At 57.1% G+C, this 56,947-nt stretch carries 51 protein-coding genes and 3 pseudogenes; 29 read left to right on the forward strand and 25 right to left on the reverse strand.

Annotation, left to right across the window (positions count from 1 at the left end; translation table 11 throughout):
- Positions 1-275: 275 nt before the first annotated feature.
- Together ACYJRZ_RS29375 and traA are read right to left on the reverse strand one after the other, a co-directional pair.
- Positions 276-476 carry a hypothetical protein gene (locus ACYJRZ_RS29375; RefSeq protein ID WP_459464711.1) on the reverse strand — a complete coding sequence of 67 codons (201 nt, stop codon included), beginning with the start codon at positions 474-476 and terminating at the stop codon, positions 276-278.
- 171 nt (positions 477-647) lie between these two features.
- Positions 648-3,872, reverse strand: coding sequence for a Ti-type conjugative transfer relaxase TraA (gene traA, locus ACYJRZ_RS29380; RefSeq protein ID WP_459464713.1), 3,225 nt, complete (start codon positions 3,870-3,872; stop codon positions 648-650).
- Between the two features lie 285 nt (positions 3,873-4,157).
- Here traA and ACYJRZ_RS29385 point away from each other — a divergent pair, with 285 nt between their 5' ends.
- Together ACYJRZ_RS29385 and ACYJRZ_RS29390 are read left to right on the forward strand one after the other, a co-directional pair.
- A complete protein-coding gene (locus tag ACYJRZ_RS29385; protein WP_112441216.1) occupies positions 4,158-4,451 on the forward strand; it encodes a mobilization protein in 294 nt (97 codons plus the stop codon).
- Positions 4,448-6,022, forward strand: a complete 1,575-nt coding sequence (locus ACYJRZ_RS29390; protein ID WP_459464715.1) for a type IV secretory system conjugative DNA transfer family protein — start codon at positions 4,448-4,450, stop codon at positions 6,020-6,022. Before ACYJRZ_RS29385 ends, ACYJRZ_RS29390 begins: the two co-directional genes overlap by 4 nt.
- A gap of 84 nt (positions 6,023-6,106) precedes the next feature.
- On the opposite strand, the gene ACYJRZ_RS29395 is transcribed toward ACYJRZ_RS29390, so the two are convergent.
- The 3 genes from ACYJRZ_RS29395 to ACYJRZ_RS29405 all read right to left on the reverse strand — a co-directional run bounded on the left by ACYJRZ_RS29395 (position 6,107) and on the right by ACYJRZ_RS29405 (position 6,882).
- Positions 6,107-6,379, reverse strand: coding sequence for a hypothetical protein (locus ACYJRZ_RS29395; RefSeq protein WP_459464717.1), 273 nt, complete (start codon positions 6,377-6,379; stop codon positions 6,107-6,109).
- 100 nt (positions 6,380-6,479) lie between these two features.
- Positions 6,480-6,632, reverse strand: coding sequence for a hypothetical protein (locus ACYJRZ_RS29400; RefSeq protein ID WP_459464719.1), 153 nt, complete (start codon positions 6,630-6,632; stop codon positions 6,480-6,482).
- A gap of 16 nt (positions 6,633-6,648) precedes the next feature.
- Positions 6,649-6,882, reverse strand: a complete 234-nt coding sequence (locus ACYJRZ_RS29405) for a helix-turn-helix domain-containing protein (protein WP_459464797.1) — start codon at positions 6,880-6,882, stop codon at positions 6,649-6,651.
- Positions 6,883-7,253: 371 nt separating this feature from the next.
- Between ACYJRZ_RS29405 and ACYJRZ_RS29410 the strand changes: the two genes are divergently transcribed.
- Positions 7,254-8,183, forward strand: a complete 930-nt coding sequence (locus ACYJRZ_RS29410) for a hypothetical protein (protein WP_459464721.1) — start codon at positions 7,254-7,256, stop codon at positions 8,181-8,183.
- Positions 8,184-8,474: 291 nt separating this feature from the next.
- Here the strand turns inward: ACYJRZ_RS29410 and ACYJRZ_RS29415 are convergent, their stop codons facing one another.
- The 3 genes from ACYJRZ_RS29415 to ACYJRZ_RS29425 are packed head-to-tail and all read right to left on the reverse strand — an operon-like array spanning position 8,475 to position 11,543.
- Positions 8,475-9,473, reverse strand: coding sequence for a hypothetical protein (locus tag ACYJRZ_RS29415; RefSeq protein WP_459464723.1), 999 nt, complete (start codon positions 9,471-9,473; stop codon positions 8,475-8,477).
- A gap of 25 nt (positions 9,474-9,498) precedes the next feature.
- A complete protein-coding gene (locus ACYJRZ_RS29420) occupies positions 9,499-10,509 on the reverse strand; it encodes a hypothetical protein (protein WP_459464725.1) in 1,011 nt (336 codons plus the stop codon).
- A 26-nt stretch (positions 10,510-10,535) separates the two neighbouring features.
- A complete protein-coding gene (locus tag ACYJRZ_RS29425) occupies positions 10,536-11,543 on the reverse strand; it encodes a hypothetical protein (protein ID WP_459464727.1) in 1,008 nt (335 codons plus the stop codon).
- A gap of 404 nt (positions 11,544-11,947) precedes the next feature.
- On the opposite strand from ACYJRZ_RS29425, the gene ACYJRZ_RS29430 reads away from it, so the two are divergent.
- The 3 genes from ACYJRZ_RS29430 to ACYJRZ_RS29440 are packed head-to-tail and all read left to right on the forward strand — an operon-like array spanning position 11,948 to position 17,196.
- Positions 11,948-12,271 carry an RHS repeat domain-containing protein gene (locus tag ACYJRZ_RS29430; protein WP_459464729.1) on the forward strand — a complete coding sequence of 108 codons (324 nt, stop codon included), beginning with the start codon at positions 11,948-11,950 and terminating at the stop codon, positions 12,269-12,271.
- A gap of 55 nt (positions 12,272-12,326) precedes the next feature.
- Positions 12,327-16,928 carry an RHS repeat-associated core domain-containing protein gene (locus ACYJRZ_RS29435; RefSeq protein WP_459464731.1) on the forward strand — a complete coding sequence of 1,534 codons (4,602 nt, stop codon included), beginning with the start codon at positions 12,327-12,329 and terminating at the stop codon, positions 16,926-16,928.
- A 4-nt stretch (positions 16,929-16,932) separates the two neighbouring features.
- The gene (locus tag ACYJRZ_RS29440; RefSeq protein ID WP_459464733.1) at positions 16,933-17,196 is read left to right on the forward strand and encodes a hypothetical protein; all 264 of its coding nucleotides are present in this window, start codon (positions 16,933-16,935) and stop codon (positions 17,194-17,196) included.
- 381 nt (positions 17,197-17,577) lie between these two features.
- On the opposite strand, the gene ACYJRZ_RS29445 is transcribed toward ACYJRZ_RS29440, so the two are convergent.
- From ACYJRZ_RS29445 to ACYJRZ_RS29475, 7 genes are all read right to left on the reverse strand, one after another.
- Positions 17,578-18,654, reverse strand: coding sequence for a hypothetical protein (locus ACYJRZ_RS29445; RefSeq protein ID WP_459464735.1), 1,077 nt, complete (start codon positions 18,652-18,654; stop codon positions 17,578-17,580).
- Between the two features lie 155 nt (positions 18,655-18,809).
- Positions 18,810-20,087: a plasmid replication protein RepC gene (repC, locus tag ACYJRZ_RS29450; RefSeq protein WP_459464737.1), complete on the reverse strand. Its 1,278-nt coding sequence runs from the start codon at positions 20,085-20,087 to the stop codon at positions 18,810-18,812.
- Positions 20,088-20,242: 155 nt separating this feature from the next.
- Positions 20,243-21,223, reverse strand: coding sequence for a plasmid partitioning protein RepB (gene repB, locus ACYJRZ_RS29455; RefSeq protein ID WP_459464739.1), 981 nt, complete (start codon positions 21,221-21,223; stop codon positions 20,243-20,245).
- A gap of 72 nt (positions 21,224-21,295) precedes the next feature.
- Entirely contained in the window at positions 21,296-22,492 is a 1,197-nt protein-coding gene (gene repA, locus ACYJRZ_RS29460; protein ID WP_459464741.1) for a plasmid partitioning protein RepA, read from the reverse strand.
- Between the two features lie 651 nt (positions 22,493-23,143).
- Positions 23,144-23,791 (reverse strand): HVO_A0114 family putative DNA-binding protein, encoded by a 648-nt coding sequence (locus ACYJRZ_RS29465; protein WP_459464743.1) that lies wholly within the window; start codon positions 23,789-23,791, stop codon positions 23,144-23,146.
- 190 nt (positions 23,792-23,981) lie between these two features.
- A complete protein-coding gene (locus ACYJRZ_RS29470; protein WP_459464744.1) occupies positions 23,982-24,233 on the reverse strand; it encodes a hypothetical protein in 252 nt (83 codons plus the stop codon).
- Between the two features lie 97 nt (positions 24,234-24,330).
- A complete protein-coding gene (locus tag ACYJRZ_RS29475; protein WP_459464745.1) occupies positions 24,331-25,233 on the reverse strand; it encodes a LysR family transcriptional regulator in 903 nt (300 codons plus the stop codon).
- Between the two features lie 91 nt (positions 25,234-25,324).
- Here ACYJRZ_RS29475 and ACYJRZ_RS29480 point away from each other — a divergent pair, with 91 nt between their 5' ends.
- The gene (locus tag ACYJRZ_RS29480; protein WP_459464799.1) at positions 25,325-26,341 is read left to right on the forward strand and encodes an NADP-dependent oxidoreductase; all 1,017 of its coding nucleotides are present in this window, start codon (positions 25,325-25,327) and stop codon (positions 26,339-26,341) included.
- Between the two features lie 68 nt (positions 26,342-26,409).
- Positions 26,410-26,712 carry a putative quinol monooxygenase gene (locus tag ACYJRZ_RS29485; protein WP_459464746.1) on the forward strand — a complete coding sequence of 101 codons (303 nt, stop codon included), beginning with the start codon at positions 26,410-26,412 and terminating at the stop codon, positions 26,710-26,712.
- Here ACYJRZ_RS29485 and ACYJRZ_RS29490 read toward each other — a convergent pair.
- The 3 genes and pseudogenes from ACYJRZ_RS29490 to ACYJRZ_RS29500 all read right to left on the reverse strand — a co-directional run.
- A pseudogene (locus tag ACYJRZ_RS29490) lies at positions 26,699-26,905 on the reverse strand (hypothetical protein); the annotation flags it as partial. The gene ACYJRZ_RS29485 and the pseudogene ACYJRZ_RS29490 sit on opposite strands and share 14 nt — an antisense overlap.
- Positions 26,906-27,071: 166 nt before the next feature.
- Complete coding sequence (locus ACYJRZ_RS29495; RefSeq protein WP_368518887.1) at positions 27,072-27,368, reverse strand: helix-turn-helix domain-containing protein; 297 nt, start codon at positions 27,366-27,368, stop codon at positions 27,072-27,074.
- Positions 27,365-27,739: a type II toxin-antitoxin system RelE/ParE family toxin gene (locus tag ACYJRZ_RS29500; RefSeq protein ID WP_459464747.1), complete on the reverse strand. Its 375-nt coding sequence runs from the start codon at positions 27,737-27,739 to the stop codon at positions 27,365-27,367. Before ACYJRZ_RS29500 ends, ACYJRZ_RS29495 begins: the two co-directional genes overlap by 4 nt.
- Positions 27,740-27,810: 71 nt before the next feature.
- On the opposite strand from ACYJRZ_RS29500, the gene ACYJRZ_RS29505 reads away from it, so the two are divergent.
- Complete coding sequence (locus tag ACYJRZ_RS29505) at positions 27,811-28,158, forward strand: EF-hand domain-containing protein (RefSeq protein ID WP_459464801.1); 348 nt, start codon at positions 27,811-27,813, stop codon at positions 28,156-28,158.
- An 81-nt stretch (positions 28,159-28,239) separates the two neighbouring features.
- On the opposite strand, the gene ACYJRZ_RS29510 is transcribed toward ACYJRZ_RS29505, so the two are convergent.
- Positions 28,240-29,412, reverse strand: coding sequence for a site-specific integrase (locus tag ACYJRZ_RS29510; RefSeq protein WP_459464748.1), 1,173 nt, complete (start codon positions 29,410-29,412; stop codon positions 28,240-28,242).
- Positions 29,413-29,665: 253 nt separating this feature from the next.
- On the opposite strand from ACYJRZ_RS29510, the gene ACYJRZ_RS29515 reads away from it, so the two are divergent.
- The 6 genes from ACYJRZ_RS29515 (at position 29,666) to ACYJRZ_RS29540 (ending at position 35,279) form a co-directional block, all read left to right on the forward strand.
- A complete protein-coding gene (locus tag ACYJRZ_RS29515; protein WP_459464750.1) occupies positions 29,666-30,034 on the forward strand; it encodes an ArsR/SmtB family transcription factor in 369 nt (122 codons plus the stop codon).
- A gap of 71 nt (positions 30,035-30,105) precedes the next feature.
- Positions 30,106-30,309, forward strand: coding sequence for a cold-shock protein (locus ACYJRZ_RS29520; protein ID WP_459464752.1), 204 nt, complete (start codon positions 30,106-30,108; stop codon positions 30,307-30,309).
- A 423-nt stretch (positions 30,310-30,732) separates the two neighbouring features.
- Positions 30,733-31,410: a GAD-like domain-containing protein gene (locus ACYJRZ_RS29525; protein ID WP_459464754.1), complete on the forward strand. Its 678-nt coding sequence runs from the start codon at positions 30,733-30,735 to the stop codon at positions 31,408-31,410.
- A 190-nt stretch (positions 31,411-31,600) separates the two neighbouring features.
- Entirely contained in the window at positions 31,601-33,241 is a 1,641-nt protein-coding gene (locus ACYJRZ_RS29530; protein ID WP_459464756.1) for a transposase, read from the forward strand.
- Positions 33,238-34,155, forward strand: a complete 918-nt coding sequence (locus ACYJRZ_RS29535; RefSeq protein WP_459464758.1) for a TniB family NTP-binding protein — start codon at positions 33,238-33,240, stop codon at positions 34,153-34,155. Before ACYJRZ_RS29530 ends, ACYJRZ_RS29535 begins: the two co-directional genes overlap by 4 nt.
- On the forward strand, positions 34,152-35,279 hold the full coding sequence (locus ACYJRZ_RS29540) for a TniQ family protein (RefSeq protein WP_459464760.1): 1,128 nt from the start codon (positions 34,152-34,154) through the stop codon (positions 35,277-35,279). The genes ACYJRZ_RS29535 and ACYJRZ_RS29540 overlap by 4 nt, the downstream gene beginning before the upstream one ends.
- A 121-nt stretch (positions 35,280-35,400) precedes the next feature.
- On the opposite strand, the gene ACYJRZ_RS29545 is transcribed toward ACYJRZ_RS29540, so the two are convergent.
- Complete coding sequence (locus tag ACYJRZ_RS29545; RefSeq protein WP_459464762.1) at positions 35,401-36,018, reverse strand: hypothetical protein; 618 nt, start codon at positions 36,016-36,018, stop codon at positions 35,401-35,403.
- Positions 36,019-36,149: 131 nt separating this feature from the next.
- Between ACYJRZ_RS29545 and ACYJRZ_RS29550 the strand changes: the two genes are divergently transcribed.
- From ACYJRZ_RS29550 to ACYJRZ_RS29560, 3 genes are all read left to right on the forward strand, one after another.
- Entirely contained in the window at positions 36,150-36,725 is a 576-nt protein-coding gene (locus tag ACYJRZ_RS29550; protein ID WP_459464764.1) for a Chromate resistance protein ChrB, read from the forward strand.
- A 2-nt stretch (positions 36,726-36,727) separates the two neighbouring features.
- Positions 36,728-37,324: a cation transporter gene (locus ACYJRZ_RS29555; protein ID WP_459464766.1), complete on the forward strand. Its 597-nt coding sequence runs from the start codon at positions 36,728-36,730 to the stop codon at positions 37,322-37,324.
- Between the two features lie 74 nt (positions 37,325-37,398).
- Positions 37,399-37,638: a hypothetical protein gene (locus ACYJRZ_RS29560; protein WP_459464768.1), complete on the forward strand. Its 240-nt coding sequence runs from the start codon at positions 37,399-37,401 to the stop codon at positions 37,636-37,638.
- Here the strand turns inward: ACYJRZ_RS29560 and ACYJRZ_RS29565 are convergent.
- Positions 37,632-39,707 carry an acyltransferase family protein gene (locus ACYJRZ_RS29565; protein WP_459464770.1) on the reverse strand — a complete coding sequence of 692 codons (2,076 nt, stop codon included), beginning with the start codon at positions 39,705-39,707 and terminating at the stop codon, positions 37,632-37,634. The two genes, ACYJRZ_RS29560 and ACYJRZ_RS29565, sit on opposite strands and share 7 nt — an antisense overlap.
- Positions 39,708-39,858: 151 nt before the next feature.
- Positions 39,859-40,776 (reverse strand): recombinase family protein, encoded by a 918-nt coding sequence (locus tag ACYJRZ_RS29570; RefSeq protein ID WP_459464772.1) that lies wholly within the window; start codon positions 40,774-40,776, stop codon positions 39,859-39,861.
- A 730-nt stretch (positions 40,777-41,506) separates the two neighbouring features.
- On the opposite strand from ACYJRZ_RS29570, the pseudogene ACYJRZ_RS29575 reads away from it, so the two are divergent.
- From ACYJRZ_RS29575 to ACYJRZ_RS29625, 11 genes and pseudogenes are all read left to right on the forward strand, one after another.
- A pseudogene (locus tag ACYJRZ_RS29575) lies at positions 41,507-41,746 on the forward strand (hypothetical protein); the annotation flags it as partial.
- Between the two features lie 106 nt (positions 41,747-41,852).
- On the forward strand, positions 41,853-42,470 hold the full coding sequence (locus ACYJRZ_RS29580) for an HD-GYP domain-containing protein (RefSeq protein WP_459464774.1): 618 nt from the start codon (positions 41,853-41,855) through the stop codon (positions 42,468-42,470).
- A gap of 187 nt (positions 42,471-42,657) precedes the next feature.
- Positions 42,658-43,524: a hypothetical protein gene (locus tag ACYJRZ_RS29585; RefSeq protein WP_459464776.1), complete on the forward strand. Its 867-nt coding sequence runs from the start codon at positions 42,658-42,660 to the stop codon at positions 43,522-43,524.
- A 214-nt stretch (positions 43,525-43,738) separates the two neighbouring features.
- The gene (locus ACYJRZ_RS29590; RefSeq protein ID WP_459464778.1) at positions 43,739-44,797 is read left to right on the forward strand and encodes a phospholipase D family protein; all 1,059 of its coding nucleotides are present in this window, start codon (positions 43,739-43,741) and stop codon (positions 44,795-44,797) included.
- Positions 44,788-46,293: a phospholipase D-like domain-containing protein gene (locus tag ACYJRZ_RS29595; protein ID WP_459464780.1), complete on the forward strand. Its 1,506-nt coding sequence runs from the start codon at positions 44,788-44,790 to the stop codon at positions 46,291-46,293. The genes ACYJRZ_RS29590 and ACYJRZ_RS29595 overlap by 10 nt, the downstream gene beginning before the upstream one ends.
- A 345-nt stretch (positions 46,294-46,638) precedes the next feature.
- Positions 46,639-47,979, forward strand: a complete 1,341-nt coding sequence (locus tag ACYJRZ_RS29600) for a hypothetical protein (RefSeq protein ID WP_459464782.1) — start codon at positions 46,639-46,641, stop codon at positions 47,977-47,979.
- Positions 47,972-48,802, forward strand: coding sequence for a hypothetical protein (locus ACYJRZ_RS29605; protein WP_459464784.1), 831 nt, complete (start codon positions 47,972-47,974; stop codon positions 48,800-48,802). Before ACYJRZ_RS29600 ends, ACYJRZ_RS29605 begins: the two co-directional genes overlap by 8 nt.
- Before the next feature lie 541 nt (positions 48,803-49,343).
- Positions 49,344-50,765 carry a transposase gene (locus ACYJRZ_RS29610; RefSeq protein WP_459464803.1) on the forward strand — a complete coding sequence of 474 codons (1,422 nt, stop codon included), beginning with the start codon at positions 49,344-49,346 and terminating at the stop codon, positions 50,763-50,765.
- 1 nt (position 50,766) lies between these two features.
- On the forward strand, positions 50,767-51,648 hold the full coding sequence (locus ACYJRZ_RS29615) for a TniB family NTP-binding protein (RefSeq protein WP_459464786.1): 882 nt from the start codon (positions 50,767-50,769) through the stop codon (positions 51,646-51,648).
- Positions 51,608-52,441: a TniQ family protein gene (locus ACYJRZ_RS29620; protein ID WP_459464788.1), complete on the forward strand. Its 834-nt coding sequence runs from the start codon at positions 51,608-51,610 to the stop codon at positions 52,439-52,441. The genes ACYJRZ_RS29615 and ACYJRZ_RS29620 overlap by 41 nt, the downstream gene beginning before the upstream one ends.
- Before the next feature lie 859 nt (positions 52,442-53,300).
- Positions 53,301-54,499 (forward strand): annotated as a pseudogene (locus ACYJRZ_RS29625) (Tn3 family transposase).
- A 214-nt stretch (positions 54,500-54,713) separates the two neighbouring features.
- Here ACYJRZ_RS29625 and ACYJRZ_RS29630 read toward each other — a convergent pair.
- From ACYJRZ_RS29630 to ACYJRZ_RS29640, 3 genes are read right to left on the reverse strand one after another with little or no spacing between them, the layout of a single operon-like run.
- Positions 54,714-55,421, reverse strand: coding sequence for an RNA polymerase sigma factor (locus ACYJRZ_RS29630; RefSeq protein ID WP_459464790.1), 708 nt, complete (start codon positions 55,419-55,421; stop codon positions 54,714-54,716).
- 36 nt (positions 55,422-55,457) lie between these two features.
- Positions 55,458-55,781 (reverse strand): cupredoxin domain-containing protein, encoded by a 324-nt coding sequence (locus ACYJRZ_RS29635; RefSeq protein ID WP_459464791.1) that lies wholly within the window; start codon positions 55,779-55,781, stop codon positions 55,458-55,460.
- Positions 55,782-55,788: 7 nt separating this feature from the next.
- Entirely contained in the window at positions 55,789-56,307 is a 519-nt protein-coding gene (locus tag ACYJRZ_RS29640) for a DUF4142 domain-containing protein (RefSeq protein ID WP_459464793.1), read from the reverse strand.
- Between the last annotated feature and the right edge of the window lie 640 nt (positions 56,308-56,947).

A 56,947-nucleotide genomic window follows, 5' to 3' on the forward strand; every position in this document is an offset into this window, starting at 1 on the left:
AGTTCTCAGTGGCAATCAACAGTCGTGATGCCAGCTTGCTCTTCGTCGATCGACTTCTATGCCAACCTCGCTGAGGTCTAGGGTAATTTCTCCAGCGTCAATATTGGTGCCACAGCAAATCGCCATCACCTCCCGGTAATTACCTTGCATACCAGATCGTTGTCTGCCCACCAGGAAGCGCCAGATCTGCTGAAGGTGCGGGAGGCGCGACGATCCATTTCTCCAGTGAAACACGCGGTGAAATGGTTCCTGTGACAATAGTGAAACGGGGGCAATCACGGGAGCGGGCGCTTGCGTCGCGCCAGCACGATCACCACAACGCCGACAATGGCGACCAGAGCTCCCCGATAAATCCAGGGCGTCCGATCGATCATGAAGCTCTCCGCCGGATACGGAAAATACCCGCTGCCCTGACCCATCCAGACGAGACCGATCAGGAGGAGCAGTCCTCCTAAGACATATGCAAGCTTCACCATAGCAATCTCCTTGTTCCAGACTGGCGAGCAGAAAAAGTAGCGACAATTTCAATGAATGCGACGGTTGGGGATTCCGCCCGCAGCAGCACCCCCCTCCTCGCCTGCAAGGGTCGGGACAGCCGAAGCCAAATGGCCTGGTGCCTTAACCCGGGACGCCCACTTCCTCGCAAACTACATCCCCAACCCCAGCCCCTTGTTCAGGGTCCGCTTCAACTCATATTGACGCGATAGCTCTGCCCTCTGTGCCCGATCCGTTATACGCGCAATAGCCTCGATACGATCGAGTTTGCCCGTGACTTCTGGCCCCAGCCGCAAGTTCTCCTTCTTCAACGCGCGCGGATCGGAACTGCCGAACCGTTGCTCGAGCGCCTGGACGATCTTTCTCGCCTCATCGAGAGCCTGCTTTCCTTCCGGCGTGCCCGATAAATGTTCGAGGAATTTAGACTTCTCTGCCTGGGGCAATCCATCGAGCTGCTTCAAGAGGGCTTCGCTGCCTGAGGTAAGCCCGGGAATCTCGATGACATCGCGCTTTTCGCGGCTCCAGATCTCGGACTGGCGCTCCGCCTCCAACCGCCGTTCCCAGACCTGACCTGCCGATGCTACATGATTGCCGAGCGCTCTGGCATAGTGACGTGCAGCGTTACGCGCCTTGTTGTCACCAAGAAGCCCGGACTTGCCAAGCAGTTCCCCGAACTGCTGGGGCCGCTCGGCGACCGATTTCGCCAGCGCCTGAGCGTCCATGCCCTTATCGACGATGGCCGCGCTGAACCGCGCGGCAACACCGTCCGGATCCACATAGACATTCCGACCAACGGAGCGCACCGCGTCCATGGCACGCTCGAAGTCAGGCCGCGCTTTCTCGCGAGCTATGTCCTCGACACTGCGGGAATGGTTCGTCAGCGCCGGCACAAGCGGTTCGACCGTCTCGACTGGCCTGTCGATCCGTTGTTCATCCCGATCATGCAAGGGGCTGACGGCAATCTCGCTGCGAACGCCAAACTCTTCGGCCAGGCCCCGCCGCTCGGCAAAGGCACCGATATAATCGAGCGTCGTTTCCTTCGCGCCAGATCGGCTCAAGCTGGCGCTGAGCACCTTCATATCCTTGAGCTCATCGCGTCCGGCATAAAGCTGGACACTGTCGCGATGGCGCGTCATCGCCACGTAGGTCAAATGCCGATCCATGGTGACCGACGCCATTACAAAAGCTCGATCGACGGTCGCACCCTGCGACTTATGAATCGTCGTTGCATAGCCATGGTCAAAAGCTTGGTAACTATTGACAGGTATGGAGATGGTCCGGGCACCGTTCCGCCCGTCGCCAGAGCCGTCGAGACGTATTTGTAGTGCGTCCGCCTCGACGGCTTGCACTGTTCCCAACATGCCGTTCTTCACACCGAGATCGCGGTTGTTTTCCAGCAACACGATCCGATCGCCTGGCGCGAACGATCGCTTGCCTTGATTGGTCTGATAGACAAATTCGCGGCCAAGCTCGCCCTGAACATCCTCTCCTTTCGCCAACCGGCCACGCTCCTGAAGCGACACGCGGATATCCGCATTGATCGCTCGAACATCGACCCGGCGATGCGCCAGTGCGATCCGCGATCCCGGACGCTGTTCCAGATCGGAGAGATAATCGCGCACCAGTTCTGCCCGCGCCGCCTCTCGCGTTTCGCCAAAGTTCACGGCACCGCGATCGGCATAGGCAGCAAGCCCCTCGCCCGTTCGATGTGTCGCAAACGCAATCGACGCCTCCCGCTGCCAGCCCTCGCTCTGTCTGCGGATTTCCGAAAGCTCGACCGCTCCCACACGCTCGGCAATCGCCCGGAACGGAGATCCCGCTCCGATCGCTTGCAACTGCTCGTGATCGCCAACAAGGACCAGCTTTGCACCCCGGGATTCGGCCTCACTGACGAAGCGTGCGAGCTGCCGGCTTCCGACCATTCCAGCTTCATCGATGACGAGAACATCGCCCTTGCCAAGCTGCCCCCTGCCCGACTGCCAGCCATACTCCCAGGATGCCAATGTGCGCGATGCGATACCGGAGGATTCCTCCAACCCCTCGGCCGCCTTACCGGCAAGGGCCGCACCATGAACCTGATACCCCTGTCTCTCCCAGGCATCGCGTGCAGCCGCCAGCATGGTGGACTTGCCAGCACCGGCAAAGCCGATCACCACTGCAATCTGTCCAAGGCCGGTAATGTGCTGAACTGCAGCGCGTTGCTCCTGGCTCAATCCGGAACGCTCGACCACCCGCTCCCGATCGGCCAGCAACATGTCTCCGCGCTCGACCTTCCCCGAGAGCGACGCCGCAGTCCTCGCCCTGATGGCATCGTCCTGCCGACCCAACGCTCGCTCGACATGATGTCCGTTAACACCATGACTGAATGAGCCCTGCATCCGCTCGGCACTCTCGACCATGGCCTGCTCGATCTCCAGCATCTCCCGCGTCGAATATCGCGCCAACTCGCCATTCTGCTCCGGCCGCAACTCGACCAATGCCGACGATGCCATGACGGAAGCAAAGGCATTCTGGAAACCTTTGATATCATCGATATAGCGATGCAGCGCCCGCGCCACGTCGTGTCGATCGAACACACTCTTCTCAGCCGTAATGATCGCCAGAACCTGCTCGGGCTTCTCCCGGATCAGTTCGGCATTTCGTCGGGCCGCCTTCTCATCGAGCCGCGCCCGTGACACCTCCAAACCACGCCGATCCATCTGCGATGCATAGACGCCCATATGCTCGGTCGGTTCGATCTCAAGCCCACGCTCCTGGTGCGATCGATGATCGATCCGCACATCAAGTCCGGCCCGCACCAGATGACGATTGGCATGGGTCTCCCAAGCCTGACGGATATCCCGAAGCTGCATATGAGAGGTCGGCTGATCATGGTTCAGCAGCCACTTGTTCTCTCGCTCGATCATCGTCTTTTCGCCGAGCCCATCCGGCCCGACCGTCCGCGTCGTCATCAGTACGTGGGCGTGGAAGTTGCGGATATCACTCTCCCCCTGAGGCTGATGAATGGCAAAGTCCACCGCAGCGCCATAACGGTTTGCAAGCTCGCGGGCAAAGTCTCGCGTCAACGACAGCCGCTCATCTGAACTCAGCTCATGCGGAAGTGCTATTTCGAACTCCCGCGCCACCCGCGCATCGCTGCGTTTCTCCGCATATTCGACCGCATTCCATAACGCCGACCGATCAAGAGCCCAGTCCGCCTGCGCACCATCAGGCAAAACGATCTCGCTATGCTCCACACCGCGCTTGCGGGTAAAATCATGCGTCAGCCCGTCACGCTCATTGGTCAGCTTTACCGCGGCACGATAGGCGGCGGATGCCACGGCGCTACGACCGCCACTGCGGGCTATCGGCTTTGCGCTTAAGTGATAGATTGCCAAATGAGAGTTTTCCGAATTGAAACGGCCAATCGATGATATCAAGCATTGAGTTGTGCAACAACTCGTAAGTGCGCCCTTAGAATTCTGTTCGCTTCGCTCACGCCACTCCGGGATCAGGCAAGACGCACCTCCCCCCATATATTCAGGCCCCCATATATTCAGGGTTGTTGCAGACGCAACGCTGTGTAGTCTCGTGAGCATGCCGGAAAGCAACGCATCGCTGCAACGGCAATTCCCGTTCTTCCTTGCAACAGTGTGACAGACACCGGACATGAAGGAATAACAATGGCACGCAAGACCCTCGAACAACGCATCGCCGAACTGGAGGTTCGCAAGAAGACGCTGCAGGCGCGCCTTGGCAAACGGGAGCGCGCGGAAGACACGCGGCGTAAGGTACTGCTCGGGGCGCTCGTGCTCCATCGGCTGGAGAATTCCAACGATGCCGACTTCACGCGACGACTGGGCGATTGGTTGCGCAGGGAGCTGCCCGGTTTCCTGACCCGTGATGGTGACAAAGCCCTGTTCGACGACATCCTCAAGCCGGCCTCCCCGCCGGAGACAATTGGCAACGAGAAATGACATTTACCCGCCTGCTGAAACTAAGCGTCAAGGCGCCGGTCATGGCCGTCGCAGGTGCGATCATCGGCATTCTGTTTGCCGGACTGCTCGTGCTTGCCAACGGTCTCATCCATCTGGTTGCCGGGATTGAGCATGGGGCGACCAGTCAGCTCTTCGTTGCCATCGCCAAGTATCTGCCGCTTCTATTTGGTGTCGGCGGTTTCCTCTCGGCCTTCTTGACCAACGCTCCGATCCCTGCCGTGTTCGGTACTGCCCGTTGGGCAACCACGAAAGAGTTGCAGACGCTCTCAGCCCCCGATAATGGCCTGCTGATCGGCCGGGACCCGGTGACGAACAGGCTGCTGCGCTATGGCGGGCCTGCGCATCTGCTGACCATGGCACCGACACGAACCGGCAAAGGCGCCGGCACCATCATTCCCAATCTGCTGACCGCCGAGCGTTCGGTGATCTGCATTGATCCGAAGGGTGAAAATACCAAAGTCACCGGTCGCGCTCGCGCGCAATTCGGGCCGGTGCACATCCTCGATCCATTCGGCGTGACGGGACAACGATCCGCTGCCTTCAATCCCCTCGATACGCTCGATCCGAATGGTCTCGACGTCGCCGAAGACGCAAGCATGCTTGCCGATGCCCTCGTTTTCGATGAACCCGGCATGGCGGGGGAAGCGCATTGGAACGAGGAGGCCAAGGCGCTCATTGCCGGGTTGATCCTCGCGATCGCCGTTGCGGAATCTCCGGAGCGCCGACACCTCGGAACGCTGCGCGAATATCTGACGTTTCCGCCAGAACGGTTTGCCACGCTGCTCGCCGTCATGCAGGAGATGGAAGAGGCGAGCGGTCTGATTGCCCGCGCCGCCAATCGGCATCTCGGCAAGTCCGATCGGGAGGCGGCCGGCGTGCTCTCGGCTGCCCAACGTCACACTCATTTCCTCGACAGTCCGAGCATGATGGTCGCGCTCGGCCGATCGGATTTCCGCTTCGCTGATCTTAAGCGCGACAACGCGACGGTGTTCCTGGTCTTGCCGCCGGATCGGCTTTCCACCTATTCGCGTTGGCTGCGGTTGCTGGTCACGCAAAGTCTCACCGATATGGCGCGTGATCCGGCCTCCCCTACCCGACCTGTCCTCAACCTGCTCGACGAATTCGCAGCTCTCGGGTATCTCGCTCCTGTTGAACGCGCCATGGGTCTGATGGCCGGCTATGGCGTTCAGCTCTGGCCGATCCTGCAGGACATCCATCAGCTGCGCGCCACCTATGGCAAGCGCGCCGGCACCTTCCTGTCGAACGCCGCTGTCCTCCAGGTGTTCGGGGTCAACGATATCGAAACCGCCGAGCTGATCACCCGCTCTATTGGCAAAACGGACGCCCAATACCGCACCCGGTCATGGAGCGAGGGCAAGAAGTCCACATCGGAACACATCTCGGCGCGTGATCTCATCAACGCCGATGAGATCATGCGCCTACCCGCCGACAAGATGATCGTGCTGCGACAGGGGCAGCGGCCGGCCTGGACCAAGAAGTTGCGATACTACGCCGATGTGGAATTTGAGGGGACTTTCGATCCGGCATGAACGGTCTCCGGCAGGTCGACAGCCCGTAACGGGCAGGTTCGCAAGAGCTCCTACAAGCCACCTTTATGATGCAAGTCGCTGGTCCTAGTCTTCGCGCTGAGCAGCAACCGGCCTTATGGGGAACATGTCTTCCCCATAATGGTGAAGGCGCGTGTGATGGCGTCGGCAGAGCCAACGAACTTGCAATGGGTCTTCGTACTGGTCGTGATGGGCATCGACCGCCTCGATGCCGCAGACCTCGCAGACGCCCTTTTCCAGTTGCCCGGTCTTCAAAGCCCTCTGGACCTTCAGATGCGCGTCGTATTTTGCTGGATTTGCCCGGCGCCAATCGGCTTGTCGTGTCTCGCTCTCGATCATGATGTTGGCCCAGTCATGTTGTTTCGAGCATAAATTGCCGAAGGCAATGCCCGCGGCGGTTTACGCAGCACCCGAAGCACTTGCGATCGACCATTTCCAATTACGCCTCTTTGAAACTCTCGCCGTGCTGTTCGTAGTTGTCGTTAACCGCTTGCTGGTCCACCAAATAGCGTGTCGCGAACGCGATGTGACGCGGGATCGGCTTATCCTTGCGGTAGTCGGCGACTAATCTTCGAGAGATATCCAGGGCCAAGGCCGCCTCGTGATTATCATTGTGATTTTGGCCTAGAGAACCGAACGCCAACGCCACCACCGTTTTCGGGGATAAATTCGATACCTGCGTTCTCGAAGGCGACTCGGATAGCTTCAACGGTTGAAGCCCGAAGCTGTTCACCTCGTTCCAACCTGGCGATTGTGTCGGGAGATACACGCGCGAATTTGGCCAAATCGCGAGTTCCCCACCCCAGCGCCACGCGCGCCATTTTGCACTGAATCGGAATCATTTCGTAACACCGATACGATTTTGTATTGAAGTCTGCTGCATTGGCGGATATCGTATCCATGTTACGATTTCATCGTTCCACCGCTCCTGGTTGGCCCACCACGAGCGGCACGACCAAAATCCATAAGTGAGGCTCGGATCATGACTGATTCTGAGAATAGCAGAACTTTGCCTGCAATTACGCCTAGAAAAAAGCACTCAGTGAGCGGCGCCACCGAAATCTTACCGCGCGTGATCGACCGCCGGAACCTACTTCCCCTCGCAGCACGCCTGCTGAGCGCAATGATCACAGAAACACAGCAGCGAAGGGAGAGTGGTCCTACGCCCGTCAGAGAGATGTGGCCCCGCTGGTATGCGTGCCACCAGGAGCACATGAGGGTCATCCGTCTTAGAGAAAAGCTGCAGGCGGAATTGCTCAACGAGGCTGGCGGTCGTCCGGTCGTTATGCTTCCCAATGTCGAAAAGGATGGCGCCGTCGAGGTTCGCTCTTTTGCCGACATCAATCGAATAGCCCATCAGATAGATTCCGAACACCTGTCTCAGGCGCGATCCGAGCTTCGTCGGCGCCGGAAACGATGGAAAGAAGCGGATCGACGCTTGGGATACAGCGCGATCGTCGCCCGAGAACAAGAACTCGCGGAACGGGCTGGTATATCCGGACGTGTCATGTGGATCACACGGCCCTCCTCGCTGATCGAAGTCACCGCGAAGCTCCACTGCCTGATCGTCATGCATGATCCCAGCTTGAAGTTTAACGATGCACCGTGGCCCGCGCTGCGGACGATGCTGAAGGATCTCCTTCTCCTTACGGAAAAGGGTCGGCCGAAACCAGGCATTGGACCTGCATATCTCGGCAAGGCAGCGGACGTACGAGGGATTCTAGATTTGGCAGCCCAATACCGAGACGCCGCCAACACGCTTGGCGAGGGTATGTCGAAGCCCAACCACCTTTCGCAACGCCTTCTGGCTCTCCATGCGATTAAGCTCTATCTGGATGCTCTTCTGCTTGCTAACGGCCTTGATCGCGAGACAATCCGCGGCTTTGAGGGCGATTTTAACGAGCGGACCCGCGTAGCAATTGATATCGGCCTGGTTTTGCGCAAGCGTACAGCGGCGCATTTGGCAACTCTCTCATCAAACAGAGAGTATCTCGCCATCAGTTATGGACCAGAGACGAGGGCTACGCTCTCGCAGATGAATCGAGTTATGGCAACTCTGGATGAAGTCTCGCTAAAGGTACGAAGAATGTTGAGAGGCTCCACGGTAACTAAACATCGCGCTGCTAATGCGCGAACTCTTTAGAACCTGCTCTTTCCCGATCCGGCACGCGCCGCTTCGCAATAGGCATATCCGGCCAACCGCGATTACCCAGCGACCTTAGCTGCGGCAGGACAGAACAACATCTGCTCCCGCAGACACGCTAAGGTCGAACAAAAACATAAACGTGTGTCGATTTCCCCTTAGGGTGCACACTCGAAGACGATTCTCCGACGACGGTAACCGCGCGCCATCAGCGGAGAAGTATCCGTGACCGTTCTTACGGACGACGAATCTCGAAGTAAGTTCGACGGTGGATGGTCCCGCTCTTTTGCGTTATAGACGGACGACACTCCAAGATAGAACGTGAAACGACGCAGTCCAAGTTTGCCTGATATTGGGGGCAAACAGAACTGCTGGGCCGATGGTGCTCAGATTGGCAATAGCGGCAGTTGATGGAACGGAATAGGCAGGGATGAAGAACTCGCCGTCGCGAGAGAACGACCAGATGAAATTGCTGCCATCATAGGTCAGTCGTTGCCAGATCGGTTGAGCTGGCTGCGGGAAGCCGCCATCCTGGCTCATGATATCATTGACGCGCCCATCAAGGCCGATGCCTCCTGAGGTAATGAAATAGTCAAAGCGATAGTCAGTAAGTCCATAGGCCGTGATGCCGAATTCAACTGCCTTGTTGTTGACGGCATCCCGTACGGCAATGGACGGCATGGAGTAATCGGACAATCCGCCCGTGTAGACCCCAAGCATCGTGGCTTGCCAATGCCCAGTGGGTGCGTTCATTTCCGCCATCATCGCAGCTCCATTGACTGCTGCGGATGTTGACAGGACCATGCCTCGGCTAGAACCGGCAATCGCGGCTCCAGTCGGCGGAGTGGTGGAGGTTCGCAGGGTAAAACTTGAGGCAACCGGTTTGACAACGGCGGTGCCATTCAGCCAGTCCGCGCCGCCGCCGCCAAGCACGCCAGTGGTCGCAATCGAAATACCACCTGGTGAGTTCGTAATGGCTATGCCCGCCCCAGCCGACAGAGTCGTTGCGCTCGGCGGCGAACCAGTGGCTCCGATCAGCAGTTGCCCATCGGACAATGGCCCAACAGCTGCAAACCCGCCGCTACCATTGTCGAGCTGGACACTGTTTTGCGTACCGGAGGGTGCTGTATTGCCGAGACAGGTCGCGACGGCGTTGAAATTGCCCATGACCGGCGCGCTGTCGACGACACCTCCATTGACGATTTGATTGGGCACAGTGCAGGCTGCGAACGCATTGCCGACCATAGCCGAGAGGAAAGCGGCGGATATCAGATAACGTGTCTTGCCCATGACAAAACTCCAACATTCTTAGGAATTAAAGCGAGGCGAGATTCCAGGACAGGATGTGATAGCCACTGTTCCAGTTGGAATGAGCTGGCTGGTAGAAGAGAATTGCGGGGCCGATCGTGCTCAGCGAGGTAAGCCAGTCAGTCGCTGATATCGAATACGCATTGGTAAAATTCTCGCCGTCTCGCGAAAACGACCAGACGAGCGTTGTTCCATTATAGGTCAATCTCGACCAGATCGGCTCGCTTGGGGTCGAAAATCCAACATCCTGAAACGACGTGTCGCCCGAGTTGGTGTCTAGGCCGATACCGCCGGATGTCTTTACATAGTCGAACCTATAGGAATTTCCGCCTCCATTCGCGCCCTGTGAAAAGGAAACAGCCCGATTTGTCGTACTGTCGCGAACAGTCAGCGATGGCTGAATATAGGCGTTTAGGGAGCCAGTATAGACCGCAAGCATCGTTGCCTGCCAGTTCCCTGGGGGCAGCGGCACATCCGCCATGATGGCTTGATTGTTGACGCTCGCTGCCACAGATAACAACAGCCCGCGTGTCGTCGCTGCTACTGCCGCGCCAACCGGTGGAGTCGAGCTCGTCCGCATGGTGAACGAGGCAGCATTTGGCTTGGCTACGGCCGCCTTGTTCAGCCAGTCAACTGCTACCCCTGTGCCGCTGCCGGTCGCCGAAATCGTGACGGATGCGGGGCCACCGGTAATTGCGATGCCTGAGCCAGCCGAGAGCATTGCGGGCTGGGGAGGATTGCCGGTTGATCCTATAAGAAGCTGACCGTCGGTGAGTGGGGGGACGCCCGCGAGCGTGCCGTTTCCGCCATTGTAGATCACCGAATTCGCGTCAGCACTCGGCGTCTGGGCATCGGCACAGTTTGCGAGGGCGGTGAAGTCTGCGGCTACTTTCGCTGCGTCGGCCAGGTCCCCGGTTTGAAGCTGGTTCGGGAGAGCACATTGTGCGAGGGCAGTGCCTGCGGCGGTTGTCAAGAAAATCACGGAAAGGATCGGAGCGAGGAACGGGACTCTGGGCATGAGAAACCTCGATGCTGGGGAACGGTTTACATGCTGGCAAGGCGCCAGGACAGAATGTGGTAGGCGGATGGCCAGCTTGGGTTTATCGGCTGCTGGAACAATGCGGCGGGGCCGACTCGATCCACATTGGACAGATTGTCGGCCGCGAGGACGGTAAAGACGGTAGAGAATACCTCGCCGTCGCGGGAAACCGCCCATGATAGATTTGTGCCGTCATAGGTCACTCGTGACCAGAGAGGCTGCGAAGGTGGTGGCAGGCCCACGTCGACCGTCGTTGTCTGGCCGAGCACCGTATCGAGCCCCGGGCCTCCAACCGTTCGAGTGTAAGCTGCCTGATACGAGGTCGTGCCGGATCCGCCGATACCAAATTCGACAGCGCGGTGGCTGATGGAGTCACGTACGGCAATTGCCGGAAAGCTGGCCTTCGCAAGTGGCCCAGAATAGATCGCCAACATGGTTGCCTGCCATGGGCCCGACGGAGTCGCGGTCTCGGCCATGACGCTGGTACCATCCGCAACGGCTGTCGTTGTCAATGCCATGCCGCGCACAGTCGGCACCAAGGAAGCGCCTGCCGGCGCAGTCGTCGATGTCACGACGGAAAAGTTGGCGGCCACAGGCCTGATGACGGCGGCTTCGTTCAACCAGTCGACCGCATTTGCGGAGCCGCTGCCTGTTGCCGAGATCGAAATTCCACCGGGGGTGTTCATGATGGCGACGCCGGGACCAGCCGTGAGCGTTTTGGACTGCGGCGCGCCTCCGGTGGTTCCAACGATTACTTGTCCATCGGACAAGGCGACGCCGCCCAGATTCCCGCTCGATGTTTCGAACTGAACCGTATTCTGGCCCCCTGATGGGGCGGTCGCGTTGGCGCAGCCCGCTACGGCCGAAAAATTCTGCATGACCTGCGTCGCGTCGGCCGTCTGACCGTTAGACAAGACATTTGGCACCATGCACGCGGCCATCGCTGGAGAGGAGACCATTGCCAGGAGTGCAGATACCAGAAAATTCAGTGCAAGGTTGCTTTCAGATCGCATCGGGCGTCCTCTTGGAAACTGGTGAAAGCAATGCGTAAGCAAATTGAGACGCGATCTAATTGCATGACGAAAGCAATTTCGTCAATTGATAAAATATATCTGCGTAAATCTAATGATATTGCAATATAACTGCAAATATAACAAAAACTTCTTCCGAAAAGATGCCTCTTTTCAGATTTAAAACTGAAGACAATGCTTCGATTCCCGGTTTTTACGGGATTGTATTTCTGATTATTGTATGAGAATGCTATTTCAAACGCTGAGGGCTTCGCTGGATGCCATCGCAGCCGGCTTCGGATGAGTCCGAGGAGTGCTGCAATTGCTGCGAAAGTTATCGATCAAAACATAAACTCACAAGATGCAAATTGTGCGACAATAAACAAATTTCTCACAAGGAAAGAGCGATGTTTTCGAAGCTCGGCTTCCACATAGTTGTTTCGATTGCGCTTTTGGCGAGTGCTATCCCCGTGTTTGCAGATTCGAAATCAAGCGACTTTGGTTACGACGCTAACGGGCGGCTGACCACGGGCTTCTATGAGAACTCGAAATGCATCGTTTACGGTTATGACCCGAACGGCAATCGCACGTCCCAGCAGAGCGCGACCAAGGATGCCTCTCCACCGATCTGGGGGCAGGTCGCCTGGGGCGGCGTCAATTGGACGAGCGGTATCGCTGACGCGATCTGGGGTTCAGGGTCCTGGGGGTGCATCCTGTGGACTCAGCCGTGAGCACGATTGACTGACGATCTTCCCCGCCTTTCCAAAAATATGACGAGAGATCTCGATGATGTCTGCATTCAAATCCGGAACAGCAGCAGTATTTCTTCTCGCATTGATCTCCGCCGGTACAGCTATGGCCGCACCGCCTGCGGCAGCGACGTTTTCCGCGCCCGGCGCGGTCGGCTTTGCCGAGCCTTTGGTGAAAACAAAGGTCACCTTGCCGAACGAGGACGAGGATCTTTCTGCTGCTCTCGATGCGTTTCAGCATCGGCAGGATCCCTCCGATCTCTCCAGTTTGATGGGGTTTCTACAGCGGTATCCCCATGGCGGCTGGTCAACAGCGTTGTGGACCAATATCGGCCTCTCCTATCTGCATGACGGCTATTTCTCGCGCGCTATTGATGCTTGGCAAAAGGCCTGGATCGAAGGGAGGGAAGCATCTGCTCCGGAAGCACGTGCACTCACCGACCGTGCTGTCGGCGAGCTGGCCAGCCTGAACGCCAGCATGGGACGGAGCGATGATCTGGCGCTGCTGTTTAGCCAACTGGACGGGCGTAAGGTCTCCGGGCCGGCAACTGAAACAATCCAATCCGCCCGCGACATGCTGACACTGGTCAAGACGGATCCGCGGCACCTGTTCAACTGCGGTCCGCTTGCGCTACGAGCTCTTTTGTTGACCCAGGGGATGAGCGCAGACAAACTCAATTTCCTGCAGTTTTACAATGCCGGACCGGAAGGCACGACGCTTGCCGAACTCGGTGGACTGGCAAGCAAGGTAAAGCTCGACTATCGCCTGATTCGCCGTTCTGCGGACGAAGCTGTCCCCATGCCATCGGTCGTCCACTGGAAGGTGGGGCATTTTGCGGCGATCGTCGGCAAGGCGAACGGCCGCTATCATGTTCAGGACGCAGTCTTTCCGAATGCTGATATGTGGGTCACGCTCGATGCACTGAATGCGGAGGCGAGCGGATATTTCCTTGTGCCCGCAAGCGAGATCACCAGTGAAGCCTGGCAGTCGGTCTCAATGTCACAAGCAGTCTCCATTCGCGGCAAGGGATCGACGAACAGTACGCGCCAGGGCGATGCCGGCGACACGAATGCCAACGGACCGGGACCGACACCTCCTGATCCCAACAGTCCATCTCTTGGCGGCCCAGGAGGACTAGGCGGCAATGGAAACCAGTCGCCTTGGCCGCAGGGCGCAAACAACCAAAATAACGGTGACAATAATAACCAATGCCCTCTCTGCGTGGTTAACATCAAGGAATCCAGCGTTAGCGTAGCACTTTCGGACGTACCCGTCGGCTACGTTCCGCCGATCGGTCCCTCGATGAAGATCGGCCTCAGCTACAACCAGCGTGAAGATAGTCAGCCTGCCAATTTCGACTACTTCAATATCGGCCAAAAATGGTCGCTAAGCTGGTCAAGCTATATCATCGACGATCCGACCAATCCCGGCGCAAATGTCTCGCGTATCATGGGTGAGGGCGGCGCCTTCTATTATCTCGGCTATGACACTGTCCGTAGAACCTTCGCCGCGCAGGACACTGACGGTTCGATCCTTTCCCTCGTCTCACAATCGCCGGCCAGCTATCGCCGGCAGTTGCGCAATGGTGGAATAGAAATCTATGAGCAGTCCGATGGAAGTGCCGCCTATCCGCGCAAAATCTTCCTGAGCAAAGTGATTGATCCCCAGGGCGACGCCGCAACGTTGCACTACGATAACAACAAGCGGCTAACCTCAATCACCGATGCTGTCGGGCGTGATATGATCTTCAGCTATGACGTTCCCAACCGCCCGTTGCTCGTCAGCAAGATCACCGATCCGTTCGGACGCAGCGCCGTGCTAGCTTACGACGGCCAAGGGCGGCTGGCGTCGATCACCGATATCATCGGTCTGACGTCGAGTTTCAGCTATGACGCCAATTCGCTCATCAACGCGCTGACGACGCCTTATGGTACAACCCGGTTCAGCTATACGGCGCCTGGAACCTCGGGTCCGCCGCGCTTTGTTCAGATCACTGATCCGCTCGGCAATAAGGAGCGCGAGGAATGGCTCGAGCCCGCCCCGATTCCATTCAGCGATCCGACCGCTACTGTACCTGTTGGCATGCCACTTCCGCTCTCCAACACTTATCTGCCCTACCGCAATAGTTTTCATTGGGACAAGAGCGCTTACGTCACCGCCGGCTGCACAGATACCGGTGGGTGCGATTACACTAAAGCCAGGATCCGGCATTTCGTTCACATGCCAGCCTCTTCTATCAAGGGCACGGCAATCGAAAGCGAGAAAAAGCCGCTGGAGAACCGCGTCTGGTACACCTATCCCGGGCAGACCGGATCGACGGGTACCCTTTACGGCGGAACTTATAACAAGCCGACGGCGATTGGCCGAGTGCTCGATGACGGTACATCGCAGATCAGCTTATATGCTTATGACAGCAGCGGAAATCTGGCCCAGGCGACGGATCCGGCTGGGCGGATCACCAGTTATTCTTATTCGAATGGCATTGATCTTGTTGCCGTTAGTCAGGCCGATCAATTCGGCGCGCAGTCCACGCTCGCTCAATATATTTACAACAAGCAGCATCGGCCGATCTTTTATTCGGACGCGGCCGGGCAGACGAGCACGATCGGTTACAATGCCGCCGGTCAGTTGACCTCATTCACCGATGCCCTTGGTGAGAAGACGACCTATCAATACGACGCCAATGCAAATCTGGTGACGGTCACGAATGCCAACAACGCCACTGCGGCTACCTATACCTATGACGGTTTTGCTCGCGTGCGTACCTATACCGATTCCGAAGGCTGGACGGTCACTTACGACTACGATGCGGCCGACCGCATTACGAAAATCACTTACCCCGACGGTACATCGCAGCGCTACACCTATCAGCGGCTCGATCTCGTTTCCTCCCAGGATCGTGAGGGGCGGGTTTGGCGATATCAATATGACGCCAATCGCCGCCTGATTGGTGTTGTCGACCCCATGCGGCAGACGACAAAGCTCGGCTACGATCCAGCCGGAAATCTCGTATCTCTGACCGATCCGAAAGGGAACACGACATCCTGGGCCTACGATATTCAGCGCAGGCAAACCTCCAAAACCTATGCCGACAGCAGTCATGTTACCTACACTTATGAGAACACGACCAGCCGCCTGAAGAGCGTTCTCGACGCATTGGGACAGACAAAACAATATAGTTATGCGATCGACAACAATCTGACTGGTCTGACCTATCTCAATGCGGTCAATCCGACGCCGAACGTGTCGTTTACCTACGATCCATATTTCGATCGCGCTACCTCGATGACTGACGGGGTGGGAACGACGACTTACAGTTACAACCCCTCTTATGTCGACGGCGCCCAACAGCTGGCCCAGGAATGTTTTACCGCAGTCGGCTCTGCGAGCTGTTCCCACACGATCGCCTATGGATACGATGCTCTCGGTCGAACGGCGAGCCGGCAGGTTTCCGGGAGCGGAGCCGAATCTTTCCAGTACGATGCTATCGGCCGTGTGATCAATCATTCCAGCGATCTGGGCGCTTTCCAGATTTCCTATCTCGGGCAAACGCCCCAGATCACGGTTCGACAGTTGCTGCCAGCAACGTCAACTCTCAAGACCACCTGGAGCTACCTCGACAACGCTCACGACCGGCGTTTGTCTGGTATCGCGAATACCGGCCTCACCTCCGGTCAATATACCAATTTCATCTTTCAAAGCTCGCCCGAGAACTTCATCACAGGAATTACACAAGAAAGCGAGGCAAGCGTCGCAGAACCCAATCCCGGCCCGCAGACTGTTTCCTTCAATAATCTCAACGAGATCACGCAGGCTTCTGGTCAGGTCTATAGCTATGATGCCAACGGCAACCTGCTGTCCGATGGCGCGAAAAACTATTCCTGGGATACCGAAAATCGTTTGGTCGGTATCAGCTATCCATCGCAGCCAGGTAAGCAGACCCAGTTCGTCTATGATGGACTGGGCCGGCGCATTGAGATCGACGATACGCCTCCCGGTGGCGGTACCACGGTTACCTCGAAATATATCTGGTGCGGCGACAAAATTTGCCAGGCACGCGATCCCACCTACATCGCCTCTCGCGCCTATTTCGACGAAGGCGAATACAAGGTCGGAGCTGCTGATCCATTGTTGTTCTACGGCATCGATCAAATTGGATCCGTCAGACGCGTCTTTGAAAGCACAACGAATGCGACCGCGAATGATTACGACCCTTGGGGCGTGCCGCTACAGGTTGCGCCTATGCTTACTGATTTCGGGTTCGCCCAGATGTTCGCCAAGGCCAATCTTGGATTGACCTGGTATCGAGGGTATGATCCAGCGACCTCCCGGTGGTTATCGAGGGATCCTCTGGAAGGTGCTATACCACAGCTATCGATTGAGGTTTTGTCAGCTTATGTCTACGCGTCCGACGACCCAGTTCGCAGAATCGATCCGCTTGGTCTAGTTGATGTGGTCGGCATTAGCCCACACGCTATGAGCAGAATGCAAGAACGGAGGATAACTCCTAGCGCACTTCAAGATGCTTGCTCAAATCCTATTCGGACGCAAGTGCAACCAAATGGAAATACGGTATGTTATGGTGCAAGTTGTACTGCGGTAGTAAGTCCGAAAGGTTGGGTAGTTACAGTTTGGTGAGATCATGACAGTTCTGCAGGATATCAATGAAATTCTCTTTACAAGGTGGGATCCTATCGGCGTACGGCACGTCGCGCCAAGCGACGAATATATGAATATCGCAACTGAGATTATCGAACTATGCGGCGAACAAGCCGATGCTCGTCGGATTGCTCAAATTTTAGCGGTGAAACGAACTCAAGATATGATGATGGAGGCCGACAATTTGGCGGATACCCAAATAGCTGAAGAAGTGGCGGCGGTGATTAGGGCGCAAAGAGTTCGATAGCGATAGCTGGTACCTCCGGAGGCATTTGGTAACCTCTCTTCCTACGTCTTGAATTTGCCCCTCATGGGCGCTGATGCAAGTGGTCTTAACCTGGCTGACGCCATATGGATGGGTGCATACATAGTCGGCATTTTCTACCTACCGGTGCTCGCAGTCGTTATTTTGTTCGCTCTTGTAGCTAAGGTGGCTCGCTCGAATGCGAAATAGGCTTTGATGACATAAACTCTGTCACCAATCCCGGTCCTACAGGTTCGTTCTCGCCAAGATTTACGCCATTTGAGCAAACGACGCCGACCCTGGACACCAACAGTCCGTTGCAATCGACCCGGTCGCCGCCTCTACGAAGCCTTAGGTCCTGCGACGCACCCGCAGATGCAAAGCTCATTTGAACCGCAGTCTATCCACTATTTGTGCCCACCGCCTTCGCAGGAAATTTGGCTCAGCTTCAGACGGGGTTGCCAGCATGAAATCGGGCAACAGTACGTTTGGCATGTTGTCGTACGCTTTAAGGATGGTCTCCAGCGGCGTCAAAGTCTGGTCGCGGTCCCAATAGACGATCTTCAACCATGTGGCCGCGCGTGCATACTGGCCGGCTCCCAACCAGGTTTCTTCGAGATTGGCCTGCAACATTCGCCGCCCGGCCTCCAACAGTTCATCTTCGCCAAATCGCGCTCGTCCCAACTTTTTTAGGCAAAGCGCATAGGCAAAAGCTCGTGGTTTTAACGTCGTTTTGAGTGATGGGTTCTTCGGCTTTAAGTGTCGCTCATATTCCTCGACTGCGGTGTCGTACTGGCCGGCCTGGAGGCTGAACGCCATGAAATCATCGAGAGTTCCGTCGATCAGCAGCCTCCGTGAACTATACGGCAGTCCCTTGATTTCCTGAGGAACGAAACGTTGGAGCTTGTAATCGAATTTGTCGACACCGAGTACCTTGGTAAAGCCGGTTCGCATGTATTCAATTTCTGCATCTTGTGCGGTCTTCCACGATGCTTCGTCGTTTCCTTTACCGTGCATCCACTGGCCAAGAGCCTTGGCCCAGTGCAAAGTCTTGCGGTGGGCGCAGGGCAAGGAACCAAACCTTTCCTCTTCTTTTCCCTCGATGGCCTTGTCCAGCCAATCGAGCGCCCGTGGAAGAACGGGTGCTATTTGCTTGTCATGACGCACCAGCCACGCACAGATAACTTCACGAATGTCATGCACCGCAAAATTGCCCATCGGCCTTGCGGGATCGTATTCTGTACGAAGTGCATAGGCGATAGTTCCACCGATCACCTCACTCATTCGAATGGGATTGAATCTCTTCAAAACCGTCTCCGCTTCTTCGGATTGAAATTCGAAATCTTTGCTATCACCGACTCTTGGTACGCGGTGCTCCCGCTCATATGCTGACGAGGTGTCTTGTTCGATATCGAAGAGCCGCGACAAAGACGTCAGTTTTTGCCATGCGCATGAAGCCAACAGACCTCGACCAGTAAAAATCGCTCAACTGCTACCTCAAACGGTACTTGCGACATCCATACACGCTGGTCGTTCTAAGCAGGTTAAGACGATGGATCAAATGTCGGAAGCAGCCGACAATGTGCTGGATGGAAGCAAGCAGTACGCCAAGACGACTAAGAAGCCCTTCGAGACGGCGCTCCGTTCAAACGCATCAACGCCATCAACATAGGCCCCATTGAAAACTCTCCCGCTTCGGTCCGCCGTGTTAGATCTCGAAGATAGCCACCGGCAGAATTGATGTGCCCTCCCCTCTCCAGAATGCAGGCCATCACGGTCGCAGCATTCTCCGGACCCATTGCTAGGCAAGCGTCCTGATATGCCGACGGGCTGACTCCGAGCATGGTTCGAACGACAACGGCGGCACTCATCAGGTCTCGCCAGCTTTCGATCCGCCCTCCTGGGCCATAGTCGGCAATCTGCGGGCAAGCCTGCAGCACCATCCCAAGCGGAAACGATTTCAGGTCGCTCTCGCCAGTCGGCCGATTTGGCTTCCAGCCCCCTGCCTCTACTCCAGGATACTTCACTCCCCCGTTTGAGGTCGCGGCTCGATCCACCGAATTTGCCCCCTGCTTCATTTCGGAAGCTGGTTCAAAGTCAGAAATGGATTCGGGGTTTGAATTCTGTATGTGGCGCTCAATTTGAGACTCATTGGCGTCCATTTTTGATGTTTTCGTCTGCGTTTCCAATCGATTGACGATCTCTTCGCGAAGCAGCGACATTTCATCGAGCGCTGACGACAGATGTTCGATCCCTGCAGCACGAGGAATGCGAGCGACGATTTCACGGAACATTGCCGCGATCATCTCCCAATCGCCAGCAGCGCCCTCCTCTGCGGCCATGCTGATCAGCTTGGCAATATCGCGGCGGCAAATGGTCAGTCGTTCTCTGGTGGCCCTCAGAAGCTCGCGATCCGCAATCGCTTGAGCTGCCAGTGCCTCGATCTCCCCCGCTCTCGCCAGCAGGGGTGCCAGCGAGAAGCCAAATGCCTCGGACACGTCCCCTGCTCCGTCACGACGGGCATAACGCTTGCCGTTGGCGCTGTCCTTCCGAATAATCAATCCGGCCTCCACCAAGCCCGCCAAGTGCCGCCGGAGCGTCGCTGCGGTCATGCCCCGGGCGCGGATAGAAAGCTGAGCATTAGAGGGAAACACGATCAGACCGCGTTCCACTGAAATCTCGTCGGCCGGATAGAACGTCAAGAGCGCATCAAGAACGGTCAAAGCCCGGTCGGTAACTCCGAGCGTCGGTCGCGCTTCGCAAATTGCTCGAAAGAGCTTCCATTTGTTCCGTATGACCCCCGGTTCAATCGTCTCTGCGATCTGTTGGCTTGCCAACATGGCAAGCGTCATCGGGCGCCGCCCGAACGGCGTCGATACACTTCCACTCTCCATTTTCCTTCACCTTTCAAAAGGCAAAAGAAATCCGCTCACCAAAACGGTGCCAAAGACTCTTGACTGGGATTCGGGGAAATGCGATTCTCGATCTGTCACGAATACGAGAGAGGCTTCCACGACTTGGTCGTTTGGGGGCCTTTTTCTTTTGCTATCTAATCTCCTTGTTGTTCCTTCCGGCTCCGATATGTCTGGTACAGCTCGGCCAAGTTCTGAGCGATGAAATCGCCAAAGCCGGATGCATCCTTCGCCTTCAGAGCAAGCGTATAGGTCTTACCGTCGTTCTTCAGCTCGGCGGAAACCGACTTGTCGTCTGATAGCCACTTCTGGGCCTTCACGGCTTTCGGCCGAGTTTGTCGTCCTAGTGATTTCACGTAGGCCAGCAACGAACTGAACCGCTCATCACCCACCTTTACCTTGAACTCATCGGATCCAATGAAGGCGATGGCCTTCTCTAGAGTCGATGGACGTTCCAGCAGGTTCTTCAGCTCGTACCAACGATCGCGCCCGATACCTTTCGCAGCGCCGACGGCGGTCAGGATTTCTTTTGGCATCGCCGTGACCGCGAGCATCTTCGAGAGTGTTGCCCGGTCAATGGAAAGCGCAGAGAGAGCGATCGAGCTGTCGCCATCGAGCTGACGTCGGGAGATCTCACCAGCAAACATTGCCTTCTCGAAGAAGGATAGGTTCGCGCGCGCTGAGTTCTCCTGCCCTTGAGCGATCAGGTGATCGCTGTCTTTCAGATCCCTAACGACCGCCCGCACCTTTCTTTCGAGCATCCCGGCCGCTCGAAGACGGCGGTGTCCAAACACCACCATGTACCGACCACTAGCAGTCGGATGCGGCCTGACGAGAATCGGACTGTTCTGTCCGCGATCACGAATTGCCGTCAGGAGTTCAGCGAAGTCTTCTTCGTCGTCCTCGAGGCGGTCCTTGACGAATGAAGCGTCGATGATGTCCGGATCGAGCTCGACGACCGCCTCCCCCTCGAGAAGCCGATCCGCTCTAGCGGCCACTTCGTCGATGGAATTCATCATCGACTTGCCGGCACCCTTGAGCGTGTAATCAAGGATTGGCTTTACGTTCTCCAGCGCTTCATCGTTCATGACATTCATGAACGGGTTCTTTCGAGCCATATCGCTATCTCCGAAACGTTAGAAAGTTGATTTCACTAGCATCTCGGTCACTTTTGACGGCCGTCAACAAGTTCATAGCCTACCCCATGCTCGATGGATCAAGCCCTGAATTTCGAAGTTCACCGCATCCATGCAGTCGATTGCGCGATCGTACGTCTCCCGCGTGAAATTCGAGCGATCCAGTTCATAGAGGGTTCGCTTAGTAAGGCCTGCGTCGGAGATCGCGGTTGTCTTCACCATCGGCGTTTGCAGGATTTCCTCGGCGAGCATCGACTGCATGAAGCCGAGCATCTGGACCTGTGGGACATCCGTGGGCTCGAAGCGCGTGATCAGGTAGCGGAGCCAATCCATCTGGACGTCTGCGCCAGCTTTCTTGATCGTTTTCGTGATGTTGCCGAGCATAAGGAGAAACTGCGACATCGACATGAGGTCCAGCATCTGGGGATGCACAGTGATCAAGACTGACGTCGAAGCAGTCAGCGCTGTGAGAGTGAGATAGCCGAGCTGGGGAGGGCAGTCGATTACGACGACGTCATATCTGCTGTCCACATCCAACAGAGCCTTCCCCAGGCGGGTGAAGAACCGCTTTCCTTCGGTCCCAGCCTGCATGGCCAATGGGGTATCGTACTCGTACTCCTGTAGCTCTAGGTTCGCCGGGATAATATCGAGGCCGGGAAAGTTAGTCGGCAAAATGACATCCGCGATCGGGGTCCGGTCATCTTCGTACCGGATGGCATCATACAGCGAAGGGTTTTTGTCGAGTTCGGGCTGGAAGCCGTGGAGGGCCGAGAGCGAGGCCTGTGGATCGAGATCAATCGCCAGAACTCGATGACCTGTCAGTGCCAAATGCTGTGCCAGATGAGCGGTCGTCGTGGTCTTACCGGAGCCACCCTTGAAGTTCACGACAGCAATGACCTGAAGCTTGTCACCGGGCTTTCTTTGGGGGACGTATTTCTTGGCCTCACTCTTTCCAGTCTCGGAAAGGTAGTGTCTAAGCTCCCACATCTGTTCGGCGGTGTAATATTTCCGGTTTCCCGATTTGGTGATGGGTACCGGTCCCTTGCCGTCGAGGTAAAGGCGCTTGAGATTGCTTGGCGTAACTCCAAGATAGTGGGCAACCTCTGCGACGGAAAATTCGCGAAGTGTCTTACGTGCATTCGGTGGGAAGTTCTCCAAGCGCAACTGATTAAGCCTGCGCGAGATCTCCGCACCCTGCATCAAGATTTTGTCGTCGAATTCAAACGACGGTAAGGAACTGAACGCGTTCATTGAGCCTCAGGGCATTATGCCGATATAATCATCGAAATCTGCGAAATGCCGTCATTATCGCCGATTCTCGATTCCTAGCAAGGAAAATTGGGTTAACGAATGGTTAACGCCGCTGGCCATCTAAAGGACGCCGATTCTCATTTTAGGGAAATAGCGGCGGACAGATTATTCACCGCAATTGTTGACGGACGTCAAAACTTAAAATTCACCAATAACTTCAGTTTGTTGACGGAAAAACCCAGCGCGCGACTCTCGCCGTGCTCGGATCATTGCTTAGCCACGTGTCTCCATTGATCCAGATCAATCCCTCCCGCAGACGATACGGCTATATTGGTGCATGAGCACGACGCTGAATGGTTTCCTTTTTGAACAGATATTGATTTGCAAGGTTCTCATCGAAGAGATTGAGAGGCGTCGGCCTAATTTATCGCTCAAAAACGATACCGCGACTTCAGAAGATGACCGTGACCTCCAGGAACTACGGAGCTTGCGTTCTTCGCTGCAGAGCCTCCTTCAAGTCGCCTCTCAAATATCGAAGTCGGGATCTGTTGGGTCATCCAATTGACGCCCTACGGCAACAGCCATGTCACGGATGAGTGGGAAAATGGCGAAACAACAGCGCCGAGGTTTCGGTTCACGGTCTAAGGCCACTCACCGCCAGTGCCAACATGCCGGAACCGGCAGTATCCCGAAGAAGGGGCATCGTGGCTTTTTGAGAAGCTGCCACTCGATACCGCGCCCGGCCCGAGGCTCCACCGAACTTAATGCTTCCCGAGGGATGTCCTGGTCCTGTCTGTCGTACTCCGGTTGAAATCGGACCAGACTGGCCGGAAAGGCGGAGGCGTCGTCCTGCCGTCGAAAGCACCCAAACCTGCGGGCGGGTAGGGGTGCACGAGGGGAAGGGCCGAAGGGGGTTCCGCCCCAATGATGATCAGCAGCTGGTCGCAGATCGAAATTCGCGTGGATCACCTCGTAGGGAATATGAATTTTCCCATCGTCGGTCTGTTCGATGATACCCCAATTAGACAACGTCGATACATCGTCATGCACCCGCTTGATGTCCCGTTCGAGAGAGCGGCCAAGGCCGCGAATGCTCGACGGGCCGATCTTCTGAAGATGTTCGATCAATTCCCATCGTTTGGGTGTGATCACCGAAAGGAGTTGGGCGGGTGAGGAAAAAGTGAAGACGGCGACGGGATCGGAGGGCTTTCCCGACCGCGTCGCGCTAGCCGCCCGGTCGAAGGCTTCATCAAGAGCTGCTTCGCTATCAGCTCGGATTTGGATCAAGGCTTCTTTCATGGCTCTGCCTCCTCTTGATGATCTCCTTCCGAAAATCAGACAGGAGGGCATCGGTCGTCGTGAACTGGTAAGGCTGCTCGTCACCGTCAAAATGGCAATGATCACCCTTACCCGCTCATTGTCGAAACCGACGATGCGGCGACCATCCTTGCCGTAGAACAGTCGATACTTGAACAGATGAAGGCTGGCGTTACTCAGCTGCCTCGGGGAACTCTACGATGTCGGCGTCATCAGTCATACCCGTTGCGTCGTCGTCGCTGTCCTCATCTGCCTCGGCCGCCAGCAAACCACCGTTGCCATCGTCCGCCTTCGGAACGGCAGGACTGATAGGTGAGGGGAGCCATGCGGTCCCGTTGGCCTGTGTCTCGGCATAGGCGGCGGCTTCGGCCTTCTTCATGCGAGCAATGCCGTTTGCGAACTCTTTGCCCTTGATTTCTGTCAATGCGGCTTCGATGCCGTCGCGGGTGTGGACTTCGGGAAGCCCCGGCGCTTGGCATCCACATTGGACGATATATCGGACTGCGCCAGAAACGCCGAGATCACGACAGCTCTACCAGGGTGTCAAGAAAGGCGCGAACAGCAGGGTTGGACCGGCGGCTCTCGGGCCACAGCGCCGTGATGTTGTGCCGGTCGACGGCGTAATCTTCCAGAACAGGAACAAGCGCTCCGCGCCCCACCCAGGCGCTGGCCATGAAGCTGGTTGCCATTCCTATACCCCCGCCGGCGGCAATTGTTGTAAGCACAGCCTCACTTGCATCGACGACGATGCCGGAGGACGGTATGATCTCCACCTCACGGTTCCCGATACGGAAGGGCCAGCGGAACAACTGGCCACTGCTTTGATAGCGCAGATTGACTGTCTCGTGCTCTTCCAACTTGCTCGGATGAGTGGGCAGGGGGCGACGAGCAAGATAATCCGGTGAGGCGTAGCAGCAAAGTCGATGGGACGAGAGGCGCCGTGAGAGCAGGCGAGAGTCAGAAAGATCGCCGATCCGCACCGCCAGATCGAAGCCGCCTTCGATGAGATCCACCATATGATCGCTCAAACGAAGATCTATGTTTACCTTTGAATAGCGTCTGCGGAACTTGGGAAGCGCTGGCGTGATCACGTGCAGCCCGACCGGAAACGATGCTGCAACGCGCAATGTGCCCGTAGGCTCTGCGTGTGCCGCTTTCGCCGCCTGTTCGATTTCCTCGGCGTCGCGCAGCAGCCGAAGCGCGCGCTCATGCAGGTCACGCCCCTCGGCTGTCAGGGTCAAAGAACGCGTCGTCCGCGCAAAGAGCGAAACACCCAACTGTCGTTCGAGGCGCTGGATGCTTTTGCTGACCGCCGACGGTGAGATGGACAGTGAGCGGGCGGCAGCGGTGTAACTCCCAAGGGAGCCAGCGCGCGCGAACGCGAGCAGCCCCGTCAGTCTGTCAATTCCTATTTGTTCCTTCATGGCATTACTAAAGCGAATTATGCCACAATTATCAATCGTAGCTCGCGCGCATATCTTCAGTCATCGAAGCCAACATCCAAGCGAGGTAATGATGACCAAGACAATGAAAGCTGTGCGGTTGCATGAATTCGGTGGGCCTGATGTTCTGCTCTATGAGGACGCGCCCCGACCAGAAATAACCGCTCACGACGTGCTTGTCCGAGTGCATGCCGCGAGCATCAATCCTCCGGATCTCTATTTACGCGACGGCTATCGGGCATTGCCGCCGGAATGGCAACCTAGCCCAACCTTTCCGCTGATTCTTGGCACCGATGTTTCCGGCACGGTGGCCGCGGTGGGCAAAGACGTGGGCGGATTTCGTGTCGGGGACGAAGTTTTTGCGATGGTCCGCTTTCCGGAAGACCTCATGAAGGGCAGCAACGCCTATGCGGAATACGTGAGCGTCCCCGCATCGGAGCTGGCGCTGAAGCCTGCCGGGATCGACCATATTCAAGCGGCCGGCGCGCCGATGTCGCTGCTGACCGCCTGGCAGTTTCTGGTGGATCTGGGGCATGATGCCCCGAATCCATTCCAAGCCTTCTCGCACGCACCGATTCCGCTGGATGGCAAGACCGTGCTGGTGAATGGCGCTGGAGGCGGTGTCGGCCATCTCGCAGTTCAAATCGCAAGATTGAAAGGGGCAAAGGTGATTGCCGTTGCTTCCGGCAAGCACGAGGCGCTTCTCCGCGATCTCGGAGCGGATACTTTCATCGACTACACCAAGGTGGCGGCGGAAACAGTGGCGAAGGATGTGGATCTGGTGCTCGACGCTGTAGGCGGCGCGAATATGGAGCGCTTTCTCCCCATCATCAAACAGAATGGTGTCTTGTTTCTGGTCAATCCCTTGGGTTTTTCCGGCCATGGGCAAGCTGCCGAGCGGAAGATCATCGTATCATCGACGCAGGTGCGTTCGAACGGTGCGCAACTGGCAGAGGTCGGCCGCCTCCTTGATGACGGCACCGTTCGCGTGGTGATCGACAGCAGCTATCCGCTAGCCGACGCGTCCATAGCTCACCGTCGCGCGTCCGAAGGGAGCATCCAAGGCAAGATCGTCCTGATCACTGCCTGATCGTTACAAGTCAACTGAGACCCCAGGCGGCTAAGGGCCGACAGTGCGGGGATGCTGGAGTATGCCTCATGCTTATCGTAACAGGTTACATGGACGTCGATCCTGCCGATCTGGCGCAATTCACGACAGAACTCAAAGCGCTTGCAGTCAATACGCGGAAGCGTCCTGGCGCCATCGCTTATGATGCTGCCGTGGACGATCCACAATCGGGGCGATTGCTGATATCGGAACGTTGGGCCGATCAGCCTGCGCTCAGTGCTCATCTTCGGGCGGAGGATACGATCGCGTTTATCAGCCGCTGGGGTGGCAAAATGCGAGGCGAAATCCGTAAATACGACGCCACAAACGAACGTGACATCATGGATTTCTGATGCATGTCCACAGCTCTAGGTCTCCGTCCGCTTGACGCCACCCTGCCATCAGAGAAGTCGAGCCGCGGCGCCTGCTCGCATTATTGTAATAGCTCGAGGCTTGTTGAACGCAGCGATGCCGCGACTGCTCCATCGCCTCCGTAAGAAGGATGCCGCGGTTAGCGGCCTCGGTCAGATATCCTGACCCTAGTCCTGTCTGTCGTGCTCCGGGTGCGATCGGACCGGTCCGGCCTGAAAGCCGGCGACATCGCCCTGCCTTTGGCCTTGCCTTTCATTGCGGGCGGGCAGGGGAGCGCGAGGGGAAGGGCCGAATGGGATTCCCCTCGCGCCGAATTGGCTTTGTCGGACTTGGTAAGTCGTCAGGCCGACTTCAAAGCTCTTTCGACGGCTTCCGGCTCCTTGTCGATGACAGTGAGCAGGATACGGGATGGGGCGTCCATATTCGACCTGTTCTGCTCCCAATCGCGCACACGACCGATGGAGAAGCCATAACGGGATGCGAACGCCTGCTGCGAAAGGCCAAGTCTGTGCCGTATGTCCTTGACGTTCACTTCCGAGGGAATGTGAAGTTCGTATTGGGTCTCGTCCGCTTCGCCGTTCGCGAAGGCAAGAGCTTCACGGGCACCCTGCAAAATACGTGATCCTGCTTTGCTCATTTCCGACTCCTGATGTTCTTTGCTCGTTTGCTTGCGTGTTCTCGCCATTGCTGAGGCAAGGCAGTCAGAATCTCTCGCAACTCATTTCGCTCCGCCTGTGAGAGATTGGCCTGAGAATCCTTGCTGTAGATATCCAGAAGGAAAACAGGAATTTCCCGATCGGCATAAAATGTTATGATCCGGTAGCCGCCGCTTTTTCCCTTTCCGCGACCGGCAAACCGAAGCTTTCTCGCGCCCCCGGTTCCCGGCATGATGTCTCCGGCCTCCGGATTGGTAGCGATGTATGAAACAATCGCTTCCCGTTCGGCGATGGTCAGGCCTTCATCCTTGGCCGAAGCTAGATAGGCGGGCGTTTCAATCACTGTCTGCATGATCTTTATATACGGAATTTCCGCACTTCCGTCAATAGAAAGGTACGGATCTTCCGCACAATGGAAACGCGCTGGCCGCCTTCCTTACCGCTGGGGACATCGGCGTCGCTGCAGCACAGTCCAAAACTCCAGATCAGGACCGACTGGGAAGATCGGCGATGATGCCCGATGGAATGGAGCACGCAGATATGATGGATCGAAGTGCTGCGCCCTGCGGCATGGCCGATGGAATGTCCATGGGCAAAATGCGCGGACACATGATGAGGATCATGTTCGCCATCGCGGATACCAACGGTGACGGCGCACTTTCCTTTGATGAAGTAACGACAATTCACAAGCGGATCTTCGACATGATCGACGCCAACAAGGATGGCAAAGTCACGCCGGAAGAGATCCAGGCCTTCATGCAAGGTCAATAGTCTCCAGGCTTTATGTTATCAGCTATCAGTGAGGTCTCGTCGCCAGAGTTAGACTTTCACTTGCCATCGCGCAGTAACTGATTACAAAGCTAGCCGCGCGGCGCCCCCGTTCTTGCGCTCCGCATTGTTATAGTAGCTCGCCGCCTGCGCCACGGACTTGTGCAGGGATTGCTGCATGGCCTCTTGCAGGGGAATGCCGCGATTTGCGGCCTCGGTCAGATACCCCGAGCGCAGCCCGTGCGCCGAGAATGCCTCCGGATCGAGCCCGGCCTGCTTGCACCGCGTCTTCAGGATCAGATTGACCGACTGCGGCGTCAGTGCTCGCCGGTCGATATTGCCCCATTGGTCTATACGCCGGAACACCGGTCCGGTGTCGATCCTGGCTTGTTCAATCCATTGCTTGAGTGCTTCGACCGGCCGACCAATCAAAACGACGTGCGTGCGGTCGTCGGCCGTTGTCGTCTTGGTGCGGCCGAGAGTGATGGTGAGACACGGCAAGAGAGGGGAGACGGGGTTTCTGGGATCGGCATGCACCGGTTCTTCGTCGACCAGATCCTCGACGCGCAGGTCGGCAACTTCGGAGCGCCGGCGGCCGCCGGAAGCAAAGGCGGTTAGCAGCAGGGCGCGGTCGCGGACATCGGTCAGCCGATCGCCGGCACAAGTGGCCAGCAGCTTTGCCAGGACGTCGCCGGTGACCGCTCGTCTGCTCTTGCGGCGGCGTTGTCGCGGTGTGGCACGCACGGCGAGGCGCAATGCGGTTTTCAGGGACGGCGCGGTAAATGATCCCGTCAGCCCACGCCAGCGCGTCAGGATCGACCGGGAGGTCAGGCGCCGGCGCACGGTGTCTGGCGCATGCGGACCATCGACGCGCAGCAGGCCCTTGGAGCGCAATCCGATTTCGACGTCATTAGGCATGCCGTGGCCAGGGTCTTCGGCGCGCTCGGCGGGATCCCAGAGATGATGGGCGACGAATTTGAGAAGCAGGCTTTCCGGAGCCGGCCAGGGGAGGGGAGCGCCGGTGGCAAGCTCGCACCAGGCTTCGAGATAGCCGAGATCGGAGGAAAGGGCGCGAAGGGTATTGGCGCCCATGCCTTCCTTGGCGAGATGCTTGAGGGTGGCGACGTCCTCGTCCGTCAGCAGCGTCGCCAGCTGATCGCGGCGGGCGAAGGGCAGGATGGCATCGAGCGCATCAAGTTCCTCGGCGCGGAGCAGCACCGGATCGGCGGGGGAGGGGAGGGCTTTCGGCTTCATCATGAGGCGGCTCCAGCGCTGTGATTTGCTCCACCTTTATCGGCTTTTCGTCGCTAAAAATCGATATATCTCTTCTTAACAGAGGCGCAGGCGCCGAGCCTTACACTTAATATGCAGTCAAAATCCCTGTTAAGGCTTTTGTTTCAATCCGGATCACGGCGGGCCTCAAGCAAGCCTGGAATCGAAACATGCGTTAATTATTACATAGAAATTCTATAATATACAAATTGGTCGGGTTTGGTGGGGGAGTACATCTTTGCTCGATGGTCCGGAGAAACTGCTGCGCTCCGCAGCGATACTGCATGCCATGGCAAACGCGAAGCGGCTCGAGATCTTGCTATTGCTCTGTCAGGACGAATGGGGCGTCGGAGAGCTTGCCAAAAGAGTTGGGCTCAGCAATTCGGCGCTATCGCAGCATCTTGCCAAGCTCCGCGCCACGCAATTGGTGTCAAAGCGGAAACTGCATCATTCCGCCTTCTATTGTTGCATGTCCCACGATGTGCGAGGCATCCTCTCGGCTCTGGGCGAACACACCGTCATGGCGCGGCACGCAACTCAGCGCTCCAGACTCGCGCGGCAAAAACAATCGGTTTTCACGCCGGCTGCCAAGCGCGAGGCGCAGTAGCATGTCAACTTGATCGATCAAAACCAGACGGCTAGGGTATTCTTGCCGCTAATCGTAAAATGGGGGATCCCATGCCGACGGGCAAGGTTAAGTTTTTCAACGCGGACAAAGGATTTGGCTTCATCACGCCGGATGCTGGGGGAGATGACGTCTTCGTCCACGTCAGCGCCCTGCAATATGGTGATCTGCTGAAGGAGGGCCAATCCGTTTCCTACGATTTGGGCCAGGACAGAAGGACCGGCAGATCCAGGGCGGAAAACGTCAGGCCCCTCTGACAACTGCCTACAACAGACTCCGCGCTGCGGCTGCGATCCGATCGCTTGGCACACCCCGATCTGCGTCACCTCACGCGCGTCGCCGCTGTCCTCGCCTGGATGGAAGCAGTATTTATGCGCCTGGTGACCGCGTCTGCATAACAATGGAGAGTTCGGCAGGGGAGGGCGGTCCAAGTGGCCGGTGGAACAGAGATGTCCGCCGAACTTCGCCGAATCTCGAGTCATTTGCGGGAGGGGGCGATAGACTACCTTAACGGCGGCCATCGAAATTCTTCGTTGAGCGTTATATGCTCCCATCCGAGCGGTGACACGTGAGGCACGGGCCCGAGATCGATCGGCTCGCCGCTGTCAATTTTGTTCCGCAACAATTTCAGCAAGCTTCTAATGTGTTCCGGTAGAGCCTTGTCGTGGAAAGGGAGTGAGATGAGAGACGAAGATTTTGAGCTGTTTATCGAGAATTTTGGTGAAGCGACGAGCCGCGTCAAGGTCCCTCAAGCCAGCTTCGAAAAATTCGAGAAGACGCTGCCCGCTCAACTCTTGAAATATTGGTCCGAAGAAGGATGGGCAAGCTACTTGGACGGACTGTTCTCGATCGTGAATCCCGACGAATACCAAGACGTTTTAGATATGTGGCTTGAGGACACGATCTTCGAACAGGTCGATAGCTACCACGTCATCGCCAGGACGGGTTTCGGGAAGTTGTATGTATGGGGTGAGAAAACGGGGCCCAGCTTGACGGTTTCGTGCCCGACGCATTCTCTTATTGCTCTGGAAAAAGATTTTAAGGGGCCGCTCAAGAATCCGGACTTTCGGGTGCAGACGTTCTTCGGTGCCAAGACGCCAAGCGAATGTGACTTTAAGGATGCGGCGAAGCAGCCGCTATTCAAACGCGCTGCCGGCAAGCTAGGACCGCTTGAGCGGGATGAATTGTATGGCTTTGAGCCTGCCCTGATTGCCGGTGGTCAAATGAATCTCGACCATCTGAAAAAGGTCAAACTGGACGTTCACTTGACGCTCCTGCGGCAACTTGCGCCGCCGAAGATTCCGTTCCTTGGTACTTCAATTGGTGCTGTCGCAAATCATACATTCGCAAAACTATGACGTTCCATCGTGTCGCTTAACCGGCCGTTTTCGCTCATCCAGGTGGCCAATATAGCGTGTCCGTCTTTTTGAACAAGCGCAACGCATGTCGTTGTCGCGTAACAATAGTCGCTCATTCTAATGGAGTGAAGTTGAGTAGGTTCGGTGAAATTTTAGCCTGATTTGCAGCTCGCCATAAGGGTTGATGTCGATGGGCCGAAAACCAGACAAGTTTTCCGTCGACGACGCGATCTGGCTGCGGGCGGTGTCACGCGAGAAGGTTCTTCGTCCCTTGGCTTTGCTGCCCCGCCTTTCGGCCGCGCATGTCGGTAGAGCCTGCCGAGAGCTGAAGTTGGGCCAAACCCGTTTCTATAAGCTGCTGCAGCAATATCGCGCGTCGCCGGTCACGAGTTCGCTGCTGGACGCCATACCGGGTCCCGCCAAGGGCAGAGCGCTATTGCCACCAGAGATTGAAGACATAATTCAAGCGGCAATTCAAGATACCTATCGCAAACGTGAGCGGCCGACGATCACCGCTCTGCACGATCGGGTACGGCAAGTTTGCCATGAACGCGGAGTTCACGCGCCATCGTGGACGGCTGTCCGGGCGCGGGTCGACAGTATCGATCCCAAGATCCGCTTGCGCTGGCGAGAAGGCGCAAAGGCGGCAGCCGAACAGTTCGGCGTTTTCGTACATGAATATGGCGCCGACCACGCCCTCCAGATTGTTCAGATCGATCATACGCTGGTGGATGTGTTCATCGTCGATGCCGTTAGCCGCAAGCCGCTGCAGCGCCCCTGGCTGACGCTGGCGATCGATATCGCCAGCCGCATGGTGGCCGGCTTCTATCTCAGCCTGGAAAGCCCGTCGGCGACATCCGTGGCCCTGGCGATCCAACACATGGTGATGCCGAAAGGGCCTTGGTTGCAGGCGAAGGGCATTGATGCCGAGTGGCCGGTTTTTGGAATGTCTGACGTCATTCACCTCGACAACGGAGCGGAATTCCATGGCAAGGCCCTTGTCAGGGGAGCCGCCGAGCACGGGATCGAACTGATGTACCGGCCTGTCGCGCGACCGCATTACGGCGGACATATCGAGCGTTTGATCGGGACGATGATGGGTGCGGTGCATTTGCTGCCGGGATCCACGTCGAGCAATATCGCCAAGCGAGGCTCCTACGATCCGCAGAAGCATGCCGCGATGACGCTCGACGAATTGGAGAAATGGTTGGCCCTGCAGATTGTCGGCCGCTATCACGCTGAGGTTCACAGCGCTTTGCTGCATCCGCCGCGGACAGCCTGGGACGATGCGGCGGCGGCCCGTTCCCATCCGTTGCGCGTGCCGCATGATCCAGAACAGTTTCTGCTCGACTTTCTGCCCTATGAGGAACGCAACATTCGCAGGGATGGGCTGCATCTGTTCGGCATTCGTTATTGGGATGATATTCTCAGCCCTTTGGCTGGCCGATCGTCGCGTCAGGTGCGGGTCAAGTACGATCCGCGCGATCTCTCTTGCGTTTATGTGGAGCAGCCAGACGGATCGATATGGCCAGTGCGCTTTGCGGCCCTGGACCGGCCGCCGATCACGCTTGGGGAACATCGCATGGCGCGTGCTGCGTTGAAGGCCCGTGGAGTTCGAGCCGTCGACGAGCATCTGATTTTTGAAACCATCGCCGAGCAACGGCGGCTCATGGAGAATGCCGTTCAGCAGACCCGGGCCATGCGCCGCCATCTCGAGCGGAAAGAGCGTGCGTTGGCAGCGCGTGATCGGACTGTTGATTTACCGGATTCGGAGGACGAAGACGATGCCTGCATCGACGTGGCACCGTTAGAAGTGGAGGAGTGGTCATGAGCGACTATGCCCATCTTCTGCCGGCCTACCGAAGCCATGCCGAATTGAGCGATAGTGAGCGTATCGCGTGGATCCGGGCGGGTCGTTGGCTCGAAACGGCTCAGGCGAATGCGGCCCTCATGCGGCTCGAGGATCTGCTTTCCTATCCTCCGCGGGACCGTATGCCTTGCCTGCTATTGTATGGCGACACCGGCATGGGAAAAACAAAGATCATCCGCAAGTTTCTGCGCGATCATCCCGCGACTTTCGACAGGGGATCTGGCGTGACCTTCATGCCGGTCGTGGCGATGCAAATGCCCGCGGAGCCATTGGAGCGGGATGTCTATGGCGAGCTCTTGAATGCCCTCGGGGCGCCCGGGCCGAGCAGCGATGCGGCATTCCGCCTCAAAACCGTCTGCCGGAGTCTGATGCGCAGGATGGGCGTGCGAATGCTTGTGATCGACGAGATCCACGCCATGCTGACCGGCACGTTTCGCCAGCAGCGGATTTTTCTCAATGTGATCCGCTTTCTTGCCAATGACCTCAAGGTGCCGTTGATCTGTGCAGGCACCGATCTTGCCCGACAGGCGCTTCTGACGGATCCGCAGCTTGCCGAACGGTTCGAAGCGTTTCAGCTGGAGCGCTGGTCGAACGATCAGCGCCTGACCCAGCTTCTTTCGAGCCTGGCATCCATCTTTCCGCTACGGCGGCCATCGGCGGTCACATCTCCGGCAGTCCGCAGACGTGTTCTTGAGCTCACCGACGGCGTGACCGTGCGTATATTCCGGCTGATGGAGACCGTTGCGGCCGACGCCATTCACAACGGCAGTGAATGTATCGTCACCGACAGCTTCAGCCGAGAAGGCCTTGTGTTGCCGCTCGTTGCCATGGTTCGACAATCAGAGCGCGCTCTGCAGCGGCGATCAGCGCGGTGAGGCAGATCCCCCTGCTGCCGATCGCCCCGCGGCCATACCCGGATGAACTGATCTCATCGTGGCAGGGCAGAGTGGCTTGTCGCTACGGATGCACGCCGGCCGACATCGAGCATTGGCTGGGACATGGGGATCGGCCGCCGGTTTTCGGCAGTTTCGAATTGCAGGAATATCGCCCGGATCCGCTGACCCTCAGATCATGGGCGCGCGCAGCCAGATTAAAGATCGCGGACGTTGAAGCAATGATCCTCAGCCGGTTGGTAAGGCCGATTGACTGGTTTGTTGCCGACCGCCGGGAGCGCGGGATCTGCCCCGATTGCCTCGATGAGGACGTATCGGTGGGTCGGGATCATTATTTTCGTCGAGAATGGTCCCACATTGAAGCCGCGGCCTGCCGCAAGCATCGTCGGATGCTGCAAGATTGGTGTGGCCGCTGTTTCGCGCGGGGCCAATTTCGCTTCGACTGTATCGAGGAAGAGGCAAGACTCATCTGCGGTCACTGCTCGACTGCGGTATCGGGCGGACCAACGAAGGTCGAAGGGGCGGTCACGGTGGATTTCCTGCTCGAGCTGACGGCCGCATTGGGCGCGGCTATTGAGGGGAGGGAGGGCAGTGTCGCACCGGACGAGATAAACGCTGCGATCGAAACCTTGTGGTCGCCATCGCAGGCGAACGGCAAACCGTTCATCGCCTGGCTTGACTTGAAGCTTCCTTTTGGACGCCTTCCTGGCTTTGCGTCACGCCGCAACCCGCTTGTCAGCCTGTCGCTACCATGGCGCATCGCGACATTCGTGGCCGCAGCGCAGTTGCTTGATCTGGCGCAGGCAAGGCGAGGGTTCGGACTGCCACCATCTTATCTCGAGCGAGAATTTGCCGACCGCAAACGCAATCCACCGCCGCAGCCCGGCGGAACGCCCGATACGGGCATAACTCTGGGAACCGCGGCGAAGCACAGGCTCCGATCGGACGTCGAGTATCAGCGTTTGGCCGAACAGATCCTGGCAAGCTCCGATGGGAAGGCGATCTTGGCGATGAGGGGAAGGGGGCGAGATAGAAAACTCGGGCGCCTTATGAACCGCGCACTCAAGAGCGAACGAGACAGTAGCAATGAACCTCGTCTCATCTGATCCCGCTCACCTGGCGTGAAGTTCGAACAACAAGCGTTAACGATCGATCTTTGGGCCCTGGAGGCTGGCCGTCACGCACGTGTGAGGGTTGAGCGCAACGCTGTTTCCGTGGGCCTATTGCCTAATTGATCATATTGAGACGACCGTTCGCGATCTTGTCCTCGACCCAAGCGCGCTCCTGATGCCAGGGATGACGTTTCCATCCCTCCCAGGTGAAACCGCACAGCTTGATATCCCACTCCGACGGGGCGAACCGGTCGAGAACATAGCCAATCCCCAAGAAGCCGGTGCTCGGAAAAAGCTCGCGCATTTTTTGTTGCGGAATTTGAAGTGCGGCGCAACCATCGAGATAGAACTGCGGCGGCATGACGCGAACTTCCTTGCCGGCGCTCTGCAGGATTTCGATGGCTCGATCTGTCCAGTCCGCCCGTCTGCCCTTCAATCGCTGCAGGATATTCGGCCTTGGATGGTACTTGCGGATGATCGCCGGATGATAGGCAAGCATGACCTCTTTTGCCGCTTTGACAGCCGCGTTCTCCAGGAATAGCGGTTCCGCCATCCGCTTCTGGAATTGCTTGCTCGACACACTCAGGACGAGGATGTCCGTGCGGGTGCCGCTCCATCCGTCGGCAAGGTTCGGCTCATTGAAACGCATGACGAAATCGGCACTGTCCACGGTCACCGAAACGTCTCGCTCCAGAGGTCCATTTCCTACGATAATTGCAAGTTTGCGGCTCATGGCTTCCGTTCGACATGGTTTGTTGCGCGAGAGATGTCGGCAAAGCAAGGGCCGCTCAGCATCGGCATTCACGCACATCCCTATATCTGTAGCAGTTGACATGCAACGGTCGTTACATTACGGCAAGAACCATGAGTGACAAATCATGGCTGCTGCTGACCTATAAGGTTCCGTCGGATCCCGCGACGAAGCGGGTGGCCCTTTGGCGCAAGATCAAAGGCATGGGCGCCGTCTATATCCAGAATGGCGTCTGCCTGTTGCCGAAGACGGATGAGCATCTTCGACGCTTCAAGATGCTTGAAAACGATATCGTCGAGATGGGTGGTGAGGCCGTCATCCTGGAAACTGTTGCGGCCGATGCCGGTCAGCAGGAAAAGGTGACCGCCCGCTTTAAGGCCGATCGTGATGAGCATTATCACGAGTTTCTGGAACGCTGCGGCGACTTCGAAAACGAGATCGCCAAGGAAACGGCCGCCGGGAAATTCTCCTATGCGGAGCTGGAAGAGAACGACGCTGATCTGAAGAAGCTGCAAGATTGGTTCGAAAAGATCACGAAGCTCGATTTCTACGGCGCCCCTCTGGCAGCCGAAGCGCAGGAGCGGCTGAAGACCTGTGAGGCATTACTCGACAGCTTCGCCAAACAGGTGTTCGAGGCCCATGAAGAGACACGTAGCGACGTCTCCAAACCCACGAACGAGAAAGAGTGATCATGACCATGTTGATGGGCGAAGGTCTAAAGCGTGTGGTGAGGCAGGTTGCTCTCCTGAACCTCGGCTATTTTGGGATCGAGTTTCTGGTGGCGCTGTCGATCGGCTCTGTCTCGCTGTTTGCCGATAGCGTCGACTTCCTCGAGGACGCCTCCATCAATCTGCTGATCGCCGTCGCGCTCGGCTGGAGCGTCCGCAATCGCGCCCGCGTCGGCATGGCGCTGGCCGGCATATTGCTGGTTCCGGGTCTCGCGACCATTTGGACCGCCTGGCAGAAGTTCATGACGCCGGTTGCCCCTGATCCGCTGCCATTGACGTTGGCAGGTCTCGGCGCGCTCGTCGTCAACCTGTCCTGCGCGGTGATGCTCACCCGCTATCGTCACCATAGCGGCAGCCTGACGCGCGCCGCGTTCCTGTCGGCCCGCAACGATGCCCTCGCGAACATCGCCATCATCGCCGCCGGTCTTGTCACCGCCTTTGTCTGGCGTTCCGCCTGGCCGGACCTGATCGTTGGCCTGGCGATCGCGGCGATGAACGCGGATGCCGCCCGCGAGGTGTGGACCGCCGCCCGCGATGAGCACCGAACGGCCCAGCCATAAGACAGCGCAAGACGGGTGAACTCATGAAAACAGAAACCTCAAAGAGCTGGTGCATCTCATCCGGGGACATTCCGATGCTACGGACCCTTGCAACCCTTCTCAAAAAGAGCTGGCCATTTCTGTTGTCTGCCGTGCTCACCGTTGTGGTGATCGTTGCCTACAACATGGGCGAGGTGCTGGAAAAGCATCATCACAAGCTGATGGAGAACGTCCACTATGGGATCGCAGCGTTCATCCTGTTCGTTTCGTTCTATTGCATCGCTCTGCTGATCCGTACGATTTGGACCACCGTGGATGACGACAATGATCAGTGAGCTGCGGTAACGGCAGCCAGCGAATTGCGAACCTCGGACAGCACCGGCACGTAGAGCGGGCTTAGGGTCGTGGCGAACGTCGCCGTGAGGTGGTCGGCATCCTTGTACAGCGGCAGGCCGTCTCGGAGTGTATCGCAGCGGCGATTGCTGCAGATCGACGGAAGCGGATCGATGATCGGCACGCCGTATTTTGCCGCCACACGGCTCAGGATCCGACGCGAGAGCGCCTGCCGCGCTTCGATATAGCCGAATGGCGGCGCAATCTCCGTCGACGTGCCGCGCATCATAGCCTTGGCAATGGCTTCCGGCATATAGCGGCCCATCTCGGGAACATCGGAAACCAGCACGACCCTGATTCCCTGCCTCGTCAAATCAGCCAGCAGGCTATCCAGCGATTGGTCGACCGAGGCGGATCGATCCTCCAATGGAGGCGGCACCGACGGGTCGAAGTACGGTCCCTCGTTCGGCATTTCAGCGTCATGGACGTACTTAGGCCAGTAAGCGACCAGGAAGACCAGCGGAATGTGCTGCGATGTGATCAGGTCTCGCACGGCGCCGTTGAAGGCGCCGCAGCGTTCGGTATCGCCGCGTGGCGTCAGTTGAACTCCCGGCAAGGGCGGACAGGAGGAATGCCCGGCAAAGGGCCCCTGCAGGCCAATCTGCTTCGCGGCGGCGTCGATGGCTGGCGCCATCGCGCCTGAATGGGAATCTCCCCATACGACAAAGGAGGGTTTGCTCGAGCTTTCGGCGCCGAGCGGACAAAGCTTGCCGGCACGGATGTCTGCCGCCGAGGGTCCTGTCTTTGTGGAGTCGGCAAAGCATGGCGGCACGCCGAAGCGGCTCTCATCGTATGTCGCGGCATAGACCTTTTGCACCTCCGCCGGCAGGCGGCTGGGGAGACCAGAATGGTGGGCAACGTAGTCGCCTATTCCGAGTGCCGTGACCATGAGCGTTGCAGCGCCGGCAAACGATGGTCCTCGCTTCACACCTGTGCCATGCCCTCGAAAGGGCCGCTCGACAAACCGCCAGGAGAGAGTAGCCATGACGAGCGAGGCTAAAACGATCAGTCCGCCCTGAAACAGGGAAAGCTCCCGTCCAGTTATCTCGCGGCTGAAGACGATGATCGGCCAATGCCACAGATAAAGGGAATAGGAGATTAACCCCACACCCACCATTGCCTTCGAGCGGAGGATCCGGCTGGCCGGACCACTATCATCGCGGGCATGGATGATCAGCCCGGCTCCCAGGCAAGGGAGCAAGGCGGCCGGACCTGGAAACAGCGTTTGGTCGCTGAAACCAAGGGTCGCCACGCCGATCAAAAGGATGCCGCCGAACGCCATGCCTGCCCGCACAACCGATTGCCGCGGCACAGGGATGGCCTTGAAGGCCAGCAACGCGCCGAGCAGGAGCTCCCATGCGCGAAACTGCAGCAGGTAGAACGCGTCGACCGGCGATCGAAACAGCACCCATGTGCTCGCCGCGAACGAAATGGCTAAAAGGCTCGCCAGCAGGAGGATCACATGCCGCCGCGCAAATCGGTTGACCACCATCAAGAGCAGCGGAAACAAAATGTAGAACTGCTCTTCGACCGCTAGGGACCAGGTGTGCAGCAGCGGCTTCATCTGGGCGCCGATATCGAAATACCCGCTTTCCTTCTCGAACTGGATATTCGAGGTGAACAGGGCCGCGGCCTTCAGGCTGCGGGCAAAATATCCGAACTCGGCCGGCATCAGCAGGAACCATGCCGCGGCGAAAGACGCGATCATGACCGCAAACAGCGCGGGGAAAATCCGGCGGACGCGCCGCTCGTAAAAGCGGATGAGGCTGAATTCCCCGGCTGCGATTTCGCCTGATATCAGCGACGCCATCAGAAAACCAGAGATGACAAAAAACACGTCGACGCCGACAAAGCCGCCACTGAACCCCGGAATACCGGCGTGATAGAGAACGACTGGAATGATCGCCACGGCACGCAACCCATCGATATCCCGGCGATAGGCAAATCCCGCACCTTGCGCCGGAGCGCCCATCGGGGTCGAATGTGCCGGGCGCGCAATTGCAAGATTCAAATTCTCAACTCCAGTTCAATCCTAGGCCCTGCCGCCGGAACGTGTCGTATTTGCGGCCGATAAGCCGATGAACTGACGATAAGCTGAACCGGCGCGGCTCGGATCGGTTGCTTTCTGAGGCTCGAAGTTTTTCGAAAGACGGTGTAGTCCATCAAGTGCGGATGAGCCCGAAGCGATGTGCTTCGTCCAATAATGCCCTAACGGAAGATGCTTGCCATTTCCGGCCACCCCGTGCCGGTCGTTCGCCCATTTGATCGAGTTGCGCGGCGATCTCGCGTAACGACAGATTGGGATCGGCGATGGCGATCGCGGCGACGAGCTTCATCAAGTGATCTTCGGGAGGGCGGCGAGGAGAGCGAGCCAGCAGCACTGCTTCCGCCAGTTTCTCCCGAACCATGCGATGAACGGCGCGTCGCAGCCGCTCGACCGTCCAGTTATGGCCGCGGCGATTGAGAACGCGCACGACGTTGTCCCAGCTATGCTGCGGCCGAAGTTGCCTCACGGTCGGAAGCCACGTCTGCGCCGACGAAATGAGTTCATCGAGGTAGAGTTTCTCTCGTGCTTTCGACACCGCCTTGATCGCTTCCGGCCGGCGCTCGCGAAGCCCGGGATTGCCGGCGAGCCGGCCGCGCGCCTTGGCGGCCCTCATGCCGGACTTGGTACGTTCCGCGATGAGGGCACGTTCGAGCTGGGCCACGGCGCCGAGCACCTGCAAGGAAAACATCCCCTGCGGCGTGGATGTGTCGATCGGGTCGCGGAGCGAACGGAAATGCACGCCGCGTTGTTCAAGGTCCTCGATGACATCCAGCAGGTGGCTGACGGATCGGGCCAGGCGGTCGAGGCGAACGACGACAAGCACGTCGCCGGCAGTGAGATCCTTCAGCAGCTTGGTGAGAACCGGCCTTGCGCGGGACGCACCCGATCCGTGCTCCTGGTGAATTCGGTGGCAGCCGGCGGCGCGCAATTCGTCGACCTGGGCGTCATTGATCTGATCGTCCGTCGAAACACGGGCATAGCCAATCAGTTTTTGGGCGAGGGGAGGGGTACTGACCTTCGCTGCTTTCGCCATCGATTCTTTGACCTGTCTTTAGCGGCGTTTGTACAGATAAGGAATGCGTGAGAAAAGGAGGGTTTGCAAGCGTGTTTTAAGACTAAAATACGAGGCCATGTAGCGCGTTTTCCGATCCGAGATAGGCAACGACCCATCTAGGCCACGGCGCACCCGTCAGCGGCCCTCCTCGGCCGAAATGCCCCGAACTGGCTGTTTTGCGAGGGGTCGAGCGCTGCGCTGCCATATTGTGCAGACTTTGGCGAGATGTGCTCGGGGGAGGGGCGCTCGGCCGAACGGTTCGGCGCGCCTTTTTCCACTCAATGAAGCGGAAAATTCCACCGATCTAAAATGAAAAGGCGCGGAAAAGCCTGCATTTGCGGCTTTTCCGCCGATCCTCAAGAACTGACATAACGGCTTTGCGCCCTGAAATCCATCACTATCGATACTTGATACTTATCGATGGTTATCACCTCAGAAAACCATGGTCTAAGCAACGGAAGCAACAGTCATTTTCGCTACCCTATCGCAAAAGAACAGCGTTAATTCATATGGTTAATGGGTTACTTTTTTATCGAAAAGACCCAGAGAATGAGGAGAAGCCGCCCGGTACGGTGGATGACATGGTAAGAGCTTTGAAAGGTGGAGAGTGGATTATTGTCTTACGACAATTTTTTGAGGCGCTCCGCTCGGCCTGGCCAAAACCAAAAAACGACAATCGCTAGCTTCGAGAAGTATCTTCAGCATTCTGATGCGCATCTTTCGGCGACACGCGCCACCGAATGTGCCCCACTTACTGATGCGGCCGGCTTTTGATGCCGGTGTCGCGCTGACGCCGCTCGACGAGCTCATCGCCTGTTCGCCGGTCGGATCCGGCTGGATCGAACGCCAAAATTTCGCCGATGCCTGCGCCTCGTTGTGGATCGACGGCGAGCTCGTCCATCTCGAAGACCTCGTCCTCCACGATGCCACCCGCGATATCCGCACGCCGAGAGCATTCTTCGAACTTTGAGATGATGCTGCTTGCTACATTCCCCGCCCCAGCGATTGCACGTGCGAGGCAATCCATCGGGGAAATCGGACCGCATCGTCACAAGGTGCTCACCGATGCCCGCCTGAAAAGACGCTTTGCAGATGATGCTGCGGCAATGGCGGTCGAACGGATCATGTCTGCTACCTTGGAAAGTGCCGGAGCGTTGATCGCGGTCGCCAACCTTAAGGAGAAAGACGCGGTCACCTTCCTCCACTCGATTGCCGTCAGTGCTCTGATGATCGCGTTCGGGCGCGTTCTCGGACATCGCGAGGAAAGGGTGCGGCTGCTCGGGCTTGAAGGGTTGGTGCATAATCTTGGGAAAGTCGCTCTTCCCGAGGCAATCTTGTCAAAGTTCAGCAAACTGACCGCCGAGGAGATGATGATCGTTCGGGAGCATCCGCAAGGAGCTACGACATTGTTTCCTAGGCTGGCGGGGTTCCACAATAGGTGCTCGACATCTGTCGCCATCATCGCGAGAGATACGATGGCACCGGCTATCCTGACGGGGGAGAGGAAATCCATCCCGTATGTGGCGCGGATCGCCGCAATCTGTGACGTTTACGAGGCGCTGACGACGATCAGCGCCCTACAAGCGTGCGTTTTCTCAAGCCGAGGCGAACAACATCATGATGACCTCTCATGGTCATTTCGACAGCTCGCTTCATTCTGCCTTCATATCTAAAATGTCGTCAGCGGCACGCTTCACTGAGATCTGGGAGAGGTCAATCCCGAAAGCCTCGGTCGTGAGCTTGGCGAATACTCGCTCTCAAAGTGAGCCTTTCAACCCACGAGGGTGTTTTTTGAAAGTCATCTTGCCCCAATGAATTCTTAAAGTATAGTTGGACAACGATTTCGTTGAGGGGAACGACATGGACACGATTCTCGATGCCGCTAAGTATCTTAATAGTGCGATCACGCTTCTTCCCCGAAATTCTGAAATACCAGACAGGTTCAACAAGGCGAGCCAAACGAGCTTTGGTGATTTTGTTGATCTCTGGAACGGGTTTAATTCTTTCATAAGTCCAATTGCAGAACAGCATGCGAGAATAGGCGATCGCATGCAATATACGGTACTGCATAATTTCTATGTGTTTTTTCAGATGTACGGGAACCGGTTCCAGACAACGCTTGATTCCGTCAACCGCGAACTTGCACTGAGCGGAAATGCAATCGAATACGAAGAGTTCAAGGAAGAGGCGCTGAAGATCCTGCGCCTTGTTGCGGAAACGAACAGGACTTACGTTCTCGGCGGAGTGGCCCTTAGAAACTTGCTTCTGGCCGTTGAAAAAGACAACGGCGACGTTGCCGCTTTTCTCAACCAGCCGATCGAAACCAAGATTTTCGTTGCCCCGGAAGCCGATCTTCAGGCGACGCTCAAGTTCCGGCAGGAGCGCCGGGCGGATGCCGCTCCCACCTACACAGTCCTTGGCGCTGGAACGGCGATGGCAAAATTCCAAGGACGGTCCCTGATTAGGGTGCCGTTCTCATCCGAGCTTTTCGACGCCAAGCCGTTGATGGATCTTCCCGGGTTTCTCGACGGAGCAGAGTTGAGTTCTGAGCGCGGCGGTATCGATATCCCGATCGGTGAGGATTGGGGGATCAATATCGACGGAGGATTTTCAGATCCGCATATCAATATCTCCATTTATTACGACGGCGACTGGGATTCAGACTTAGAGGCGGTCGTCGAGGCCATCGGTGGGGCCATCAGCGACGCATTCGGCTGCGGCTACTGATATGCCCCTTAAATTGTCGGCGTTCTTGCTGGGGTTGGGCTTGTCGCTACCAGGGTCGGGCTTGGCCCAACCCGTTCCAGAGAGGGTGGTTGTTTTTACCAAGCCAAAATGCCAGGCGACCTCGGCGAAACCTGCAGATGTCTTCTGCAAGTCGATCGATGATTGGAGGGCAACATTTCAGTCCAATCTCCCGCTCGCGCAAAAACTGGAGGGATTGCTAACAGATCCGAAGACTAGCACGCTCAACGTGATCTCGTTCTATCTCCGAGAGCCGTTCGGAACCGTGCTTGCCAATGCCTATAAGATTGCACACCCACAAATGCTGATCGTTAGCGATGTCGATAGCCTGAAGGTCGTTCAGGAGACGCTGCAGAAGCAGGTTTCGATCGACGACATGAGGGCGGACATGCGTTTCATCCCGACGGAGCAGGCTGGAACGGAAGACGAGGATCTCTCGGTCCATGCGAAGATTGCCATGATCGGACAGGCCGGGTCGCCTTGGTATTCGATCATCTTCACAAGTGACAATTTCAATATATCGACCGCATTCGCCTCGACGGTGGCGAAAAACGCAAACAGTGCAAATTTCGAAAACTATAATTTCATCACCGACTTGGCGACCTCTGCGATCGTCAAGGCGCATCAATGCATGTTCGACGCCATCGGCAATCTGAACACCTCCAAGCCATTTAGCCTGCAGGACGTCGGAGTGGCCTATGAGTTTTGCGTTTTTCATCGCAAGGCTAGAGCCGAGCTGTCCGACCCCGCCCGCTTCTATCTTTTGCCGTACGACGTCGATCGGGCGCTGACGGACATCGCTTATCAGGCCGGCAAGTCGGAGGAGATCGATGTCGCAGGCTACAATGCCGGCAATCCCTGTCTGGCGAGCCTCTTGAAGGGCGCGCTTGCTGAGGGAAAGAAGGTTCGGCTGGTTACCGACGACGACGTCTGCCAACAATTGCCGCCCAAGGATGGGCAGTGGTATTCCGACCTTGAACAGGCCGGTGCGGAGCTCAGGTTCATGCAGACGAATGGCGACGGCTTTAGCCCGCTTTCGAACAGGTTTCACCACAAGTTCATGGTCTTCAAGCAAGGAGATCGGGCTTCGGTTCTCTCAGGGTCCGCCAACTTTACATGCGCAGCCTTCTCGAAGAACCTCGAAGCATCCTACGTCCTGTCGGACAAGAACATGACACGTGTCTATTCTGCGGCATTCGATGATTACTGGCAGAAGCAGGCGCGCCTAAGGGATGAGGTTCAGCCGTGTCGGTGAAATCCGCATTCACACTTGTTGCAGCATCTCTGGCCGCGTTGGTACTTACATCCGTTGCCGTTGCGCTGCAGCTCAACAATACCGCTGGCTGCTCGTTGGAGCTGGTCCAGAACGACGGGATGGAGCCTCAGCCGGGTGCACATTCCAACGAGATGGTCAGCCGCATTGTCGCGCTCATAGACTCCGCGCGGTCGACCTTGGTCGTCGCGGCTCACGAGATCGACCATCCGGTAATCATCGACGCTTTGAAAAAAGCGGCAGCACGCGGGGTTTCTGTCAGGGTCTATACCGATGCAAAGGATGTGCTCCAAAAGGTTGAACTGGACCCCGATAACGGCCAGTTGGGGCGATCCGTGGGCCAACGGATCAATCTCGAGCGCCTGATGCGCGGAACCGACGGCATCAATGGAACCTCAGACGATATTCTCATTCAGGCGGAGTCGCCCATAGAGGCAGTTGTACGCGAAACCGGGGCCAGGATCCGCGCCGGTCTGCCGATCGCGCCGGAAGGCCTTGCCAGGACCTCATACAAGGTCGCTGCGTTTACCCTTGTCGAGACGCCGATCATTGCTCCGGGTATCGTTCGCCGGGCAACCCCGACGGGGCAGCTACCGACGTTCCGGGCCCCCGCGACGACACGGATGCACCACAAGTTCATCATTGCTGACGATGAAAATGGGGTGACCGGCTCATTCAATTTCACGGTGTCCGGAGCAGAAGGGTCTCAGTTTGACGCTCTGGCAGGTGCGGAATTGGGGCACCGCCAGCAGATGATTTTCTTTGACAACCCGCTCATGGCGAAGGGTTACGTCAGGTATTTCGACGCGCTTTGGGGCGGCTCAAGCGGGCCGCCATCCATCGACGCTGGCTTGACCGAGCCCGCTCCAGGCTCGCTGGATTTCGAGGTGACGAACTGCGGATTTCCGGTGCGGGTGATGTTTTTTCCGAACAGGAAGGCTGCCGCTTCGCTGATCGAGGAGATCAAAAAGTCGTCCTCCAGCGTTCAATTCGAATTTTTCGCATTCGAAGACGAAAAATTCATTCGCGCGATCTACGAGCAGGCTGTCGACAAGAAGATCGAAGTCCGAGGCATCATTGACGAACGCTTCTATTCGGCCTTTGCCGACGTTGTCCGGTCGAAGCTCGGTCCGGAGGCGGACGAATTTTTCCTCAGCGCTCTCAATGGCGAGCCCCGCGTTGAAAAGTCCAGGCTGTTTCGTCTGCTCCACTCAAAGACGATGATCATCGACGGTGCCGGTGGTGCGAACCCGATGGTGATCACCGGAAGTGCAAACTTTTCAATCAACGCTTTCGAGCATAATCGGGAGAATATCGTGCTTCTTAAGAGCCTCCCGATTTCAAGTCAGTTCGTTCGTCAGCTTCGACTCTTTGCAAATGCAAGCCGGGTAAACCGTGCCGGCTATTGTTCGGCCCTGCAAAGGCCGGAGGATCCGGATCCCCCGAGTGAGCCCACATCGCTGATTGAAGATGATTAGATCCGAGCATGATCAGCTCATCTGGCGGACAGGCCGAGGGCCGTTCGTCGAGGAAATAACTCTTCACTTCTGGCCGGAATTTTGGCGTGAAAGACTGGTGGCTGTGCTTGATCGGAGCCGAGGCGCCGTTCGTCAACCATTCAGATTGAGCCGAACGGGCGACCGGGATTGACCTTGCTTCTCTCGCCATTGCGGGACCGATATCAAGAGGCGGACATGCCAAGGATCAATGACGCAACAGGAAGCATTATACAGAACGCTTGCAGCAACACCGCAACAAAACCGTTGCGATTCAAGCGATATTGTCCTCAATGATACTATCATGGGATGCGGTGAGGGGTGCTCATGAACTATAAAACAATCCCGCTTAACAAGCTTCTGGTGAATCGTGCGAACGATCGACATGGCGAACTCGACAATGAAGCGACAGCCATCGGCTGGCTCTTTTCGCATCATCTCGCACAGATGCGAAAGCTGGCTCAAGACATAGTCTCCACCGGCGGGATATACGAGCCGCCCTTGGTCTACGATGAGGGAGACAACTTTATTGTCTTTGACGGCAACAGACGGACAACCTGTCTCAAGCTCTTGGCTTCGCCCAAACGCGCGCCGAGCATAGAGCTTCAGGACTTCTTCAAAGAGCTTCGCTCTCGATGGCAAGGCGCATTTCCGGCAAGCGTAATGTGCCGGGTCGAATCCGACAGAGACCGGATCGACGAGATTCTTTTCAGGCGTCATACCGGAAGCCAAGGCGGCGTCGGCCAAAGCAATTGGGATGACCGTATGAAGGCCACCTTTATCAACCGGACGGGCAAGGGCGGCAAGCTCAACGTCGCAGACGAAGTCGAGGACAGGCTCAGGTCGGCGGGCCTTCTACCGAAACATGGCCGCATTCCAAGGAGCAATCTCAATCGGCTGCTTTCCGCTGAAGCTTTCCGGAATCGCGTTGGGATTTCAACGGCCAAAGGTCGCTTCGAATTCACGCGCACGGAGGGTGTGGCTCTCAATGCGTTGGCGCGTATTGCTGACGATTTGGCTCACCGCCGCAAGACACTCGACGACGTTTGGGACGTTGACCGGAAGTCTGAATACCTCGACGAGTTGGAGAACGAAGGTATTCTGCCAACGGCTGCTGACGCATTGATAGCAACGGCCACGCGCACGGCGGCGACCGCCCCTACGAACAGTGCGCCAAATCTGAACAGGGCGGCGACGATCTCGTCTGCCCCAACCGACTTGAAGCCGCAACGGCGCACCACACTCATACCGCATGTGGATTATGGCGTGGCATGGGCTGGTCGGCTTCAGCGCCCAAGAGCGATATGGGAGGAACTTCAGTACAAATTGAAGTTGGATGAGCACCCAAACGCGATTGCTGTCTTATGCCGGGTGCTTCTGGAACTCTCAGTAGACAATTACATCGACAAATCCGGGCTCGTCACGGCGGCGGAAAACGATCCGCTCGTCAAAAAATTGGTTGCGGCGGCAGAAAACTTGCTCGCCCAGGGAAAGATCGCCAAACGCTACGTCGAGGTCGTACGCAAGGCGCGGAATATGGATGCCATCGTCTCGGTCGATACGCTCAACAAATATGTGCATTCGTCGAATCTTGCGCCGACCGCCGATCACTTGACAGCTCTTTGGGACACGTTTTCGGACCTCGTGGTGCATTGCCTGAATGAGTAGCGGTCCAGATCAAGCAATGCCCGCTCCCTTGCCAACGCGCAGGCGAACCCGGTTTCTCAAGAGGCATGTTGTCGCTTCTGATCATCATGGATTCATTGGACGGATCTTTGATCTTGGGATCGTGTCGCTAAACTTCGATACCTATGAGGAACTCGCCCGCTTTCCCGATTGCAAATACGCGGTCGATACAGGTGAATGGGTCAGGAACCTGTGCGACCGTATGGAATCTCTGAACCTCGTCGGGGACATGCTTTGGCTCGACCCTGTGCCCAAGTCGTTCAAGCAAATGCCGATCACCCGCTATGAGTGGCTGACCATCTCGACAGATGTCTTCCTGGTTCGCTATGTGTCTGTCATCGATTGTGCGCTTCTTCTCGTCAATCAGGTCTGTCAGGCGGGGCTGACACGCAGAGCCTGCACTATCGACAAGATTGCAAAAGCTGGAATCACCCCTGCTATCGTTGAACAGCTCAAGATCATGATGGATGAACAAGAGCAAATCCGCATTGAGAGAAATGCGCGAATTCATCATGGTATCGAGAGGCGCTTCACAGACGACGACCAGACATTCAAGACTGCCTCTCTCTTCGCCGACAGATACCACGGAATAAGGGGCAAGGACATGTTCGATCGAAAGATCGATGTCGACTTGTCATTTCGCGAAGGCCTTGTCGGAATGCAGCGCGATTTCAACTTGCATGTCCGCAAGCTCGAGCATCAGCTCGATAACCTCTATCATTTGCTTTGGGATGAATTCGAGGACCGATTTGGCCCGCTCATTGCTGCGGCGACGCATGGTCTAAATGCAGGAGCTAGGAAGTGAAGATGCGACGCCGTCAACGCGCATTCTCAAAAGGGGTTCGCCCCGCTTGAGTGACGAATCTCCCATCAGACCTGGACAGCTTCGTCAGCTAGTCAACGAAGAGAGCGACGCAAACGTCGCTCGGATCCACTACTGCTATCAACTCGGGTCGACGTTCACCAATCTCGCCTTGATGGAAAGTATGTCGCTTTGCTCTTAAAGGCGAGATGAGAGCTTCAACGAAATTAAAGGCGTTTCTTTGTCTCTAAATCTGATATTTTGCCTTTAAATTTGAGATTTTGCCCCTAAACTTGAGATGGGGTTCACAGGGGACCGGCGGCTGGCTGCTATGGATAGGGAAGGGGAGCACACCGGGATAATCGGTGCTGAAACCGCGCGCAGAGCGGCGGTCTTACGGCCACTTGTTCAGGATTATCTTTCTGGCAAGGGCAGTTTGGAGAGTGGCATCCATGATGCAGTTTGGGAGTTGGGCGTAAGCAGGGCAACGGTTTGGCGTTGGATACGGCGCCTTGCCGAGGACGGCGGGCGGACCAGTGCGTTGGTGCCGAAGAAGCGTGGCCGCCGTACAGGCGCAACGGTCATATCTAGCGAGATCGAGACGCTCATTGAAGAATATCTTCGTCGCTACTACTTGCGACGGGAACGAGCGAGCCTGTCGCGGGTGGTGTCGGAGATCAGGATGGCCTGTGGTGAACTCGGGCTACAAGCGCCAACGCGGCGAACAATTCAGCGACGTCTTGATGCGATGGATGAGCGTGAGGTCATGAAGGCAAGAGAGGGCGCAAAGGTAGCACGTCAAAGGTTTGCGCCGGTAACAGGTAAAAACAGGGCCGAACTACCTCTGGATGTCGTTCAGATCGACCATACGCTTGCGGATATCGTCCTTGTCGACAGTTTTGAACGCGCACCAATCGGGCGTCCCTGGGTGACTCTTGCGATCGATATCGCAACGCGGATCGTCAACGGCTACTACGTCAGCTTCGATGCGCCCTCGCGTCTTTCGGTGGCACTTTGCCTTACCCGGGCGGTGACGCCGAAGGCAGAATTACTCTCCGACATCGGCTGCAATGCCCCTTGGCCAGCACAGGGTAAACCGCGCAGCATCCATGTAGACAACGGCCGTGATTTCCGATCCAAGGCGTTTCAGGCCGCCTGTTTGGAGTGGGGAATTGAGCTTGCCTACAGGCCTCAAGGGAGTCCCCACTTCGGCGGGCACATCGAGCGGCTGATTGGCACGATGATGGGAGCTGTCCATCTATTGCCAGGAACCACGCAATCGTCCGTTGCCGCCAAGGGCAGCTATAAAGCCGAAGTCAACGCGGCAATGACCCTGAGCGAATTCGATAGCTGGTTCGCCCTGGAAATCTGCCGCTACAACAACGGCATTCACTCGAGCCTCGGTTGCACGCCCGTCGCCAAATGGGAGGCTTTGGCCGCGCAGATGTCGAGCGATATTCCCTTCGACATGGATGCGTTTAAGGTGAGCTTCCTGCCAAGCGAACAGCGCCAGGTTAGGCGAGACGGTATCCATCTGTTCGGTATACGCTATTGGTCGGATGTCTTGGCAGGGCACATTGGTCGTAAAGATGGGAAAGTTATCGTGCGGTATGATCCCCGCGATCTTTCGTCGATCTGGGTCGAACTTGAAGGAGGACGTTGTATCGAAGCGCGGTACCGCAACCTGGAGATCCCGCCGGTGTCGCTGCGGGAATATCGCGAGGCCATGCAGAAGGGCCGTGCTTTGGGCAGGAAAGTATCAAATGAGGTAGTACTTGCGCAGTTGATTTATCAGCAACGCCAGATCGCGGATGAAAGCCGCGTGCGGACCAAGGCGGAACGCCGGTCCCGCGAAAGCCAAAATCAATTGAAGGGAGCAGAGCAGACTGATGGATCATCCGACGGGCTGCGCCCCGTAGACACGGGTGATACGTCGCGGCCGCTGTTCAAGGTGGAGAGATGGTGAGGTGAGAGCTGAAGCATCAGGCGAAGACGGTCGCATCGCCCTCATTCAATCGGACATCTGGATCGGATTTCCTCGCGCGGAAAGTGTCTTTGACAGATTGCAGTTTCTTCTCGAAGCGCCGAGGCAGACACGCATGCCAGGTCTTCTCGTCCATGGCGCCTCAGGCATCGGCAAGACGATGATCGCCCGGAATCTCTCGCGCAGGTACGCCCCGGAATATGATGCGATCGCAGGCATAACCCATACACCGCTTCTGCTGTTGCAGGCGCCGCCGGCTCCTGACGAGCGGCGATTCTACCTGCACATCCTCGCTGCCGTCGGTGCACCAGCCACGGCGTTGGGCATACGCGCGCAGAGTGTCGCCGCTCTCGAGGTCCGTGTCATTGCTCTGCTGCGCGACCTCGGTTTGCGGATGATTATGGTCGACGAAGTCCACAATCTATTGGCGGGTACACATCGCGAACAACGCCGTTTCCTCAATGTCCTGCGTTACCTCAGCAATGAACTGGAGGCGTCGCTGGTCTGTTTCGGGGTTAGCGAGGCAGTCGATGCAATCCGCGGCGACGTTCAGTTGGCCCGGCGTCTCGATGAGCATCACTTGCCAAACTGGCGTGACGACGCCGAATTCTCGGATATGATCCAGACCCTTATCGCGGCGATGCCACTCGCGAAGAAATCCAATCTAAAAATTAAATCCCTCAAGCAGATATTGGCGCTGTCCGGTGGAGTAACCTCGCGCATCTTCTCTTTGGTCAAGGATCTTTCCATCGATGCCATCTGCTCGGGCGAAGAATGCATCACCGATGGCGCGATCGCCACGTGGTCTCCCGTCTGGTCGCGTCATGCGCCTGCGCAACGGCGGCTGGAGCAGGCAGGCCCCTAAACTGCGCCCTCTGCCAAAAACTGTCATGCCTATCCAAGACGAGTTGCTTTCTGGCTGGCTTAGAAGGCTTGCAACTGCCAACTACTGCGATTTAGTCGACCTTCTGGCGCACGTTGGCCTGGATTATCGGTATGCGGTTTCTCTCGATTTCGGGCTCGAAGCAGGTACAGCCGAAAAGATCGCTTCGGCCGCGAGGGTTACTCCTGAACTTGTCCAATCCCTGACCTTTCCGGCATTGAACGATACCGAGGCTGCGCTGACCGCGCTTTTTCCATTCCAAGCCTGTCCGAACTGTACGATGCGCAGCCTCGCACTCAAGCATTGGCGGCGAGCTTGGGCATTCGACTGTGAAATCTGTGGGGCGATGCTCACGCCGACGCTACCCAAGTTGGGCAAGGCCGTCCTGCCTCAAAAATTGCTTCAGCGCGCGCGGACTGGGTCGGTTCTGCTTGAGCAAGCGGTAATGCAGAACAGCATCCGCCAAATCCGACGGGCAATGCGGAGCGTCACCTTTACGATGGCACTAAAGAATGTCCGCGGAGATCCTGCTTCGGCACTGCGGAGCTTCGATCCGGACATTCGCCTTTTCTGTCTTGCCGCGATTGCAGTGGTCCAGAAGCGCCCGCTACTCAAAGCAGCGTTGTTTGCCACTGGTGTCGATGACGTCGCTACGGTCGCCTTGCTCCGAAGTTATCAAAAGGACGACCGCTTGCTCATAACCGTCGACCAGATCGGTCGCCAGATTGAGAACCGACGTCGCGCCTTTACATCAAATGCTATCGAGCGAAGCTGATTGTCGTCTCGTATTTATGGGCAAAAAGTGGCGTCTGTCGACACGCAACGCGAAAAATCTCGGAATTAAAGGCAAAGCGACATTCGGCGAAGCCATCACCGCCCAACGCGAATCCGGGCTTTCCCTTGATGAAGCCGTAACCGCTATCACAAGTTGGGAAGAACTCATTCAAGCAACAGCGTCGGTGAAAGCGGTCAAAAGACCCCGCGGCGAGGACGACCTGATCACCTACTTGCCTGCTCAATATGTCCGCATCCGGCGTTTTGCCTCCCCGTTTCTGGCGTCATTCATCTTCGAAGGAAGCCGTCGCGACGCTCAATTCATCGAAGCCATTGTGCAGATGGAAGCTGCCTGGAAGAAAGGCTCCAGATCGGCAGAGCAGCCCTGGGTTCGTAAGGCCCTCTTGCTTGCCAACGCGCGATGGCGCAGGGAAATCGTTGGTGCTGATGATGCGATCGACCGGAAGATGCTGGAACTCTTTCTCATCGTTGAGTTGAAGAACAGGATTGCTGCCGGAGACATATGGATCAGGGGTTCCCGCGCGTACCGCGCGCTCGACGAGCACATGATCTCGCAACAAACCTTTGCTGTCATCAAAGCCGAGGCCCGCATTCCGGTTGCGATCCCGGTCGATGTCGAGAGCTATCTCGCCCAGAAGGCCGAAGCCCTGGATCAGAAACTGCGGGAGGCCGCACGTCGCCTGGAAACGAGCCAGGGCGATACTCGCATCGGTGCCAAAGGACTGCGGGTTCCAGCCGTCAGGACCACGGAGACCGAGGCCGCGCTCATATTTGCGAGACGTGTTGCAGCCACCATGCCGCCGATCCGATTGACGGACCTTGTTGCCGATATCGACCGGATGACCGGCTTCAGTTCCTTGTTCGAGCATCTTCAGACCGGGCGGTCACCGTCGGATTTACGGATATTTTATGCGGCGCTGATCGCCGAAGCCACGAACCTCGGCTTCTCGAAAATGGCGCATGCCTGCCCGGGCATAACACGCCGCCAGCTACAGCAGATGGCAATCTGGCATTTCCGGGAGGAGACCTTCACGCTGGCGCTCGCCAAACTGGTTGAGGCGCAACACTCCGTGCCGTTTTCAACCGTATTCGGCTCGCACGCCGTTTCTTCCTCGGATGGACAGCATATCCATCTTGGCGACGGCGGCGAAGTCGCGGGGGGTGTCAACGGCAGGTATGGAAACAACCCGATTATCAAGCTCTATACTGCAATCTCCGGCCGCTACGCACCGTTCCACACCAAAATCATCGCCGCGACGGCCAGTGAAGCCGTTCATGTGCTCGACGCATTGCTGGAAACCGATGCTGGCCTCAATATTGTCCGCCACCATGTCGATGGTGGCGGCGTCAGCGATCTTGTATTCGCCCTCTGCCATGCTCTCGGCTTCGCCTTCGTGCCACGCATTCCGGATCTCGACGGACGATGCCTCTATGGTTTCGGACCGGCCAAACAATATGGAATTCTTCAGAATGTCATGGGGACCGGATCGACGCCGATCTGATCCGCGCGCATTGGGATGATATCTTGCGTCTGATGACCTCGCTGCGCACCCGCACCGTCAGCGCCTCACTCATGCTGAAGCGGCTTTCGGTAACAACGAGGCAGAGCGGCCTCGCCCAGGCGCTGCGCCAGATGGGCCGGATTGAGCGAACCCTCTTCACCCTCGACTGGATCAACGACGAGCAATTACGCAAGACCACGACGGCTGAATTGAACAAAGGCGAAAGCCGGAACAGCCTCGTGCGGGCGGTCAATCTTCATCGTCTCGGCCGTTTCCGCGATCGCAGCCAAGAAAACCTGTCCATCCGGGCATCTGCGCTCAACTTGGTCGTCACCGCTATCATTCACTGGAACACGATCTACACCGGCCGTGTCGTCGATGCCCTCCGCAACGCAGGACAGGCTATCCCGGATCATATGCTATCCAGCCTGTCGCCGCTCACATGGGAGCATGTGAACCTGACCGGTGATTACCTCTGGGAAGAAAAACCGGCCCTCGATGAAAACGGCTTCCGCGCTATCCCGTTCGCCCAATGATCTGTCTGCCGTATATCTGTGCCCCTTTAATGTTCAGGGGCCATATGTGCAACTCGCGTTTTCCCTCGCCGATGGCGACTGGTGCTATTTCGCAGTGATCTGGCTGCTTGCTGCAAAGCAACTGTCCACGAATGTAGCGCTTAAGGATGCTACTGCACGCGCCAGTGCTCGCGTCGCTATTTCCCTTATACTATCTTGATTAAGTCATGCTCGATCAAGCGTTCCGCAATCGTCTCACGACGGAGTCGGCCATTGCAAGGCATCGCGCTCCGTCGAATGGGAACAATTGCGTGAATGCTCCTAGCAGCTGCTTTTCGATGGCAACCCGCATCATTTTGCGAGCGCGATGCAGCCGCGTCTTGGCGGTTCCCGATTTGATGCCGAGATGCGAGGCGGCCTCTTCGGTGCTCATTCCCTCGACGTCCCGCAGCACGAAGATCGCGCGGAATTCATCGGGCAGCCCGTCGATCGCGCGCTCGAGCAGACGGCGGGTCTCGCTGCGGGAAAACTCGGTTTCGGGGTCCGCGACCGCGAGCGAGGTCGGAAATTGCAGTACCTCGCCACGTCCTGATCCTGCCGTCATGTCGGCTTCCTCCAGTCCGACGCTTGGATGGCTGCGTCGAACGCGTCCGAGCGCCTCGTTGAGTGCGATCCGGGTGAGCCAGGTTGAAAGCTGCGCCTCGCCGCGGAACGAAGCGAGATGGATGAAGGCATGCACATAGGTCGCCTGAACCACGTCTTCCGCCTCCGCGTCGTTGCGGACGATGGCGCGGGCTGACCGAAACAGGCGGCGATTATGGCGCTGCACCAGGGCGCGTATGGCCATCTCGTCGCCCGTCTTGGCGTGAGCGACCAGATCGGCATCGGATAGCGACGTCATGTCCGCGATGTGCCGCGACGCCGTGATGGGAATGCCAACCATGATCGCTCCAATATACTTGTGCAGCCGCTTCCCGGCCTATGGCTTGATATCAAGCGTACCCGTCATCATCGGGTGAAAGCGGCAATAGAAATCCACTTTTCCCGCCTGTTTGACCGTGATGCTTCGCTCCGATTTCGGCGGAAGATCGATATCGAAACTCTTGTCCCGCGCGGTCGCGGTATGGCGGAATATATCATCATTGCGCCAGGTGATCACGTCGCCGGCATGCAATGGCGGCACTGCGCCGAATTGCATATTGGCAATGATGATTTCGCGATTGGCAGTCGCCGCGCCCGCGGGACCTTCAATCGCGAACCCGACGAACGCCAGTGCCGCAAGAATGCGGAAGAGAGGGCGCATGGCGGATCTACTTGACCATCGATGCAAGGTGCTCGGCATGCATCTGGTGCTCCTTGAAGAGCGTCAGACCCGTCTGCAGCAGCGATTTCAGTTCGGCATTTTGGGCCGATGGGATCAGCAGCGTCTCCAGCGCACCGTTGACCTGCTTGTGATATGCGACTTCGTTCTCGACATAGGCCTTGTCGAAGGCTGCGCCATGAAGCTTGGAAAGCTTTGCCAGTTCCGCCTTGGCGGAGGATGTCAGCGATTTGCTGGTGTCGTTGTCTTCAGGCTTGACCTTGAGTTTCTTGAGCAGGGCCAGCGCCTGCTGGTTCACGGCGGCGTGGTCGCGCTCCATGGTCTTGGCGAAGTCCCGAACCTCCGCATTCTTGCTCATCTTCAGAGCCTGCTTGGCCGCGGCAATGTCGATCTCGCCGGCCGTATAGGCGATATGGGCGATCTGCGGATCGGTCGGCTTGTCGGCGGCGTATGATGCAGTCGTAAGCGACACCGCCATCGCCGCTGCCGTGAAAAGTCCCTTGAACATGTTGCTCTCCTATCTTCCAGAGAAAATTCCAGACGCCTCTGGCATCCGAAACAGCCATTGGATGCGGTTCCCGTCGAAAGGTTCCCGAAAATCTTTCTCGATCGCCCGACGCCCATCCGCGGCGTTGCCTTAAACGAGGGAGAGACACTTGGAAAAGCCCCTTCACGGTTGGAAACGAGCCCGCGGTTAAGTCGATGATCTATCGGCCCAAAGGATGGGTATTCATTCGGGTCGCGGTTTCACCCAGATTTACATCTCGCCAGCGAGTGAAAATATGGGTCAGAATGTTGGCAAGCATCAGAGGTGCCAGTTCCTCAGGTCAACCGGGACTGAGCACTGACGTTTGCCCACTTTTTGGCGTCGAGGCGTCACTCCAGTCGGTGCGGCCGAACCTTTGTTTGCTCCGAGTAGTTTTCAGGTGCATTGGGGTCAACGCTCCACACACCTGTAATGGGGTCAAACGCCTGATGCTCGGCTATTCTATATCTGGGACAGGAACAAAAGATCTGGGACAAGAATAAGAGCGTGCAATGTCTGCCTTGTTTGCCTCGCGCCGGGTTGTCGGGCCTTGAACCCATTTATTCGTCGAAAGGTTGCTTGATTCTTGCGTTATGTTTTCGCATTCGATAGCCACAGGGAA

It is taken from the genome of Rhizobium sp. No.120, assembly GCF_054558365.1.

What these genes read in the sequence shown, in the direction of transcription:
- ACYJRZ_RS29375 (WP_459464711.1), bottom strand. Translation starts at nt 476, where the DNA reads ATGGTGAAGCTTGCATATGTCTTAGGAGGACTGCTCCTCCTGATCGGT.
- ACYJRZ_RS29385 (WP_112441216.1), top strand. Translation starts at nt 4,158, where the DNA reads ATGGCACGCAAGACCCTCGAACAACGCATCGCCGAACTGGAGGTTCGC.
- ACYJRZ_RS29390 (WP_459464715.1), top strand. Translation starts at nt 4,448, where the DNA reads ATGACATTTACCCGCCTGCTGAAACTAAGCGTCAAGGCGCCGGTCATG.
- ACYJRZ_RS29395 (WP_459464717.1), bottom strand. Translation starts at nt 6,379, where the DNA reads ATGATCGAGAGCGAGACACGACAAGCCGATTGGCGCCGGGCAAATCCA.
- ACYJRZ_RS29405 (WP_459464797.1), bottom strand. Translation starts at nt 6,882, where the DNA reads ATGATTCCGATTCAGTGCAAAATGGCGCGCGTGGCGCTGGGGTGGGGA.
- ACYJRZ_RS29410 (WP_459464721.1), top strand. Translation starts at nt 7,254, where the DNA reads ATGAGGGTCATCCGTCTTAGAGAAAAGCTGCAGGCGGAATTGCTCAAC.
- ACYJRZ_RS29415 (WP_459464723.1), bottom strand. Translation starts at nt 9,473, where the DNA reads ATGGGCAAGACACGTTATCTGATATCCGCCGCTTTCCTCTCGGCTATG.
- ACYJRZ_RS29420 (WP_459464725.1), bottom strand. Translation starts at nt 10,509, where the DNA reads ATGCCCAGAGTCCCGTTCCTCGCTCCGATCCTTTCCGTGATTTTCTTG.
- ACYJRZ_RS29425 (WP_459464727.1), bottom strand. Translation starts at nt 11,543, where the DNA reads ATGCGATCTGAAAGCAACCTTGCACTGAATTTTCTGGTATCTGCACTC.
- ACYJRZ_RS29430 (WP_459464729.1), top strand. Translation starts at nt 11,948, where the DNA reads ATGTTTTCGAAGCTCGGCTTCCACATAGTTGTTTCGATTGCGCTTTTG.
- ACYJRZ_RS29435 (WP_459464731.1), top strand. Translation starts at nt 12,327, where the DNA reads ATGATGTCTGCATTCAAATCCGGAACAGCAGCAGTATTTCTTCTCGCA.
- ACYJRZ_RS29440 (WP_459464733.1), top strand. Translation starts at nt 16,933, where the DNA reads ATGACAGTTCTGCAGGATATCAATGAAATTCTCTTTACAAGGTGGGAT.
- repC (WP_459464737.1), bottom strand. Translation starts at nt 20,087, where the DNA reads ATGGAGAGTGGAAGTGTATCGACGCCGTTCGGGCGGCGCCCGATGACG.
- repB (WP_459464739.1), bottom strand. Translation starts at nt 21,223, where the DNA reads ATGGCTCGAAAGAACCCGTTCATGAATGTCATGAACGATGAAGCGCTG.
- repA (WP_459464741.1), bottom strand. Translation starts at nt 22,492, where the DNA reads ATGAACGCGTTCAGTTCCTTACCGTCGTTTGAATTCGACGACAAAATC.
- ACYJRZ_RS29465 (WP_459464743.1), bottom strand. Translation starts at nt 23,791, where the DNA reads ATGAAAGAAGCCTTGATCCAAATCCGAGCTGATAGCGAAGCAGCTCTT.
- ACYJRZ_RS29475 (WP_459464745.1), bottom strand. Translation starts at nt 25,233, where the DNA reads ATGAAGGAACAAATAGGAATTGACAGACTGACGGGGCTGCTCGCGTTC.
- ACYJRZ_RS29480 (WP_459464799.1), top strand. Translation starts at nt 25,325, where the DNA reads ATGACCAAGACAATGAAAGCTGTGCGGTTGCATGAATTCGGTGGGCCT.
- ACYJRZ_RS29485 (WP_459464746.1), top strand. Translation starts at nt 26,410, where the DNA reads ATGCTTATCGTAACAGGTTACATGGACGTCGATCCTGCCGATCTGGCG.
- ACYJRZ_RS29495 (WP_368518887.1), bottom strand. Translation starts at nt 27,368, where the DNA reads ATGAGCAAAGCAGGATCACGTATTTTGCAGGGTGCCCGTGAAGCTCTT.
- ACYJRZ_RS29500 (WP_459464747.1), bottom strand. Translation starts at nt 27,739, where the DNA reads ATGCAGACAGTGATTGAAACGCCCGCCTATCTAGCTTCGGCCAAGGAT.
- ACYJRZ_RS29510 (WP_459464748.1), bottom strand. Translation starts at nt 29,412, where the DNA reads ATGATGAAGCCGAAAGCCCTCCCCTCCCCCGCCGATCCGGTGCTGCTC.
- ACYJRZ_RS29520 (WP_459464752.1), top strand. Translation starts at nt 30,106, where the DNA reads ATGCCGACGGGCAAGGTTAAGTTTTTCAACGCGGACAAAGGATTTGGC.
- ACYJRZ_RS29525 (WP_459464754.1), top strand. Translation starts at nt 30,733, where the DNA reads ATGAGAGACGAAGATTTTGAGCTGTTTATCGAGAATTTTGGTGAAGCG.
- ACYJRZ_RS29530 (WP_459464756.1), top strand. Translation starts at nt 31,601, where the DNA reads ATGGGCCGAAAACCAGACAAGTTTTCCGTCGACGACGCGATCTGGCTG.
- ACYJRZ_RS29535 (WP_459464758.1), top strand. Translation starts at nt 33,238, where the DNA reads ATGAGCGACTATGCCCATCTTCTGCCGGCCTACCGAAGCCATGCCGAA.
- ACYJRZ_RS29545 (WP_459464762.1), bottom strand. Translation starts at nt 36,018, where the DNA reads ATGAGCCGCAAACTTGCAATTATCGTAGGAAATGGACCTCTGGAGCGA.
- ACYJRZ_RS29550 (WP_459464764.1), top strand. Translation starts at nt 36,150, where the DNA reads ATGAGTGACAAATCATGGCTGCTGCTGACCTATAAGGTTCCGTCGGAT.
- ACYJRZ_RS29555 (WP_459464766.1), top strand. Translation starts at nt 36,728, where the DNA reads ATGACCATGTTGATGGGCGAAGGTCTAAAGCGTGTGGTGAGGCAGGTT.
- ACYJRZ_RS29560 (WP_459464768.1), top strand. Translation starts at nt 37,399, where the DNA reads ATGCTACGGACCCTTGCAACCCTTCTCAAAAAGAGCTGGCCATTTCTG.
- ACYJRZ_RS29570 (WP_459464772.1), bottom strand. Translation starts at nt 40,776, where the DNA reads ATGGCGAAAGCAGCGAAGGTCAGTACCCCTCCCCTCGCCCAAAAACTG.
- ACYJRZ_RS29585 (WP_459464776.1), top strand. Translation starts at nt 42,658, where the DNA reads ATGGACACGATTCTCGATGCCGCTAAGTATCTTAATAGTGCGATCACG.
- ACYJRZ_RS29600 (WP_459464782.1), top strand. Translation starts at nt 46,639, where the DNA reads ATGAACTATAAAACAATCCCGCTTAACAAGCTTCTGGTGAATCGTGCG.
- ACYJRZ_RS29605 (WP_459464784.1), top strand. Translation starts at nt 47,972, where the DNA reads ATGAGTAGCGGTCCAGATCAAGCAATGCCCGCTCCCTTGCCAACGCGC.
- ACYJRZ_RS29620 (WP_459464788.1), top strand. Translation starts at nt 51,608, where the DNA reads ATGCGCCTGCGCAACGGCGGCTGGAGCAGGCAGGCCCCTAAACTGCGC.
- ACYJRZ_RS29630 (WP_459464790.1), bottom strand. Translation starts at nt 55,421, where the DNA reads ATGGTTGGCATTCCCATCACGGCGTCGCGGCACATCGCGGACATGACG.
- ACYJRZ_RS29635 (WP_459464791.1), bottom strand. Translation starts at nt 55,781, where the DNA reads ATGCGCCCTCTCTTCCGCATTCTTGCGGCACTGGCGTTCGTCGGGTTC.
- ACYJRZ_RS29640 (WP_459464793.1), bottom strand. Translation starts at nt 56,307, where the DNA reads ATGTTCAAGGGACTTTTCACGGCAGCGGCGATGGCGGTGTCGCTTACG.